Source organism: Mesorhizobium sp. M0317 (assembly GCF_040321555.1).
GTDB lineage: Bacteria > Pseudomonadota > Alphaproteobacteria > Rhizobiales > Rhizobiaceae > Mesorhizobium.
Window position 1 is genome coordinate 57,672 of sequence record NZ_JAMYRV010000021.1, and the last position, 41,193, is coordinate 98,864.

The following is a 41,193-nucleotide window of genomic DNA, read 5'->3' on the forward strand; positions in this document are numbered from 1 at the left end:
AAATTCACCTCAACTGGACCTAGTGACAGGTCCTCTTTCCCCTCAGTTTGCCGGCCTCGGCTTTGTGTTTCCCCGAGCCCTTTGAAGTAGCGGCATGACGGTCAAGATCGGCATCAATCCCATCACCTGGAGCAATGACGATGTTCCCGCACTCGGCGGCGATACGCCGCTCGCGACATGCCTGTCGGAAACCAGGCAGGCCGGCTATCGCGGCACCGAACTCGGCGGCAAATTCCCCAGGCGAAGCGACGAGCTTGGACCGATCCTGTCTTCTTACGGACTGGAGCTCGTCTCCGGCTGGTATGACGGCCGCATCCTCGACCGCACGGTCGACGAGGAATTCGCCGCCGTCACCTCGCATCTGACCCTGCTGCGCGATCTCGGGGCCAAGGTCGTCGTCTATGCCGACACCTCGCGCGGCCGTCATGACGGCATTTTCGCGCCGGTCTCACAGCGTCCGCGCCTCGCTGACGGCGAATGGACCGCCTATGGCGAGAAGCTGACCGAACTCGCCGACCGCATGGCTGCCTTCGGCGTCGGCATGGCTTTCCATCACCATATGGGCACCATCGTCGAGAGCGATGACGAGGTCGACAGGCTGATGGCCGCAACCGGCAAGAGCGTCGGCCTGCTGTTCGATACCGGCCATTGTCTGTTCTCAGGCGGCGACCCGGCCTCCCTCCTGAACCGGCATCTCGACCGCATCGTGCATTTCCATTGCAAGGACGTCCGCGCGGCCGTGCTGGAGAAGGCACGGCGCGAGGACATGAGTTTCATGGCGGCAGTGATGGAAGGAATCTTCACCGTGCCCGGCGATGGCTCCGTCGATTTCCTGTCGCTGCTGCAGCCTCTGGCCAGCCATGGCTTCGAAGGCTGGATCGTCGTTGAGGCCGAGCAGGATCCGGCCAAGGCACACCCCTTGACCTATGCCACGAAAGGTTACGCTTCGCTTCTCAAAACGGCCTGCGCGGCCGGGTTCGACGTCGCGATACGAGACTTGGCCTAACCACCGCCGGGGGGCTGGTGGTTGGGCCGGTTGGGCGCGCGCCTCGGTAGGGGTAGCGACGCGAAAGCGCCCGGCGATCCGCGCTGCCGCCCTCCCTGGCCGGCGCGCACCGCACAGCTCTTGGCATCGAAATTTTTGCCCCCGAGTTGCCGGCCCGGCGTTTCCAGCTTGAGGCTGGCGACGAGGCATGCCTTGATGCAGATGGAGGAGCGACATGGCATTCGAGGCGGCACTCGGCATGGAACGGCTTTGCACCATCCGTGAGATCGCCGAGAAGGCGGAACTCGGCGCGGCAACCGTTCACCGCGCGCTGAAGAACAGACGCGAGGTTCATCCCGAAACCAGACGGCTGGTGCTGGAGACTGTCTGCCTGCTTAACGAAGAGAAGATCGCCCGCGCCGCCAGGTTGGTCGGAGACTAGCTTGGCCGACCATATGCGCCTTTCCCTCGACATCATGTCGGTCGACCGCGGCTCGGACGAACCGATGCACCGGCAGATCTACGGCGCCCTGCGGCGCTTCATCCTCGACGGCCAGATCCAGCAGAACACGCTGCTTCCTTCGACACGCTCGCTGGCCGAGGATCTTAAGGTCGGCCGCAACACGGTGATCGCCGCCTACGACCAGCTGCTCGCCGAAGGGTTTATAGAGGCGCGCGCCGGGTCTGGCACCTGGGTGGCGCCGATCCAGCAGAAACGCCCGCCGGCCGCGCTGCGCGCCGGCCTCGCCGCCCCGCAAAAACTCTCGCGGCGCGGTCAGACCATCGTCAACGGCCCGCAGCCGCCACGCAATGCCGGCGTCATCAACTTCCATCCGGGCGTGCCGGAATCGGCATCCTTCCCCTTCACCATCTGGTCGAGCCTTCTGGTGCGCAATGCGCGCAGCCGCGACGAGAACTTGCTCGGCTATATCTCCTTTGCCGGCCATCCCGGTCTGCGCCAGGCCATTGCGTCGACCATCAGCCTGTCGCGCGGCATCAACTGCACCGCCGACCAGGTCATCATCGTCACCGGCGCGCAGGCGGCACTCGACCTCGCTTCGCGCGTGCTGATGGACGAAGGCGACCATGTCTGGATGGAGGAGCCCGGCTATCTCGGCGCCAAGAGCGCCTTCCTCGCCAGCGGCGCAAAGCTCGCGCCCTTGAAGGTCGATCGCCACGGCTGGCACCTGTCCGACCCCAACCTGCCTCCGCCACGCCTGATCTATGTGACGCCATCCTGCCAATGGCCGTTCGGCACCATCATGCGCATCGAAGAACGGCTGCAACTGCTTGACATCGCGGAACGCCACGGCGCCTGGATCGTCGAGGACGATTATGACGGTGAATACCGTTATCGCGGCCGGCCGGTGCCGGCGCTGCGCGGCCTCGATCATGCCGACCGCGTCGTCTATATTGGTTCCTTCGGCAAGACGCTGATCCCGGCGCTGCGCATCGGGTATCTCATCGTACCGCGCGAACTGTCCGTGCCCTTCGACCGTGCCGTGTCGATCACCGGCCAGTTCGCGCCGCTGATCCTGCAGGCGACGGTCAACGACTTCATCACGCAAGGCTATTTCGCCACGCATCTGAAACGCATGCGCCGCCTTTATGCGCGCCGGCAAGCCAATTTCGTCAAGCTGTGCCAGGACCATCTGGCCGAATGGCTGACGGTGACCGAGAACGATTCCGGCATGCAGCTGCTGGCCAGTTTTGTCCGACCCTACAAGGACAGTGACGTCGTCGCCGCCGCCGTCAAGGAGGGCCTCGACGTGCAGGGCATCTCGATCAACTACCATTCGAGCGAGCCGGAACACGGCCTGCTGCTCGGCTATGCCGCGATGGACGAACGCCAGATCCTGCGCGCGGTGCTGGCGTTGCGCGCTGCCTTCATGCGGCTGGACCGGCAATAGGCCGATCCAGCGCTGAGCGCTTCAATTCACACTATCGAATTTCTGCAGATCGACGGGCGCTGCCTTGCGCACCTCGACATCGTCCAGCGAAGCGTTTTCCAGCGCCACGCGAGCTGCCGCATCGATGTTATGGATCATGTCGTCGATGTCGGCGTCGCCATGCGCCGGATTCATCGCGATCATCACCGTGCGGTTGAGGATGTCGAGAGAACCCTTGCCGAGGTCGTCGGCATAGGTCAGCCGCAGGCCCTTGTTTTCCGGCAGCGTGTACGGATTGAGCGCCGGATGATGCGCGCCCTCATGCATCAGCACCTGGTCCCACTGGGTGAAATTGTGGCGGCCGGTCTTGCCGGCAATGACGCTCGGAATGGTCTTCGAAAAAGTCTGCGCCGCCTGTTCGCTGGGCAGCAGATACATTACCTGTGCCGCGCAATCGTCGTCGGGGCTGTTCATCGGCGACGGCGTCAGGCCGAGATTGCCGAGATGGCGCGTGCCGGCCAGCACCTTCTTCTTCTCCGCCCGCATCGCCTCGATGATGCCGTCCAGACGGTCGAGCTGGGCATTGAGCATTGCACCCATCAGTTCCGAGGCGCGCGCCCCGATGCCGGCGAACGGCTTGATGCTGTCGCTGCGGCCCTGCCAGTAGAAGTGGCAGGGGTCGATGGCGCAGCGCGCGCGCTCGGCCACTTTCGGATCGCTGGTGGCGATGCCGCCGCCCTCGCCCGACGTGATGTTCTTGAAGTAGTTGAAGGAGTAGGCGCCGGCATGGCCGATGGAGCCGAGCTTCTTGCCCTCATAGCCGCCGCCAATGCCCTGGCAGACATCTTCCAGCACGAGCAGACCGCGTTTTTTAGCGATATCCATGATCGCGTTCATGTTGCAGGCCGCACCCCACATATGCACCGGGATGACCGCCTTGGTGCGCGGGCCGATGGCGTCGCGCAGAGCGGCCGGGTCAATGGTCAGGCTCTCGTCGATGTCGACAATGACCGGAATGGCGCCGACCGACAGCACTGCCGTTGCGGTCGCCATATAGGTGTGCGCCGGCACCAGCACCTCATCGCCCGGGCCGATGCCGAGGCCGATCAGGCCGGCGGCGAGCCCATAGGTGCCGCTGGCGGCCAGCGCAAAATGCTCGACGCCGAGATGCCTGGCATAGCGGGCCTCGAAGCGGTTGCACTCGCTGTTCTCGCCATAGCGAAACAGCGCACCCGAGCGGATCACCCTGGCAATGGCTTCGATCTCTTCTTCGCCGGCAGTGTACATGGCAAGTCTCCACATCGCTGATGGTATGAAAGCAGTACGCCTGCGGCCGCTGTTTGAAAGAACCACTCCGCTGCGATCTGACCAAGCCATCCTGCTCACGTCGGAGCGGCGTTTAGCGCCGACTGTGGGCATAGCGAATGAAATCGGCATTCCAGAACGCAGGCCCGCGGAAAAATCGTACCCATCCGAATTCGCTGAAGTGGCCCTGTCGGAAAGCCCGCATTGGGCGTTCCATCGCGTCCAGTTGGGCAAACGGTCGGTTCCATGCAGCACGGGACACACTTTGGAAGACCCTCGAAACCGGCGTGCCGGCAAGATGGTGGCCCGCAAGATGGTGGCCGGCAAGATGGTGGCCGGCAAAACGGTGGCCGTCCATGACGCGACAGCTCGTCCTGCATGAAGACGATGTCGGCATGTGCCATGGCGCCAACAGCGCCTTCCTCGAACTGACCGCACTGGGCGCCTGCAGCTCCGGCGCCGTGATGGTGCCGTGCCCATGGTTCCCTGAGATGGCCGAAGCGGCAGCCGCCGATCCCCGGCTCGATCTCGGCGTCCACCTGACGCTGAACAGCGAAAAGCAGCACTACAAATGGCGGCCGCTGACGTCGCCGTCGCGCGCCGCCGGCCTGACGGACGAGTTCGGCTATTTCTGGCCCGATGTAGCGACCACCCGCCGCAAGGCAGCACCGCAAGCGGTGGAAACCGAGCTTCGCGCGCAGATCGACACCGCCTACCGCGCCGGCATCGACGTCACTCATCTTGACGCCCATATGGGGGCAGCGCTGTCGCCGGAGTTTTGCGACGTCTACATCAAGCTCGGCCTGGAATATCGGCTGCCGGTGCTGTTGACCAAAACGCTGTCGGCCTATTCGCCCAACGACAATCTGGTCGGCGTCACCGAAGCGGCGTTCCAGCGCGGCGTCACTGGAGCCCGCGCCAAAGGCTTTGTCATCTTCGACGCCGCCATTCAGACGACCTGGGGCCGTCCACGCTCCAAGCCGATAGAGCCAGCCTACAAGGCATTGGTCGAAGGGGTCCGTGAAGGCCTGACCTTCTTTTGCCTGCACTTCAACGCGCCGGGCGAGCTCGAACTGATCGAGCCGCGCTCCGCCTATATCCGCACCGAGGAATATGAACTCTTCCGCGACCAGGCTTTTCGCGACTGGCTCGGCGCGCAGGACATCGACATCATCGGCATGAAGCCGTTGCGCGAGGAACTGCGTGCACGGCTCGGGGCATCGACACCGGCAAAGGCCCGCAAAGCGGCCACCCGGTCAGCGCCGTAAGCCGATCCGTCGGCCAACAGCGCAAAGAGGGATTTGGAACTGCAACGACAATGGGAGAATGACATGAAGACTGTTCTGAAACTGGCGCTCGGCGCGCTTGTCTCGATGAGTATGCTGGCGGGCGTCGTGCAGGCCGCGGGCCTGAAGGACCCGAAGGATGTCCGCATCACCTTCGTGGTGCATGGCTCGGCCTCCGATCCCTACTGGTCGGTGGTCAAGCGCGGCGTCGACGATGCGGCGGCGCTCACCGGCGCCAAGGTCGAATATTATGCGCCGCAAGTGTTCGACGTGGTCGAACAGGCCCGCCTGCTCGACGCGGCCATCGCCACCAATCCCGACGGCATCGCGGTCTCCATTGCCGACGCCAATGCGCTTGGTAAATCGGTCAAGGCCGGCCTTGCCGCCAACATTCCGATGGTCGTCCTGGATTCCGGCGAGAAGGAAGGCGCCGAACTCGGCACCTCTCTCTACGTCGGCACAGTCTCCGAATATGATTCCGGCAAGAAGGCGGGCGAGCGGCTGGCCAAGGAAGGCACGCTCAAGGTCGTCTGCATCAACCACGAGGTCGGCAATGTCAGCCTCGACCAGCGCTGCCAGGGGTTGAATGACGGGCTGAAGCCGTCAGGCGGCGGCACCGAGGTGCTTACCGTGTCGCCCGATCCGGCCGACATCCAGCGCCGCACCGAGGCCTATCTGTCGGCGCATCCCGACACCCAGGCGGTGTTTGCGCTCGGCGCCACCGCCGCCAATCCGCTGATCCCGTTCTTCCGGCAGAAGGAACTGTTCGGCAAGATCAAGCTCTACACCTTCGACATCAGCCCCGAAGTCCTGGATTCCGTCGTCGCCGGCGAAATGGGCTTCGGCATGGACGCCCAGCAATATCTGATGGGATACCTGCCGGTGATCTATCTGGTCGAGCATGCCACACATGGCTTCTGGCCGCAGAACAACGCCTACACCGGGCCGCTGTTCATCGACTCGCCCGACAAGGCCAAGGCGATCCTGGCGCTCGCCAAGGACGGCATCCGCTAAGGCAAGACCAAAACGGATCGGGGAGCCGCCATGCGCTCCCCGTCTCTGGTCGAGATTGCGAAGTGAGCGATTGGGGAGCCTAATGGCTGTTGTGGAAGACAAGGCGATACCTCCAGAAGCGCCGGCCCCCGGGGTACTGGGCAAGGACCGTTTCGGCATGACGTCGAAACGGGCTGCCGGCACTGACGAGCGGCTGGCCAGCACCGGCCGGCTGACGCAATGGCTGCGCCGGCCCGAAGCCGGTGCCGCCGGCGGCCTCATCGCCACCGTCATCATCTTCGCCCTGCTGCCGGGTGCGTCGAACCTCTATTCGCTACAGGGGTCGATGACCTTCCTGACGCTGGCAGCCGAACTCGGCATCATCGCCACGGCCGCAGCCCTTCTCATCATCGCCGGCGAGTTCGATCTCTCCGTCGGCTCGATGGTCGGCTTCGCCGGCGTCGTCATCGGCCTGACCGTCAAATACTGGGGCTTGCCGCTGTGGGGCGGCATCGCCTGCGCCTTCGCTGTCGCCATCCTCACCGGCTACGTCAACGGCCTGATCGTGGTGAAGACCCGCCTGCCCTCCTTCATCGTGACGCTGGCGTCGCTCTACATCCTGCGCGGCCTGTCGATCGGCATCACCCGCGCCGTCACCGGCCGCACGCAGATCCCCTACATCCTCGACGGCGCGCCGGACCCGGCAACCGCGGGCCTGTTCAACGGCCATCTCCTGACCGGCTTCTTCCAATGGATGGGCACGCAAGGTTGGATCGCCACCCGCACCGACGGCATTCCCTTCGTCGTCGGCATTCCGATGTCGATCGTCTGGTGGCTCGGACTGACAGCGCTTGCCGGCTATGTCTTGACCCAGACCAAATACGGCAACTGGATCTTCGCCACCGGCGGCGACCTCAATGCCGCCCGCAATGTCGGCGTGCCGGTCGACCGGGTTAAGATCGCGCTGTTCATCTACACCGCCTGTGCCGCGACCTTGCTTGCCACCATCCAGGTGATGGAGGCCGGCTCCGCCGACACCACGCGCGGCCTGCTCAAGGAATTCGAGGGGATCATCGCCGCGGTCATCGGCGGCGTGCTGCTGACCGGCGGCTACGGCACCGTCTATGGCGTGCTGTTCGGCGCGCTGATCTTCGGCCTTGTGCAGATGGGCATCTTCTACACCGGCATCGACACCGACTGGTTCAAGGTCTTCCTCGGCATCGTCATTTTGATGGCCGTGCTGGTCAACAACTACATCCGCCTCAAGGCGCTCGGACGCGGAGGCGGCAAATGACCTACCCAAACCCATCCCCGGCCATTCAGCCAGCCATGGAATTGCGTGGTGTGTCGGTCAATTTCGGCTCGGTGCGCGCGCTGCAGGATATCGACATCAAGGTCTATCCCGGCGAGGTGCACTGCCTGCTCGGCGACAATGGCGCCGGCAAGTCGACACTGATCAAGGTTCTGTCGGGCGTGCACCGGCCGACCAAGGGCGAGATTTTCGTCGACGGCAAGCCCGTCAGCTTCCGCAGCCCGCGCGACGCGCAGGACCTCGGCGTCGCGACGGTCTTCCAGGACCTCGGCATGATCTCGCTGATGTCGATCACGCGCAACTTCTTCCTCGGCCGCGAGCCGACCAGAAGCCGCCTGCCCTTCTCGCGCTTCGACAAGGAGCGCGCCAACACAATTGCCCGCCAGGCGATGGCCGATATCGGCATCGACGTGCGCGACCCGACGCAGGCCGTCGGCACGCTGTCGGGCGGCGAGCGCCAATCGGTGGCAATCGCGCGCGCAGTCCACTTCGGCGCAAAGGTGCTGATCCTTGACGAGCCGACCTCGGCGCTCGGCGTGCATCAGGCGGCCATGGTGCTGAAATTCATCATCGAGGCGCGCATGCGCGGGCTGGCGGTGATCTTCATCAGCCACAACATCCACCACGCCTACCCTGTCGGTGACACTTTCACGCTGCTCAACCGCGGCCGCAATCGCGGCACATACGCAAAGTCCGAGATCTCGCGCGACGAGGTGATTTCCATCATGTCGGGCGGCGAGGATCTGAAGGCGGTGGAAGCTGAGATTGCCGGGCTGTTGGCGCAGATCGGCAATCGGCCGGCCGCCGCACCCTGAGCCTGGAACACTTTGCAGAGAGTTTTAGCAGCATGAGCAGGATACGGGTTGGCGTTATCGGCGCCGGCATGATCTCGCAGGTCGAGCATATTCCGAATCTGTTGCGGCTCGGCGACCTGTTCGAACTGGTCGGCGTCGCCGACCCGTCAAGGATTTCGCGGGAATATGTCAGCGAAGTTCACGGCATCGCCAATTTCGAAACGCCGGAGCAACTGTTCGACCATAAGCTCGACGCCGTCGTGATCGGCTCGCCCGACCCGCTGCATCAAGAGCAGGTGCTGGCCGCACTGGGGCGCGGCCTGCATGTCTTCTGCGAAAAGCCGCTCTGCTATTCCCCGGCGGAAATCGCCGAGATCATCGCCGCGCGCGATAAGGCCGGCAAGGTCATGCAGGTCGGCTATATGAAGCGCTTCGATCCGAGCTACCGGCTGGCGCTGGCCTCGCTGCCCGGCACGGCAAAGACGTTGCGGTCCGTCTCGGTCGAGGTTAACGATCCCGATGCCTGGCCGTTCATCGCCCACCAGCGCTACAAGCGCGGCAACGACATTCCCGAGGAGCTGATTGCCGCCGCGCAAGCCAGGCAGAAACAACAGGTCGAACGCGCTATCGGCCAGCCTTTGAACGATCTGGCTTTCCGTGGATTTACCGCCGCTTACAGCTCCGCCTTGATTCACGATGTGAATGCCGTACACGGCCTGCTCGACGCGCTCAGCGTGCCGGATGGCGAGGTCGTCGGCGCGCAGATCTTCGCCAATGGCGATGGCGGCCAGGGCGCAGTAAAACTGCTCGACGGCCAGGCGCTGTGGACGATGACGCATCTCACCGTGCCGAAGCTCGCCGACTACAAGGAACGCATCACGCTGTTCTTCGACGCTGCCAGCCTCGAGCTCGAATTCCCCTCGCCCTGGCTCAACCATCACCCGACCCGGCTGACTGTGAAGACCTCGGACGGCCACACACTGTCGACGAAGGATCTGCGCGCCGGCTACGGCGAAGCCTTCGTCGAGGAACTGCGCGGCTTCTGGGGTGCGATCGTCAATGGCGACGAGGTGGTCAACCGCCCCGAGCACGCCGCGCGCGACCAGGCGCTGCTGATCGCGCTGACCAGGCAGCATTTGGCCACTTCGCAGGCCGGCTGAGCGCTCGCAGGATGTGTTGAGATTCAGGTCAGGCCGCGCCGAAAACGTTGGGTTCGAGAACCGGAGCGGAGCGTACTTAAGTACGTGAGCACCGGAAGCGCAGAAAGCCGGCGTCTGCAGGCCCGCCTCACCTGAATTTCAGCACATCCTACCGGGTGTTGATGACGCCGTCTGTATTGGCGAGCAGCTTGCGCACCGCGTTGCGGGCCGCCTCCGGCCGCTGCAGGCGGATGGCCTTCTCGATCGCCTCGTGCAGTTGCTGTGCATGCTGCAGATCGTCGAGTTCGCGCGTCGTATAGGTGAACAGATGATCGAAGGCGGATTCGATCAGCACGCCGAGCGGCACCAGCAGGTCATTGCCGGAGGCACGCAGGATGGCCAGATGGAAACGTGTGTCGGCGCGCGTGCGCTCCTGCAGGCTCGACGCCTCGCCCATCTCGCGGCAGGCCTGGCTGATCTCGGCCATCTGCTCCTCGGTGCGTCGCATGGCTGCGAAGGCAGTCGCTTCCGGCTCGATGATGTGGCGGAATTCCTGCACCGTTTTCAGGAACACCTCACGGTCGGGCGCGGTCGCGTACCAGGCGAGCACATCGCGATCGAGCAGGTTCCAGCGCTCCCTGGGCTCCACCCAACTGCCGATCTTGGGGCGCGACGCCAAAAGGCTTTTGGCCATCAGCATCTTGATCGCTTCGCGCACCGCAGAGCGACTGACGTTGAAGGTTTCGGACCATTTGGCTTCATTGGGCAGGATGGTGCCTGGCGGATAGTCGCCGCGCACGATCCGAAGCCCGATTTCGCTGGCCAGCGAGGCATGCACGCTGGTGCCGGGCATCCGGGTGGCGTCAGCCCGGCGAAGGGTCGCCGGGCGCTCGCCGGATGCCGCCTTTTCAGGCTTCTTTCCCTTATTCGGCTTTCCGTCCCTCATGCGTCCACAAAGTCCGGATTTCGAAAGCTGTCAAGCAAAGGACGGGACGTTGACGGCAAAGCCTGCGGCTGTGCACAGATCAGGTCGCAACCTTGCCCCCGGCCGTCCTATTTGACGTATTTGCGCCAGCTGTGCTCGGGACGGAAGCCGAGCATGTCCCTGGCCTTGCGGTTCGAGAGCAGCGTTTCATATTCGCCGAGATCCGCCTTGACCGGCACGTCGGGGTAAAACCGCTTCAAAAGTTCGGCCGTCGGCAGGTCGGACGAGGTGTCGTCATTGGCGGCGTTGAACACCTGGAAGCCGAGCCCGTCCGTTTCAACGGCGCGCAGCGTGATCTGGCCGAGATCGCGCGCGTCGACATAGCTCCAGGCGATGCGCTTGCGAAAGCCCGGATCGGCAAACCACTTCGGAAACAGCGAATATTCGTGCGGTTCGATGACGTTGCCGATGCGCAAGGCATAGATATCGGTGCCGTTGCGCTGCGCAAAGGCGCGCGCCGTGTGCTCGTTGACGACCTTGGACAGAGCATAGCTGTCCATCGGATCGACGTCGTATTCTTCATCGAGGGGAAAATATTTGGGGTCGCGCGGTTCGTTGGCGAACACCACGCCATAGGTGGTCTCGCTGGACGCGATCACCACCTTAGGGATGCCGAGTTTCACCGCCGCCTCGATGACGTTGTAGGTGCCCATCGCATTGATGCGGAACACCTCATTGTCGGTCGTGATCATGATGCGCGGTATGGCGGCGAAATGCACCACGGCATCGACCGGCTGCGGGCGCAGCGACGGGTCGAATTCGTGCAGACCCATATAGCTCGACAGCGCGTTGAACACCTGGCCGCTGTCGGTGATGTCGGTGATCAGCGTGCGTACCTTGGGATTGTCGAGCGGCTTGGTGTCGATGTTGAGCACCTGGCAGCCCTGTTCGATCAGATATTGCACGACATGGCGACCGGCCTTGCCGCTGCCGCCGGTGAACATGATCCGCTTCGTCATTTTCGTCTCCAATGCCTAGGATTTCTGTGTATTGTCAGACAATATGGCATTCTGCAACCACCCTCGCCCGCAAGACGGCGGCGCCCAATATCAATCATCGCAACAGGACTTCAAGACATGACCACGACCGCCGCGAGCGAAAAGATCGGCTTTATCGGCCTTGGCCTGATGGGGCACGGCATTGCCAAGAACATCGTCGACAAGGGCTATGGCCTGACCTTCCTCGGCCGCAAGAACCGCAAGCCGGCGGAAGACTTGGCTGGCCGCGGTGCGAAGGAAGTGGCCACCTCGCGTGAGGTGGCAGCGGCATCCGATATCGTCTTCATCTGCGTCACCGGCTCGCGCGAGGTCGAAGCCATCATCCGTGGCCCCGGCGGCCTCAAGGAGGGCCTGAAAAGAGGCTCGGTTGTCGTCGATTGCTCGACCGCCGATCCGGTCTCGACCGTGGCGCTGGCGGCGGAACTGAAGGAGATCGGCGTCGACTTCGTCGATGCACCGCTCAGCCGCACGCCGAAGGAAGCCTGGGAAGGCACGCTCGACGCCATGGTCGGCGCGCCCGACGCGCTGTTTGCCCGTGTGAAGCCGGTCATCGAAACCTGGGCCGGCCGCATCGTCCATATTGGCGATACCGGTGACGGCCACCGCATGAAGCTGCTCAACAACTTCATCTCGCTGGGCTATGCCGCGATCTATTCCGAGGCGCTGGCGCTGGCCGAAAAGGTCGGCATCTCGCCACCGCGTTTCGACAGCGTCATCCGCAACGGCCGCATGGATTGCGGCTTCTACCAGACCTTCATGCGCTGGACGCTGGAGGGCGACCGCGACGCACATAAATTCACCATCGCCAACGCCTTCAAGGACCTGACCTATCTGGAATCGATGGCGGGTGCGGCCGGCATCGCCAACCCGCTCGGTAACGCCACCAAGAACTCCTTCGCCGGTGCCCATGCCACTGGCCCGGCCGAGCAATTCGTGCCGATGCTGGCAACATATGTCGGCAAGGTCAACGGCGTCGACCTGATGCCCAGCAAGGATGGCAAGAAGCAGACGATTTGAGGTGGCGAAAAGCTTGTGTCAGCGCCTCGACCGGCCGATAACATCGTCGGTGTTGGCGAGCAGTTTGTGCACCGCATTGCGCGCGGCCGCAGGGCGCTGCAGGCGGATGTTCTTCTCGATCGCCTCATGCAGCGCCTGCGCCCGCCGCTGATCGCTGGTCTCGCGTGTGACGAAGACAAAGAGATGATCGAGCGCCGACTCGATCAGAACGCCAAGCGGCACCAGCAGATCGTTGCCCGAGGCGCGCAATATGGCGAGGTGAAAACGCGTATCGGCGCGGATACGCTCCTGCAGGTTCAAAGCCTCGCCCATCTCACGACAGGCCTGGCTGATCTCGTCCATCTGCTCGTCGCTGCGCCGCGTGGCGGCAAAGGCCGACGCTTCCGGCTCGATGATGTGACGGAACTCCTGCACCGTGCGCAGGAAGGCCTCCCGGTCCGGCCCGGTCGCGTACCAGGCCAGCACATCGCGGTCGAGCAGGTTCCAGCGTTCCCTGGGCTCGACCCAGCTGCCGATCTTGGGCCGTGAAGCCAGCAGGCTTTTGGCCATCAGCATCTTGATGGCTTCGCGCACCGCCGAACGACTGACATCGAAGGTCTCGGCCCATTTGGCCTCGTTGGGCAGAATCGTGCCGGGCGGATAATCGCCGCGCACGATCCTGAGGCCGATCTCGCCGGCCAGCGAGACATGGACGCTCGCTCCCGGAAAATGCGCGGCACCGGCCCTGCGCATGACAGCCGGGCCGCGGCTGGCTTGTGCCTTGGCCCGCTCGGTTCGCTTCTTTGATTTCTCGTCCGGCATTCACGTTCCAATGCGTCGGCCGTCTGCGTCCGGACTGGTCCGAACCTGCACGGCGCGCCGATCTCGTTGCCGAAAATCCAAACTACAGGCGCGTCAAAGCCGGAGCCTGCTGCCCCAACCGTTGCGTCCGTTCGGGAAGAGACGGGGCGCCCGTCAAAGGGCGCCCCGAAATCGAGAACCTACTTCTGGATGCAGGTGTCGACCGTGTCCTTGGTGCATTCGTCGAGGCCGGTGAACACCGGATCGGCGACGGCCTTGCCTTCGACCAGGTCGATCATCACCGACGGTGCCTTGTAGCCCATTTCGAACGGCCGCTGACCGACCAGAGCAGTCACCAGGCCGTCACGGGCGATCGCCACTTCATCGCCGATCGTATCGGCGGCGCCGATGACGAAGTCGTTGTTGGCGATACGGTCCTTGAGCGGCCCGAACAGGTCACGATAGGGCTGCGGTGCGCCAAACAGCGGCCAGCCGCCCATGATGCCGAAGGCATCGAGCTTGGGATTGGCGGCGAGGATGTCGGTCATCGCCTGCACGCCCTTGGCGCCGTCGTCATTGGTGAACACCGGGCAACCGGCAACTTCGGTCCAGCCGCCTTCGCCGGCAAGTGCCGCCAGGCCTTCCTTGCCCGACAGCGCGTCACGCATGCCCTGCGCCCGGCGCAGGATGTTGTCGGCCGCGGGATTGCCTTCGATGGTACAGATCGTGCCGCCGTTCGGCTTGCCCTTCTTGATGTACTCGCCGATCTTGTGACCCATCAAATAGTTGTCGGTGCCGAGATAGGTCTTGCGCAGCGCGGCATCTTCCTTGCTGAGATCGGCGTCGAGCGTCATGATCGGGATCGTCGGATTGGCGGTCTTGATCGTCTGAGCGATCAGCGGCGCGTTGGATGGCGAAATCGCCATTGCCACCGTGTCGGCCTTGCTCAGCATGTCCTGAACGATCTGCGCCTCGCCGGCCTCGTCGGAGGTCGATGCCGGGCCGGTGTAGAAGCATTCATATTCCGAGCTGGCATTTTCCTTGTTCCATTTCTCGCAGCCCTGGTGGATGGCTTCGAAGAATGGATTGTCGAGACCCTTCACCACGATGACGAGCTGTTTCTTGGCCAAAGCCGGCCCGGCGCCCAGCGCCATGGCGGCGACGGCGGCGAGCAAAAGTGTTTTCCTCATGTCAGTCCTCCCTTGAAACAGACGGACACGGCGTGCCCGCCACACAGATCGACCGGATGCTTGATGACCGAGGTTCGTTTCACGAGCACTCGTGTCGCCAAGACAGATCGATAAGCATTTCCAGATGCGGCATTGGCCCGGCTCAACACATGGGTGGCGCCGCAACCTCGACCGATAAACCTCCGCCGATTCCGCCCGGCTAACCGCCAGCGGCATCGGCATAATCTCCTCCGACGCTTAGCTAATATCGGCTTGCGGCCAACGTCAATGCTATTTGTCCTACAAAACGGATTTTTGGATAACCAAGGCTTCAATTCGTCCGACAATTGATTGACGAGCGCCGGCTTTTGCGTAAAAGAACGCTGACGCTGTTTCCGGGAGGAGATGGGGAGAGCGGGGCCAAAGCAGCGCCGGCATTCACGCCGGGAACAGCAGCGGGTCGCAAAACACGGGGAGGCAAAGACTGGTGGCGGTTCTCGAACTCACCAATATCTCGAGGCATTTCGGCGCCATCCAGGCGGTCAACGACGTATCGCTGTCGATCGAGCCCGGACAGGTGGTCGGCCTGATGGGCGACAACGGCGCCGGCAAGTCGACACTGGTCAAGATGATCGCCGGCAATTTCCGCCCCAGCCATGGCGTCATGCGCATGGACGGCAAGGAGTTGATCCTGCACAAGCCGGCGGAAGCTCGCCAGCACGGCATCGAGATCGTCCACCAGGACCTGGCGCTGTGCAACAATCTGACCGCCGCCGCCAATGTCTATCTCGGCCGTGAACTGCGCCGCGGCGTCGGCCCATTACGCATCCTCGACTATGCCGCCATGTACAAGCGCGCCGGCCAGTTGTTCGCCGAGTTGAAGTCCGAGACCCGTCCGCGCGACCTCGTCAAGCAGATGTCGGGCGGCCAGCGCCAGGCAGTAGCGATCGCGCGCACCATGCTGTCGCAGGCCAAGATCGTGTTGATGGACGAACCGACGGCCGCGATCTCGGTGCGCCAGGTCGCCGAAGTGCTGAACCTGATCCGCCATTTGCGCGACCAGGGCATCGCAGTGGTGCTGATCAGCCACCGCATGCCTGACGTGTTCACCGTCGCCGACCGCGTCATCGTCATGCGGCGCGGCCGCAAGGTCGCCGACAAGACGATTGCGTCAAGTTCGCCCGAGGAAGTCACCGGGCTGATCACCGGCGCCATCGAACAGGTTTGATCTCAGCGAATTTCACCACGCACAGCACATGAAGGTCGACGATGGCACTGACAATTGACCAGCCGATCGAACAAAAACAGCAATCCTTGCCGGCAAGACTGTTTGCCAGCCAGACCTTCTGGGTGGTGATCGCGGTCATCCTGGCCTGCCTGTTCCTGTCTTTTGCCACCGACGCCTTCGCCACGTCGAAGAACCTTTACAACATCACCCGCAACATCACCTTCGTCGCCATCATCGCGCTCGGCATGACCTTCGTCATCATCACCGGCGGCATCGACCTGTCGGTCGGTTCGGTGCTCTGCCTGTCGTCGATGGTGCTGGCCGTCACCATGCATGCCGGCTACTCCATAGAAGTCGGCATCCTCGCCTCGATCGCCACTGCGCTCGCCATAGGCGCCTTCAACGGCATCATGATCGCCTATCTCGGCTTTCCACCCTTCGTGGTGACGCTCGGCATGCTGTCGATTGCCCGCAGCCTCGCCATGGTCGCCTCCAACAACACCGTCGTCTTCCAGTTCGGCCCGGATCACGACAAGCTTCTGGCGCTGGGCGGCGGCGCCTGGGTGTTCGGCATCGCCAATCCGGTCCTCTACATGATCCTTCTGGCGCTGATCACCGGATTCACGCTGCGCTGGACCAAGTTTGGCCGCCACATCTTCGCCATTGGCGGCAATGAGCACGCGGCGACGCTGACCGGCGTTCCGGTCAAGCAGATCAAGGTCGCCGTCTATATGATCTCGGCGCTGGCGGCGGGCATTGCCGGCATCATCCAGACCGGATGGCTTGGCGCCGTCACCACCAATCTCGGAACCGGCATGGAACTGCAGGTCATCGCCGCCACCGTCATCGGCGGCGCCAATCTCGCCGGCGGCGTCGGCACCGCCTTCGGCGCCATTGTCGGTGCCGCGCTCATCGAAGTGATCCGCAACAGCCTTGGTCTGCTCGGCATCAATGCTTTCTGGCAAGGCGTGTTCATCGGCGGCGCCATCCTGCTCGCGGTGCTGTTCGACCGGATCCGCAACTTCAGGCGCAATGACTGAATGTTTTTGGACTGAATCTTCCGGCTGGAAACCGTTGCTTTGACATCGAAATCCCTGTTCGACCTCAACGGGCGGCTGGCGCTGATCACCGGCTCCGGCCAAGGCATCGGCCTGGCGCTGGCGCGCGGCCTTGCCGAGCATGGCGCAAGTGTCGTGCTCAACGGCCGCGATGCCGGCAAGGTTGCCGGTGCTGTCGCCGGCTTGCGCGACGCCGGCTTCAAAGCGCACCCCTCGACCTTCGACGTGACGGATTTTCGCGCGGTCGATGCCGATGTCGCCCGCATCGAGGCCGAGATCGGCGCCATCGACATCCTGATCAACAATGCCGGCGTGCAGTTCCGCGCTCCGCTCGAGGACTTTCCCGAGGAGCAGTGGGAGCGGCTGTTCAAGACCAATGTCTCCGGCGCCTTCCATGCCGGCAAGGCGGTCGCCCGCACTATGATCGCGCGCGGCAAGGGCAAGATCATCAACATCGGCTCGGTGCAGAGCGAACTCGCCCGGCCCAACATCGCGCCCTATACGGCGACCAAGGGCGCAATCCGCAATTTGACACGTGGCATGTGCACCGACTGGGCGAAATACGGCTTGCAGATCAATGCCATCGCCCCCGGCTATTTCCGCACCGAGATGAACCAGGCGCTGGTCGACAACCAGGAATTCTCAGCCTGGCTGGAAAAGCGCACGCCGGCTGGCCGCTGGGGGTATGTCGACGAACTGATCGGCGCCGCCGTGTTCCTCGCCTCCGACGCCTCATCCTTCGTCAACGGCCATACGCTTTATGTCGACGGCGGCATGACGGCTTCGGTTTGACGGTTCTTCCCTTCTCCTGCGGGAGAAGGGGAATCCCTATCGCTCAGTCTGAAAATCCGTCGGCATAAGCGGCCCCCCAAGCTCACCACACCTCCCAGCCTTGACGCGACCCCGAACTCAGCCGCACAATCCCGTTGCAGGCGAAGGGAGGTCAGTCGTCTGCGGGAGGTATAACCCATGACGGACGCGATCAGGCTCTATTGGGGCCGGTTCGGACATGTTTCTGTCCTGAATGTCGCCAGCGACTTCGTCACCCATGCGCATGTCGAGGCCCACATCATCATCTGGCTGGAGGGCACGGCCGGCGAGATGACCGTCGGCCGCGAGACGGTGCCGCTGGGTCCCGGCACCGCCGCCGGCATCAATTCCTACCAGCCACACAGCCACATTCTGTCGCAGAACGGCAGGCCCGGCCTGTTCCTCGCCTTCTACATCGATCCGGATTGGGCGCGCCGGCGCCGCGACCTGCCTTCGTCGGCGCCGTTGTTTGCACAGGCTGCGATCACGCTCGAACCATGGCTGCACCAGGCCGCCGCCAACCTACTCGATCATTTGAGCGATAATGAAAGCATCGACGACGTCGCCAATTACGAGATCGAGCGCTTCATCGATAGCGTGCTCGACGCCGCCGACGCCTCGGCGCCGCAGGAGACGCGCATCCGCGTAAACACCATGCAGGATTTCCGCGTCCGCAAGGCGATCCAGCTGATGAAGGCCAATGTCTGCGAGCGCATTTCGTTCGACGACGTCGCCCGCAGCGTCGGCCTGTCGCGGCCGCATTTCTTCGCTTTGTTCAAGGAACAGACCAATCTGACGCCCAATGTCTACTGGAACACGCTGCGCATGGAGGAAGCCGTGCGGCAGTTGCAGTGGTCGCAGGAACCGCTGATCTCGGTCGCCTGCAATCTCGGCTTCACCACCCAGGGCAATTTCTCGCGCTTCTTCCGCGACCATGTCGGCGTGCCGCCGACGCTTTACCGCGAGGCGGCGCGGGCCATGGCCTGAGCCAAGCCGCTCGTTTTTCAGACTCCTTGATAGGGCCGCAAGACCCATTGATAAGCGCAGCACCGGCCGCCGCCCTACCCTGCTGCGTATCGAATTCGTAGGGGAATGATCATATGGCCGAAGTCACCGTCTCCAGCGTCATCGACGCGCCGGTCGAAAAGGTCTGGGCGCGCATCCGCGACTTCAATGACCTGCCGGGCTGGCATCCGCGCATGGTCAAGAGCCATATCGAAGACGGCAAGAGCGCCGAAACCATCGGCTGCGTGCGTAATTTCGAGCTCGCCAGCGGCGCGCGTATCCGCGAAAAACTGCTCGACTTCTCCGATGCGAATTTCCGCGTCAGCTACTCCATCCTGGAGACGCCGCAGCCGCTGACCAATCACAAGGCGACGCTGCAATTGCGCCGCGTGACCGACGGCGATCGCACCTATGCCGAATGGACCGCGAGCTTCGACGCGGCGCCCGACGAGGCCGACAAGATCGCCGCCGGCATGGCCGCCAATGTCTTCCAGGGTGGCTTCAATGCGTTGAAGAGCCATTTTTCTGGCCAGAGCTGAACCAGGGAGACTGCCATGGCGCTTGCCCTCCAGACCTTTTCGGCCGTCAGGGATGCCAACGCGGCGCTGAAGGCGCCCGGCACCCGCTATCTCGGCGGCGGCACGCTGGTCGTGCGCGCCGCCAATGAAGGCGATGTCTCCGTCACCGGCCTCGTCCGCTCGACCGATCCGACCCTCTCCGGGATCACCGTTGCCGGCGGCAAGGTCCGCATCGGCGCTTCGGTGACAATGGCGGCCATCGCCCGCCATCCGGAGCTTGCGGCGCTGTCCAAGGCTGCGCGCGCCGTCGGCGGCCCGGCGATCCGCAATATGGCGACTGTCGGCGGCAATCTGTTCGCACCCGCGCCCTACGGTGATTTCGCTGTCGCCCTGCTGGCGTTGGATGCGACGGTCGGCACCGATGATGGGGAATTGCCTATCGAGGATTTTCTGGCCAGGCGGGACGACAGCCGCGCCATCGTGACATCAGTCGCCTTCGCGTTGCCGAAGGCCGAGAATTTCCGCTTCCTGAAAGTGTCGCGGGTCAAGCCGAAGGGCGTCTCCGTGCTCAGCATCGCCGCCGTTCTCGAACAGGCCGGCGACGGCACTGTCTCCTCGGCGCGGATCGCGCTCGGCTGCATGGCAGACCGGCCGATGCGCGCCCGTGCTGCGGAAAAGGCACTGATCGGCAGCAGGCTCGAGCAGGACGGCGTCGCAGCGGCGCTGGCTGCAGCCGGTGAAGGCACCTCGCCAATCACCGACCCGATCGCCAGCGCCTGGTATCGCGCCGAGGTTCTGCCGGTCCATCTCGGCCGGCTGCTGCTTACTTAACCACCGCTTGGGGGGCGCGCGTCTGTCCGATCAACCGGGCAGGCGCGCTGGGAGGAAAACATGGCAAAGGTTCCGGTTCAGTTCACGCTCAACGGCTCGGAGAAGGCCGAATTTGTCGACAGCGGCACGACGCTGCTGCACGCGCTGCGCGACAAGATCGGCGACACCTCGCCCAAGGGCGGCTGCCACCAGGGCACCTGCGGCGCCTGTTCGGTCATCATCGACGGCGAACTCCGGCTCTCTTGCCTGACGCTGGCCGAGACCTGCAGCGGCGCCGACATCCGCACCACATCGGGCCTCGCCGAGGCCGGCGTCCTGCATCCGCTGCAGCGTGCCTTCCTCGATGCCTTCGCCACGCAATGCGGCTTCTGCACGCCGGGCATGATCATGGCCGCCAAGGTGCTGCTCGACCACACGCCCAATCCGAGCCGCGAGGATGTGGTCGAGGCGCTGTCCGGCAACATCTGCCGCTGCACCGGCTACGAGCCGATCATCCAGGCGGTGCTGACCGCGGCCCGAGCCAATTCGCAGAACGCGGCCTAAGGACCAAAAGAATGGAACTGCGCAAAAACTATTTCGCCGATCAGCGCAAGGACGGCCTGCACGAGATCGGCCATGGGCGGCCGCGGCTGGATTCGCCGGGACATGTGACGGGCAAGACCGCCTATTTCGCCGACCGCAACTTCCCGAATATGCTTCACCTGAAAATGGTGCGCAGTCCGCACCACCATGCCCGCATCCGTTCGATCGACACTTCCGAAGCGGAGAAGCATCCCGGCGTGGTGAAAATCCTCACCGCCAAGGATGTGCCGCACAATGTCTACACCATCCTGATCCTGATCCAGGTCGGACCGGAAGACGAAACGGTGCTGGCCGACGGCAAGGTGCGCTGGAAGGGCGAGGCCGTGGTGGCGGTGCTGGCCGAGACCGAGCGCGCGGCTCAGGAAGCGGCAGCCAAGGTCAAGGTCGATTATGAGGTGCTGCCGGCCGTCTTCGACATGGAAGAAGCGCTGAAGCCCGGCGCGCCTTTGGTCAACGAATATCACGGCCAGAATTATTACCTCTATGACAGCGGCGAATGCCGCAAGGTGCGCTTCGGCGATGTCGAGGCGGGCTTCGCTGGCGCCGACCACATCCTGGAACAGAGCTACCAGTCCTCGCCGATCGAGCATGCGCCGACCGAGACCACGGGCTGCGTCGTGGTGCCCGAAGGCAATGACCGCTTCACCTGCTACACCAACACCCAGGCGATGTTCTTCACCCTCGACAACGCGTCGATCATCCTGCAGATGCCCGGCTCCAAACTGCATTTCGTCGGCGGCACTGTCGGCGGCGGCTTTGGCGGCAAGGTCGACGTCATCGTCGAGCCGATCGCCATTCTTGGCGCCAAGCTGACAGGACGTCCCGTCTCCTTCATCTACAGCCGCGAAGAGGAGATGCAGATCTCCTCACCCCGCGCCGCCGAAAAGATAATCATCAAGGACGGCGTGATGAACGATGGCCGCATCGTTGCGCGCAAGGTGGCCGGCTATACCGATGCCGGCGCCTATTCGCGCCACTCGCCTTACGGGGCGCAGAAGGGTGCGGCGCACTATCCCGGCCCCTACACCATTCCCAATGTCTGGATCGACACCTACTGCGTCTACACCAACCGCACGCCCTCCTCCGCCATGCGCGGCTTCGGCGTCACCATCGGCGACTTCGCGCTTGAGGTGCAGATGGACAAGCTGGCGCGGCTGATCGGCATGGACCCGCTCGAATTCCGCTTCATCAACGCCTATCGCGACGGCGACATGAAGGCGCACCGCCAGCCGACCGAAGGTGCGGCGCTGATCGAGTGCATGCAGGAGGCGTCGCGCGCCGCCAACTGGCCTGTGGCGGAGAAGTATATGGCGATGTCCTCCTACACGAAGGGAGCTTGAGATGGCGATAAGGCGCGGACGCGGCGTCGCCGCGATCAACTACCCGACGGGCATGAACCTTGGCGGCGACCCGACGCAGGCGCTGGTGCATTCGACGCCGACCGGCAATTTTATGGTCACACTTTCGTCGGTCGATCTCGGCCAGGGCCTGAAGCAGATCATGGCGCAGATCTGCGCCGAGACCATCGGCGTGCCGACCGACCGGGTCACCATCGACACCGCCGACACCGACACCGGCCCGCACTGCATGGGTACCTTCGCCTCGCGCGGCACCCACCGCGCCGGCAATGCCGTCATCCAGGCGGCCAAGGAAGCGCGCCAGGTGATGTTGGAAGTGGCGGCGGAAGAGCTGGAGGTCAACGCTTCCGACCTTGAGACTGACGGCCAGGGCAATATTCTGGTCAAGGGCGCGCCGCAAAAGTCGATCTCGATCTTCGATGTCGCCTTGTCGGCGCATTTCAAGCGCGGGCGCTCGATATCCGGGCGCGGCATGTTCCTGATCCCGCGCTCCTATCCGGAGAAAGAGACCGGCGCGATGAAGCCGTCGACCTGCTACGCCCATGCCTGCACGGTGGCCGAAGTCGAGGTCGATGACGAGACGGGCGAGGTTACGGTGCTGACCGTGAAGAACGTCTTTGAGATCGGCCGCGCGCTGAACCCGAAAATGGTCGAGCAGCAACTGGTCGGCGGTTCCTGGATGGGCATCAGCCACGCGCTCTACGAAACGACCGAGCCCTATTATCCCAACCGCGACCATGGCGGCACCGACTTCAACCAGTATCTGATGCCGGGACCGGGCGATCTCGCCCAAACCGAGATCATCGTGCTGGAGCGGCCGTCGGCGGATGGTCCTTACGGTGCCAAAGGGCCAGGCGAAATGTGCGCGAACCCGCAGATCCCCGCGGTTGCCAATGCCGTCTTCGACGCCGTCGGCGTGCGCATCGACACGCTGCCGATCACACCGGAGCGCATATTGCGCGCGCTGAAGGCGCAAGCGGCGAACTGAGGACGACATGCAGGAGCCGAATGCCGAGACTGTCGCGACCTCGCCGGAGGCGGTGGCACAGCATCTCGCTGCGTCGCGTTATCTCGCCGACGACAGCCTCGCAACCGCGATCTTCCTGGCGATACGGCTGGGCAAGCCGTTGCTGCTCGAAGGCGCGCCCGGCGTCGGCAAGACCGAAGCGGCCAAGGCGACCGCGCAACTTCTCGGCCGCGATCTGGTGCGGCTGCAATGCTATGAAGGCATCGACGCAGCACACGCGCTCTACGAATGGAACTACCAGCGCCAGCTGCTCGCCATCCGCCATGCCGGCGAGCATGAGATCGACATCTATGACGACCGCTTTCTGATCGCGCGGCCATTGCTGCAGGTGTTGCGGGCGCCGGAGCAGCGCGTGCTGCTGGTCGACGAGATCGACCGCTCCGACCACGAATTCGAAGCGCTGCTTCTCGAATTCCTTTCCGATTTTCAAATCAGCATCCCTGAGCGCGGCACGATCCGCGCCGAGGCGCAGCCGATCGTCATCCTGACCTCGAACCGAACCCGCGAACTGGCGGAGGCGCTGCGTCGGCGTTGCGTCTATCACTGGATCGGCTATCCCGACGCCGAGCGCGAAGCCGCCATCATCATGCTGCGCGCCGGCGATGTCGCCGAGACCACCGCCCGCGCCGTGGCGGCCGCTGTGCAGGAGATCCGCGTCCGCCCGCTGGCCAAGCCGCCCGGCATCTCCGAGGCCGTAGAATGGGCCAACGCCGCCACCATACTGGAGAAAGGCGGCAGCCCATGGCCGCAAGCCTTCCGCCGCGCCATCGGTGTGCTTATCAAGGACGAGGAGGATTTGTCCGCGATCGCGCCGGAGCTTGGGCAGATTGTCGAGGAGGCGCTGGGGTGACGTGTGAGGTCAACAGCTCGTTCATAGCGAGGTGGCCTCACCTGGGCACTCTGCAACGCTGGCGGGACAGCGCCCCCCTCTGTCCTGCCGGACATCTCCCCCACAAGGGGGGAGATCAGCCGTCATCCTGGCTTTCGCCAATCTCCAGCGGCGCAGAAAGAACCGAAGCGCCAAAGCTGCTGATCTCCCCCCTTGTGGGGGAGATATCCGGCAGGACAGAGGGGGGCGCGAAGGAATGATGCGTCAGGGAACCCTTCCTCTCGCCTCCGCGCCCTTCCTCGACTTCGCCCGGCTGCTGCGCCGCCACGCCTTTGCCGTCGCCCCCGAGCAGGTCTGCAGCTTCATGCAGGCCATAACCCTGCTCGGCCCGCGCTCCATGGCCGACATCCGCGAGGCGGCGCTCGCAACGCTTGCCCCCCCGCCCGATCGCCGCGGCGAATTCGAGGCGCATTTTCGCAATCACTTCCATGGCGATGGCCAACCCTCGATCGAAGGCGAGGAAGACGAGGAAACCCGCATCAAAGACGATCACGGCACGCGCCAGGAGGAGAAACAGACGACGCGCCAGGAGAAAGGCGGCGAGCTGTCGTCGGGCCTGGAGCAACTGAGCACGCGCGATTTTCAGCGCGACGATGACAGGCTGACCGCCTTTCGCCGCAAGCTGTCGGCTGCCCTGCCCGCCCGCCGCTCCTTCCGCACCGTGCGCACCCATTCGCGCGGCAAGCTCGACCTGCGCCGCTCGCTCAGGGAAATCGTCAGCGCCGATGGCGATATCCCCTCGCCGCAGCTCCGCCGCCGCCAGACGGTGCCGCGCAAACTGCTGATCCTCATCGACGTCTCCGGCTCGATGAAGCTGCACACATCGGATTATCTCAAATTGGCGCACGCCGCCGTACAAGGTGCTGACCGTGCCGAAATCTTCACCTTCGGCACGCAGCTCACCCGAATCACGTCCGCACTGCGTATCCGCGATCGCGACCAGGCTCTCCCCCGAGCGGCGGCACTCGTAGACGACTGGGACGGCGGCACGCGCATGGGACCGACCCTGCTCGCCTTCCTCTCGGTGCCGCGGTTCTCGGCCTTCGCGCGCGGTGCCGCTGTGATCATCCTGTCGGACGCGCTGGAGCGCGGCGACCATGCCGATCTCGAGACCGCGATACGCCGCCTGAGCGCCCGCGCCTTTCGCCTGTCGCTGGCCACACCTTTGGCCGGCGATCCGCGCTTCCAGCCGGCAACGGCGGCGTTGCGCGCCATCTTGCCCGATCTCGACGATCTCATCGACGGCTCGTCGCTCGGGAGTCTCACCGATTTCATCCTGTCGCTCGCCCGCCCCGCCCCGGCGGCGTCGGCAATCTGGAAAAGGGTATCGTGATGCAGAAAGCCGTCGACGCGCATTTCCACATCTGGCGCCAGCAGGACCAGCCATGGCTGGTCGGGCCGATGGTGCCGCGCATTTTCGGCCCCTACGAACCGATCCGCCGCGACTATCCGATCGAGGAATTTCTCGCCGATCAGCAAGGCGCAGGTGTCGAGAAGGCCGTCTATGTCCAGACCAACTGGGCCAAGGAGGATTTCGAAAAAGAAGTCGCCTTCCTGCAGAAGACTGCCGACGAGACCGGCTGGCCGCACGCTATCGTCGGCTATACCGATATGACTGTCGACGATGTCCGGCCCCAGATCGATCGATTGAAAAAGTACCCGCTGCTGCGCGGCGTGCGCATGCAGTTGCATTGGCACGAGACGCCGGCCTTCCGCTTCGCTGCCTCGGCCGATCAGGTCATCGACCCCAAGGTGCGGGCCAATGTCGCGCGGCTTAACGACTATGGCCTGTCCTTCGACCTGCAGCTTTTCCCTGCCCAGATGAAGGACGGGCTGACGCTGGTCGGCGAGAACCCGCAGATCAACTTCATCCTCACCCATGCCGGCATGCTGACCGGCATGGAGCCGGAAACCACCGAGGCCTGGAAAGCCGGCCTGAGTACGCTATCAACAGCGCCGAACTTCTACGCCAAGCTGTCGGGCCTCGGCACCTTCGCCCACCGCAACGATCCGGCGTTGATTGCCTACATCGTCGACAATGCCATTGACATTCTGGGCGCTGACCACCTGATGTTCGGCTCCAACTTCCCGATAGAGAAGCTCTGGACCAGCCACGCCGAACTGATCAAGGCGCACCGTGCAGCCGTGGCGAAGCACGGTCCGGTGGCGGAAGCGGATATCTTTTGGAATACAGCAGAGAAGGTTTACAGACCGGCATAGCGCACGCTTTCCCTTCTCCCACAGGGGAGAAGCGAAAGCCGCCCCTCACTTCACTTCAAACTCAGGATCGACCGGAATCTGCATCGCAGTCACCAGATGGTTGGTCTGCCCGGCCAGTCCGATGATCGACACCAGTTCGCCATGCTGCGCATCGGTCAAGCCTTTGGCGCGGGCGGCTGCCGTATGCGAATGGACGCAATAGGAGCAGCCATTGGCGGTTGACACCGCGATATAGATCATTTCCTTGGTCAGCGGGTCGATGGCGCTCTCCGTGGCCATCACCACCTTCACCTGTTCCCATGTCCGTTTCAGCAAGGCCGGATCGTTGGCGAGCCCACGCCAGAAATTGTTGACGAAATCCGATTTGCGCGTCGCGCGGATGTCGTCGAACACAGCCTTCGCAACCGGGATTTTTTCGACCTCGGCATCGCTGAGGAGTTTTGTGGCGGCCATGGCGTTTCCTTTCGTTGAATCGATGGATCAGGTGGTTGAATCAGGTTTCGAGCAAGGGCGGCTAACCGGCTATTCCGATTCAGTTTTTGATGCTGACAGAACCATGGCGATTGGCCGAAGCATCTCAGCTTCGTCATTCACGGGCGAAGCAGGCGCGAAGCGCCGTCGCGGAGACCCGAGGATGACGAAGGCGCTGAGGCCTTCGCCAATTGGTGACGTATGCGCACCGTCAAACACCGACCGGCAACCTAGTGCACTGCCGCATACATGATCTTCTCCTCCGTCGCCTCCGCCGGCGAGAACTCCTCCACGATGCGCCCCTGTCGGCACACCAGAATCCGATCCGACAGGTTCATGATTTCCGGCAGGTAGGACGAGATCACCACCACCGCCAGCCCCTCATCGGCCAGCCGGTTGATGATCTGGTGGATCTCGGCGATGGCGCCGACATCGACGCCGCGCGTCGGCTCGTCGAAGATGACGATGCGCGGCTGCTGCACCAGCCCTTTGCCGATCACCACCTTCTGCTGGTTGCCGCCGGAAAGCTCGACCACGCGGGCATTGTCGTTGATCGCCTTGATGTTCAGCGTCTTCGTCCATTCAGCGGAAAGCGTGCGCATCTCCTGCTGGTTGATCACCCAGGCCTGTTCGCGGCCCGCCGCCAGCAGCCCGCCGAACAGGTTCTCGGCAACGCCCATCGTCTCGAAAATGCCCTCGCTCTTGCGGTCCTCGGTAACATAGACGATGCCGTCGGCGACCGCTTCGCTCGGCACGATATAGCGCACCGGCCGGTCGTCCAGTTCGATGGCGCCACCGCGCAAAAAATCGCGCTTGTAGATGCCGGAGACGATCTTGAAGGTCTCGGTGCGGCCGGAGCCGATCAGCCCGAACACGCCGGTGATCTGTCCCTCGAAGATCGAGAAGGAGGTGTTGCGCACGACATTGCTCATCGAAATGTCCTGCACCGACAGCACCTTCTTGCCGGCCTTGCGCAGCCTGGCCTCGTCGCGCTGGCGGTAGATCTGTCCCGACAAAGTGCGCCCGACCATGGCGGCGACGATCTTGTCGCGGTCGAAGGCCGAATTGTCGTCGGTGATCACCAGTTCGCCATCGCGCAGGATTGTGATGCGGTCGGCGATCATCAGCGCCTCTTCCAATGCATGGCTGATGAAGATGATCGAGACGCCGTTCGCCTTCAGCCGCCGGATCAGCGCGAAAAAGTGCCGCTTCTCCTCCGGCGTCAGCGTCGCCGTCGGCTCGTCGAAGATGATGATCTCGGCATTGTGGTGAACGGCGCGCGCGATTTCGACCATCTGACGCTTGGCCGCGCCCAGCGTCGCCACCACGGCGTTCGGGTCGACCGGAAAGTTCAGCGATTGCAAAAACTGCTGCGCCGAAATGTAGGTGCCGCGCAGCCGGTTGAGGAATTTTTCGGTGCCGAGATAGAGGTTTTGCGCCACTGTCATCGACGGCACCAGGCTGGTCTCCTGGAACACCATGGCGATGCCGGCCTCGAGCGCCGCATGCGGCGAGGCGTAGGCGATCTCGCGGCCTTTGTGGAACATCTTGCCGGAAGTGGCGTCGACGACGCCGGCAATGATCTTGGTCAGCGTCGATTTTCCGGCGCCATTCTCGCCGAGCAGCGCGTGGATTTCGCCCTTGCGCAGTTCGAAGCTGACTTGTCTGACCGCGGGCACGCCGCGATAGTTTTTGGTGACGTTTTCCAGGCGCACGATCGGTTCCATCAGAGACCTCCTGCGTCGATGGCCAGCACGCAATCGCCGCCCCTGGAGGCGATGAACAGGCGGCCGTCCGTTTCCGCCACGCTGCAGATGCCGTGGCGCGTGCCGTTGGCGCGGCTGTGCAGGCTGAATTGCGGCTGCATGGTCCGGTCGAGCTTCACCACCAGCCCGTAGGAGCGGCTCGGCGACCAGGGCTTGTGGATGCCCATGGTGCGGATGCCGCCACATTGCAGCGGTTCGAGGAAGCTGCGATTGGAGGCCAAAGCCGGCGCGATCCAGTAGGCCGGCGCCACCTGGTCTAGCATGTCGCGCCGATAGTGGGTTTCCTGGAGAACGAATTCGATCAGCCGGTTGCGTGGCGCGAACAGAGCCAGCCACGCGCCGCCATCGCCGGCCGGCGCAAGGCGCGCGGGATAGCCGGGCAGATGCGTCAGCACCGTCGAGCGGCTACCGGTTGCACCATCGAAGCGAACGAGCTGGTGACGCCAGCTTTCGCTGACCAGCACATCCCGCCCCGTGGGATAGAGCCCATAGGGAAAGGCGATCTCGCCGGCCACTTTGCGGAACCCGCCGCCGGCTGCGTCCCGCCTCCAAAGCGATCCGGACGCGCCCTTCTTCATCAGGTCGGCGGCCCATAGCGACGGCGCATGCTCAGCCGAGCCATTGGCCAGCCACAACGTGTCGTCCTCGGCATAGGCAAGCGCGGTGATGCAGCTGACGCCAGACGGCAGCGAAACCTCCTTGCCGGCGACCAGCAGCTTGCCGCTCTCAAGTCCGACCGTCAGTTCTCCCGACAGCGATAGAGCCAGCGCAGTGATGGGGGAAGGAAAGGTCTCGACAACCTTCGGCTCCACTCCTGCGGCAAGCGAATATACCGCATTGCCGCTGGAAACGAGCAGCCGGCCATCGGCAACCAGAAGATTGTCGGGCTCCGTCAAATCGGCGAACACTGGCGCCTCGTCCAGCCGCGTGTTGGGCCGGAAGGCGCCGTCGAGCGGCGGGATGGTGACGGCCTTGCCGCGAAACATGTCCAAGATGGGATCCAGGATCATGGCTGCGTTCCCCAATAAGAAGCGGAGCTGGTCCAGGTCGGGTCCGCGCCCGCAATCTTGTAGCGGCCGATGCGGTTGTTGAGGATGCCGCCGACGAACAGGAAACCCTTGTGCTCGCGCATCGAGGTGACCATCGGATGCGCGCCGCCGGTGAGGTCGCCCATCGCCTCGACAATGCCGCCCTTGTCGTTGAATTTCACCACGCCGCCGGTGTTGATGTTGGGGAACAGCCACTCGTCCTGCGGCAGCCGGCGCGTCATGCGCTTGCGCATATCGGGATGGCGCAGCGACAGGTCGAAGCTCGGCGTGCGCATGCCGAGCCACGCCATCCAGTAATTGCCGTCGGAGGCGCGGTTGATGTTGTCGGGATAGCCCGGCATGTCGCGGATGACGCATTCGGCGGCGCCCGCCTTTGGCCCTTCCAGCCAGTAGCGGTGGACGCGGCAGGCCCAGCTCTCAGCGAAGAACAGCGACTTACCGTCATGCGCCATGCACACGCCATTGGTGTAGCGGTAGCCGTCGAGCAGTGTCTTCGTCGAACCGTCCTTCGGGTCATAGACCAGCAGCCGGCCGGTGGCGCGGTTCTCGATCGAGTCCAGCGCCCAATCGTGCGCGTCATAGCGCTTGGTGGAGTCAGTGAAATAGATGCGCCCGTCCGGCGCGATGTCGCAATCATTGGGGTCGCGCAGCCGCGCATCGTCGACGATCGAGGTCCAGGAGCGCGACGTCTCGGCCGACAGGCGCTTCACTTCCCGATCCGGCGAGACGGAATAGAGCCCCATGGCGCCGACGCAGCTGATCAGATTGCCCGATTTGTCGAAGGCCAGGCCCAGCGGAAAGCCGCCGATGTGGGCAAACACCTCCGATTTCACATAGTCCGGCGCGAAGAAGCGGACGATCTCGCCATGGCGCGTGCCGCAATAGAGATGATCGTCGCGGTCGAGGATGACGTCTTCCGGCCCTTCCAACTCGCCGAGCCCGATATGGTCGGCCGCCGACAGCCGGTTGTCGAGCGCGTAGGGCGTGCCTGAGCCCGGCACCGCAGACTGTGTCTCGCCCATCTTGAGATAGACCGGCGCGACATAGACTTCGTTGAGCACCTTATGGCGGTTCTTCAGCCAGCGGATGTCGATCGTCACCGCCACCGCCAGCATGATGCCCAGCACCATCTGGTTGGTGCCGGTGCCATAGCCCAGCCGGATCAGCCCGTTGGTCATGGTCAGCACGATGATGGCGCCCATCAGCCCCTTGATGACCGAGCCGCGGCCACCACCCAGGCTGACGCCGCCGACCACCGCCGCCGTCAGCGCCATGATCTCGAGGTTGAGGCCGGTGCCCGGCCCTGCCCCACTCAGGCGGCAAGCGATCAGGAAGCCGCCGATCGAGGCGCAGAAGCCGGAAAAGACATAGGTCATGAACACGGTGCGGCGCACGCGAATGCCGGCATTGTGCGCCGAGCGCCTGGAGCCGCCGACCGCCAGCACATGCCAGCCCGGCCGTGAGCGCGTCAGCGCGATATGGGTGACGATGGCAAGAATGATCGCCAGCCACACCGAGACCGAAAGCCCCCAGAAGGTGCTGTCGCCGATGAAGTCGAGCACATCCGATGTCGCCTGGGAAAGCTGCACGTCTGCGGCATAGGTGGTGACGAGAATATCGAACAACGCCCGGCCGAAGATGAACGTCACCAGGGTGGTGAGGAAAGCGCGCAGCCTTAGGTAGCCGACGAGGTAGCCGTTGACGGCGCCGAAGATCAGGCCGGTGGCGAGCGATGCCGCCAGCGCCAGCCAGATAGACTGTTCGAGAATGAAGAAGACATAGACGGCGGAGAAACAGGACAGCGCGAAGATCGACCCGACGGACAGGTCGATGCCGCCGCCCAGCATCACCACCGTCATGCCGGTGACCACCATCGAGAACTCGCCGAGTTGGCGGGTCGATTCCTGCAGCGAGGTCAGCTTGAAGAAGCCGGGAATGATCGAGCCGAACACGCTGAGCGTCGCCACCAGCGCCAGGAACGGAATGGCGTTGTCGGTCCAGCGTTTTGTCAGGATCTCGCCGACCAGATGGTCGGGCACGAGATTGTAGCGCCAGGACTGGAGGCGTTCGCGAAAGGACATCGGCGGCTGCTATTCCATGAGGGAACGAGGTGACCGGATTGTCCAGTCACCTCGTTTATTTCAGTCGAAAAGCGCGGCTTACTTCGCCGCCGCTTCGGCCTGCAGCGCCTTCAGGTCCCAGCAGCTGTCGGGCTTGAGGTCGGCTTTGGTCGTAGCCTTCTCCAGTGTGTAGATGTAGGTGTGCGACGTGCCGGCCGGCTGGCCGCTCTGCAGCAGGAACTTGATGATAGCGTTCATGTCGCCGGACTGGCGAGCCAGATCGGTCATCACCACGGCGCCGTAAGTTCCGTCCTGCAATTTGTCGCAATCGGCCGCCTTCTCGCCGCCGCCGGTGGTGACCAAAAAGACCTTGCCGTCGAGCTTGGCGTCGCGGATGGCGGCGGATGCGCCGGTAGCGTCACCATCCCAGAAGTCGATGATCGAGCAGATGTCGGGGTTCTGCTGCAGCATTGTCGTCGTCACGTTGCGCGACGTCGTCGGATCCCAGTTGGAGTCGGGCTTGGCCACGACTTTGAAGTCGGGGTGCTTCTCCAGCACCTTCATGATGCCGGCATACTGGTAGAGACTGGACGAGTTGGCCTGATCACCCTGCACAAGGCCGATCTTCTTCGACGAATTCTCGCCGCAGCCCTTGATCGCCGCTTCGGCCTCGAGTTGGCCGAGCCGGTCCCAGTCACTGCCGACAAAGGCGTCGGCCGGGAAGTTGGCGGGATTGTCGACCAGTATGACGTAGGTTCCGGCAGCCTGCGCCTTCTTCATCAGCTTGGAATAGGAGTTGAGATCCGGCGCATGGATGATCAGCACGTCCGGCCTTGTGTCGGACGAGATCGCGTCGGTGATCGCCTGTGCGCCGGCATCGACGACCCAGTTCGGATCGCGTGTTTCGAAGGTGCCGCCCCAGGCCTCGACTTCCGTCTTCAGATAGTGCGACCAGCCTTGCGCAAGGTCGAAGCCCATCGCCAGCGGCACCAGCATGACGCGCTTGCCCTTGAGCGCCTGCGCGTATGCGGCCGGGCCCGGATCGTCGGCGGCGAAGGTCGGCGCGACGAAGGCGGTAGCGGCCAGCGCCGTGGCGGCGGCCATCAGTGTTCTGATCAGTTTCATGTCACATCCTCTGTTTTTCACTTATTGCCGGCCGGTCGGCATGACCCGGTCGGGTACCCCTTAGATGTCGCCCTGCTGCGCAGTCTGTTCGTCGCGCGGATTGATGATGCCGTCGACGATGATGGCTCCGAGCAGGATCGCCGCCTTGATCAGGTTTTGATAGAGCAGCGGAATGTCGATGATGGTCATCGCGTTCGACAGGATGCCGATCAGTGCAGCGCCCACCAGCACATTGCGCACCCCGCCCCGCCCGCCGGAAAGGCCGATGCCGCCGATCACCGCCACCAGCACGATGTCATAGAGCAGCGTCGAGTTGACGACGCGGGTGTTGATCGAATGCAGGCTTGCCGCCGTGAGCAGGCCGGCGATCAGCGCGACAAAGGCCGAAACCACATAACGCAGCACCAGCATTGGCCGCACCGGAATGCCGATGTTGCGCGCGGCGACCGGATTGTCGCCGGCGAAATAGATGTAGCGGCCCCATTTGGTGTAGCGCAGGAACAGGAAGAACAGGAAGGCGAGCCCGGCGAAGACGAACACTTCGATCGGAATGTCGAGGAAACGCAGGCCGCCGAGCAGCTCCACCCAATGGCCCTGAGGCACCGGCACCGCATCCTGCGTGATCAGTTGCGAGCGGACATAGCCGAAGACGAAGGAGCCGGTCGCCAGCGTCACGAAGATCGCCGGCACGTCGGCATAAGCGACGAGAAAACCATTGAGCAGGCCGATGGCGAGCACGCCTGCCAGCACGTAGGCGAAGGCGAGCCCATCAGGCGTTCCGGCGTTGAGCAGTTGCAGATACCAGGCGACCGACATCGCCATGATCGCCACCGCCGACAGGTCGATGCCCCTGCCGATTATGACGACCGCCATGCCGAGCGCCAAAATGCCCAGCACCGACACCGAGCGGACGATGGCAACGAGATTGTTGGGAGCGATGAAACCAGGCAGCCCAATGGCAGCGGCGACGAACAGCACCACGGCGATGGCAAAGACAATGCCTTCCTGATTCAGGCTCCTGACATTTGGCCAGCCAATCGTGTTCATGTCTGCATTCGCCCCGATGGCAGCTCTGCCACCCCTTCCGAAGAAAGCTAATCGGCTCGGCGCCGCTTCGTCAAATGAATCCGCGCTCAGAACGCCCGTTGGCAGTGATAATCTTCCAGTGGACGCACCGATTGCTAGAACTGGCGCAATCCTAGGAAAAGGCTGTGCTTTTGGCATTTGGTTGCGCCATTGCGCGTATGCGCGAAGGTGCCGTTCTGAGGCGAAAGCACAAGGCGGAATTAATTGCCGCCTGAGCGGCGAAAATTGCGAATTCAGGTCCTGGACGTGTGGCCTGAAACTTCGGCGCCTGCACCGGGCGGCAGCACGAGGAACCGCAACGCCGCCACCAGCCCGATGGCGCCGATGATCAGGAAGGCGATGCGAAAATCGACGAGGTCGAGCGCCGGCCGGTCCCTGACGATCTGCGACAGGTTGAGAATGGCAGCCGCCACCGCCACGCCGAACAGCATCGATATCTGCTGCAGCATGGACGACAAAGTCGCCGCCGAGCTGCGCTGCGCGGCATCGATGTCGGCGAAGGCCAGAGTATTCAGCGCCGTGAACTGCATCGAGCGCGTCAAGCCGGCGATCAGCATCAGCATCACTACCAGCGCCTGCGGCGTTTCGGGCGAGATCGCCGCGCAGGCCATGATCGAGGCCGAGGCGATCAGGCCGTTGACGACCATGACCGTGCGAAAACCAAAGCGTCGCAGCGTCGGCGTCGTCACCGTCTTCATGCCGAGATTGCCGAGGAAGTAGGCCAGGATCATCAAGCCGGCATCGACCGGCGAAAGGCCAAAGCCGACCTGAAACAGCAGCGGCAAAAGGAACGGCGTGGCGTTGATCGCCACGCGAAAAATGGTGCCGGCGGCAAGCGTCGAGATGGCGAAGGTCTGCACCCTGAACGCGCTGAGATCGAGCAGCGGATGCGGCGCGCGCCGGAGATGCCGCACCGCCAGCCAGCCGATGACGATGCCGGCGGCAACCAGCAGCACGGCGGGCAAGGCGCCGTCTTCCGGATGTGCGATGCGCTCAAGGCCGTAGAGCAGCAGCGCGAGCCCCAGCGACGTGAGGAAAAACCCCGGCCAATCCAGCGGCTTGGAATCGGCCGCGCGGTCGCCCGGAATGAAGCGCGCGACCAGCGCCAGCCCGACGAGCCCAAGCGGGATGTTGATGAAGAAATTCCAGTGCCAGGAGAGATAGGTTGTGATGAAGCCGCCAAGCACCGGCCCGACCACGGGCGCAAACAACGCCGGCCAGGTGATCAGCGCCGTGGCGTTGAGCAGCTCCGATTTCGACGCATTGCGCAGCACCAGAATTCGCCCGACCGGCGTCATCAGCGCGCTGCCAAGGCCTTGCACGACACGGGCGGCGACAAACTGGGTCAGATTTTGCGAGAAGCCGCAAGCGAGCGAGGCCAGCGTGAACAGCACAATCGCCAGCAGGAAGATGTTGCGCGCGCCGAAGCGGTCGGCAAGCCAGCCCGACAGCGGCACGAACACCGCCATGGTCAGCATGTAGGCGGTGATGCCGATGCTCATCGCCACCGCCGTCACGCCGAAGGATTGTCCCATCTGCGGCAGCGAGGTCGAGATGATCGTCGAATCCAGCAGCTGCATGAAAAAGGCGATGGCAACGATCAACGCCACGCGCCGCGCATTGCTGGCGGTTGCGGCGGAGGCCTCGGTGTCGGGAACGGCAGTCATGGCGAACCGCGTTGAACAGCATATGGCTGGCCCCGTCCAGAGCTTATCCAACAAACTTCCGTGTCGGCTCGCAGCCTGTTATGGATGGGCGGGCGGCCAAGGACATTGCATGAAGCCTATCTATATCGACTACCTCAATGGCCTCGATATCGAAGCCCTGGAGATGACCGACGGCGAAATCATTGCCGCTGTCGAAGCCGGGCTTATCGCGCAAGGCAATGGCCAGACGGTGATCGAGCCGCGCGTCCATCTTGAACCCGACCCTTCCTTCCATGGCCATTTCAACGTTCTGCGCGGCTACGTTGCGCCGCTCGATACGGCGGGCGTGAAAATCGTCGGCGACTATGTCGACAATTATCTGCACGGGCTCCCTTCAGAATTTGGCATTCTAAACCTGTTCGATCCGCGCACCGGCACGCCGCGCGCCATTCTCGACGCCACCGTCATCACCGATATGCGCACCGGCGCCGTCACCGCTATCGGCGCCAAACATCTGGCGCGCAAGAACTCCAAGGTGCTGGCCCATATCGGCGCGCGCGGCACCGCCTACTGGAATGTGCGCCTGCTCGACCATCTCTTCGACTTCGACGAGATCCGCGTCCATTCGCGCCGCCCGGAAAGCCGCGACGGCTTCGCTGCCAAACTCTCGGCCGATCTCGGCAAGAAAGTTACCGCGGTTGCCGACTGGGAAAGCTGCATCAAGGGCGCCGACATCGTCGTCGAAGCCTCACGGCTGCCGGAGCCGCAGCCGCTGCTCAAGACCGAATGGATCAAGCCTGGTGCACTGGTCGTGCCCTACGGCACGATGAGCGCGGTGGAGCTGTCGCTGACCGACATCATGCAGAAAATGGTCGTCGACAATTGGGGCCAGTGCAAGGGCGGCAAGTTCGGCTCGCTGCGCGCCCATGTCGAAACCGGAAGGCTGAGCGAAACCACGCTGCACGCCGAGCTTGGCCAGATCGCCGCCGGCCTCAAGCCGGGCCGGCAAAGCGACGACGAGACGATCCTGTTCTGGCATCGAGGCCTGTCGCTGTCCGACATTGCGCTCGGCCAGGCGATGCTGGCCAAGGCAGGAGATAGAGGCATCGGCCAGAGGCTGCGCTTCGCATGAGCGCGCTCGTCCTCACCGGCGCCGGCGTCAGCGTCGAGGACGTTGCGCAGGTCGCCCGCGGCGGCCGCAAGGTCGAGGTTGAACCGACAGTCATCGAGAGGCTCGACAAAGCGCGAAAAGTGCTCGACCAGGTCGCCGCGTCCGGCCAGCAGATTTACGGCCTCAACACCGGGCTCGGCGCCAATCTCGGCACGTCGGTCGAGGGCGATGCCCGCGCCTTCCAGCGCCAGTTGCTGGAAGGGCGAAGCGGCGCCGTCGGCGAGCCGCTGCCGCAACAAGCGGTGCGGGCGACCATGTTTGCCCGTGCGGCGATGTTCTCTGTTGGCGGTTCCGGCATTTCGCCGGCGGCTTTCACCGCCCTTGTCGATGCGCTCAATGCCGGCGTGCATCCGGTAATGCCGCAGCTGGGCTCGATCGGCGCCGGCGATCTCGTGCTGATGACGGCGCTCGCCCGTCTGCTGACCGGCGACGGCGAAGCCGACTATCAGGGTCGGCGCATGCCGGCGGCCAAGGCGTTGATGATGGCGCGGTTGGCTCCGATCAGCCTGGCGCCGAAAGACGGCCTGTCGCTGATCAACGCCTCGGCGGTTTCAACCGGCAGCGGTGCGCTGGCGCTGGCCGACGCGCTGGCTGCCTTTGTGCAACAGCAGCAGGCGGGAGCGCTGACCATGGAAGGGTTTGGCGCCAACCGCACCATCCTCGATCGGCGCCTGCATCTGGCGCGGCCGGCAGCCTGCCAGCAACTCGCGGCCAAGGGCCTGCGCGACCTGCTTGCCCGTGACGAGGAGCCGACGCCGACCACCTTGCAGGACCCGTTGTCGATCCGCTGCATGCCGTCGATCCATGGCGCGCTGATCCAGGCGATCGACCAGGCGCGGCTGGCGCTGGAGATCGAGCTCAACGCCGCCGCCGACAATCCGCTGGTGCTGGGTGAGGACGGGCTGGTGCTGTCGACCGGCAATTTCCACACCGCATCGCTGGCGCTGGCCTTCGAGACGCTCGGCCTGGCGATCGCGCAATGTGCCGCGGCAAGCGTTGCCCGCTTGATCCAGCTGACCGGCTCCGGCTGCAACGGCCTGCCGAAATATTTGTCGCCGGTCGGCGGCGCCTCGGCCGGTTTCGTGCCGCTGCAAAAGACCGCAACGGCAATCCTGGCCGGCATCCGCCACAAGGCCAATCCGGTGATGCTGGATTTCCTTCCCGTGTCCGAAGGCGTCGAGGACCATGCGACGCAGACCCCTCTGGCGGTGTCGAAATGCGCCGAAATGATCGCGCTATGGCGCCGGCTGATCGCCTTCGAACTGATGGCCGCCGCACAGGCCGTCGATCTGCGCGATAGCCTCAAGCTGGCGCCCGGCACCGCAGCGATCCATGCTGCGGTGCGCGCGCATGTAGCGATGCTGAGGGAAGACCGGCCGCTGGGAACAGACGCCGAGGTACTCCATGCCATGCTCGCCGACGGAACATGGCAAGGTGCAGCGATGATCGGCAAAGAGGCCGAGTAGTCAGCCCTTTGCGTCCACCCGTTTCATGAACAGGCTGAGCTCGGCCGGATCCATGCGCACGACATGCCTGTCTTCCGGATAGGCGCCGCTATCGACGTCGGCGACATATTCGGAAAACGCCGCGACGCGTTCCGCCTGCAGACGATCGTACTCGGCGGCGAAGTTGCGGTAGACCTTGGAATGGCGCGGCATGTGGCCCCGGTTCTGGCCAAGAATATCGTCGGCGAACAGATACTGCGCGTCGCAGCCGGTGCCGGCACCCATCGACAGCATGATCAGCGAGGTCCGTTCTGAGATCGCCTTCGCCACCTCGACCGGTACCACTTCGATCTCGGCGCCAAGCGCTCCAACGGCCTCATACTGCTTGACCGCCTCAAAAATCTGCATGGCGGTGTCGGCGGTCTTGCCGACGGCCTTGAAGCCGCCGGTCCAGGTGGCGCGGGACGGAATGAGGCCGACATGGCCGATCACGGGGATCGCGTCGTCGGCGAGCCGCTTCACGGTGGCGAAACCGGCGCTGCAATAAACGGCGTCGGCTCCGGCCTTGTAGAGCCGGAACGCCCAGCGCAGGAAATCGTCCGCCGTGCCTATTTCATAGAAGTTCTCGCCCGGCATGGTGAACAGGCTAGGCGCCGCATCGCGATACTCAGGGTTGAGCACCAGTTCCGGCGGCACCGAGACGATGTCGACCCCTGCCCGCTCGGCGGCCTCGGCCTCGTCCATGGTCAGGACGCGCAGCATGGTCAGCTGGCGCTTGCCCTTCATGGCGCGCAGATCGGCGACGGTCGGTCTCTTTCGGCTCATCGGGATGTCCCTGTTTGCTGGTTGCTTTTCCCGGTCACCTTACCGGCCCCGTAACAGGCCGGATAGAAGGCGGGTGGTTTATTCGCTACTCGGCCGCCGCCGACATATCGAGCTCGTGAAATTCACCGCGATAGGGCCGCGCCGTCGGCGGCAATTCGCGCTTGAGGAATAATCCTCGTACCGCAGCTGCTTCAGCAGCACCGGCCAGACCTCGCGATAGGCATGCCACATGGACGGGTTCGCCGCCGGCAGGTCGTGCTTGATCAGCTCGTGCAGCCTCGGCAGCGCATGGTAGGGCACCATCGGAACATGTGATGCTCGACGTGGTAATTCATGTTCCATGAAGCGGCTGACCGGGTTCATGTAGACGGTGCGCGTGTTCAGCCGGTGGTCGACGACATTGTCGGCCAGGCCGATATGCTGCAGCAACCCTGTCAGCACCATGTGCCAGCTGCCATAGAGACGCGGCAGGCCGATCAGCACCAGCGGCAGCCATGACCCCAGCGCGATCGCGAGAGCGGTCGTCGCAACGTACACGGCGATATGCCAGCGCGCGGCAGTGATCGTCTTCGCCTGCTCTGTCTCAGGAATGTAGCTCTTTTCGTCGTCCGACAGCTTGCCCAACGCCTGGCGCGCCAGGATCGGCAGCGAATAACGGAAATCGAGAATGCCGGTGAAGGCAAGCGCCGCCTTGACCAGATTTGGCGGCCGCATTACCGCGATCTCGGCGTCACGGCCGACGATGATCGTGTCGGTGTGATGCCGCGCATGACTCCAGCGCCATTGCACCGGATTGCGCACCACCATGAAGCTGGCGATTTCGTAGATCACATCGTTCATCCAGCGTGTGCGGAAGGCGGTGCCATGGCCGCATTCGTGCCAGCGCGAGTCGCTCGACGATCCATAGAGCACGCCATAGACGAGCAGGAACGGCACCACCCACCACGTGCCCCAGAACCACACGATGCCGGCGGCCGAGCCCAGGATGGCTGCGATCCAGATCACTGTATCGCGGATCGCCGGCCCGTCGGAGCGCTGCATCATTTCCTTCATTGCCTTGCGCGGCACGTCGGTGTGATACCACTCGGCCGAGGCCAGCCCGGTCTCGATCGCCCGGCGGGTGCTTTCGCCGACCAGGCCGTAATCGCGCTTTGTCTTGGCCGCCGTCGCCATCACCGTCTCGCCTACCTCAAAGCCCGTTTGCGCGGAACTTCCCGTCGAGAAATGTTTTCGCCCGCGGCACGTCGTCCTCGGTCAGATGCTCGATGATGACGGGGATGTTCGGGTGCTTCTCACTGAGCCGCTGCAGATAGAGATCGTAATTCAGCGATCCCAGCCCGGGCGCCGGCAGCTCGATCTCGCCGACGCCGCGGAAGGTCAGCCCCTCATGCGCATCCGCATCGCCGATATCGGCATGCTTTTCCGTCTTGTCGCTGCCGGAGCGTTTCACATCCTTGGCATGCGCGATCCTGATCTTGTCGGCCAGCGTGTCGAACACCTGGTTCAGCACCTGGTCCATGCGGTCGATATTGTGCGCCTCGAAATAGTTGGTCGGATCCATCAGCAGGCCGAGGCCTGGATGGTCGACCTGCGCGAACATCTTGACCGTCTCCTCGACCGAGCCGACGACATTGTTGACATAGGTTTCGAGCAGGAACACCGCCCCATGGTCATAGGCTGTCTGGGCAAGGTCCGAGATCACCTTGCGGCATTCCTCGAACCCTTCCTCGGTCTTGTTTTTGGGATGATGCACCCAGTCGGATTCGGTGTTGTAGGTGCCGGTCTCGGAGATCACGTAGGGCGAGCCGAAGTCGCGCGCATTGCGGATGATCTCCTTGAGATAACCGACGCGCTTCTCGCGCTCGACTTTATCGGGGTGGATGATGTTGGTGTAGCCGGAGATGCAGCAGACCGGCAGATTGTGGTCGCGAAACGTGTCGCGCACTGTCCTCGCCTTGTCCCCGGTGATCTGCCCCGCCGTGAGATCGACATCCCTGAAATGCATGTCGAGCTGCACCGTGTTGAAGCCGAGTGCACGGATGCGGCGGGCGGCCTCCGCGAGTTCGTAGGGGAAATAGCCGGTGAATATACCTGCCTGCATCATGATGTGAACTCCTCCCGGTAAGCGATTCAGCCGCCACACTATTCGGCGGGCATGTTCAGTCGATCGATATCTCGGACAGTTTGACGGTGCGGCCTTGCGCCATCGAGCGATAGCCGGCCTCGACCAGCGCCATCGTCTTGACGTTGTCGGCCACCGATAATGCCGGCGGCGCGCCTGTCTTTACCGCATGCTGCAATTGCTCCATCACGCCGATGAAGGCATGCGGGAACCACATCGTGTCCCAGCTCGGGCTGACCCATTCGCCGC

At 63.6% G+C, this 41,193-nt stretch carries 39 protein-coding genes and 1 pseudogene; 24 read left to right on the forward strand and 16 right to left on the reverse strand.

Annotation, left to right across the window (positions count from 1 at the left end):
• The first annotated feature begins 94 nt into the window (after positions 1 to 94).
• The 3 genes from iolE (at position 95) to mocR (ending at position 2,895) form a co-directional block, all read left to right on the forward strand.
• Complete coding sequence (gene iolE / locus NKI88_RS16400) at positions 95 to 1,006, forward strand: myo-inosose-2 dehydratase (protein ID WP_352656158.1); 912 nt, start codon at positions 95 to 97, stop codon at positions 1,004 to 1,006.
• A 214-nt stretch (positions 1,007 to 1,220) separates the two neighbouring features.
• The gene (locus NKI88_RS16405) at positions 1,221 to 1,427 is read left to right on the forward strand and encodes a LacI family DNA-binding transcriptional regulator (protein WP_352656160.1); all 207 of its coding nucleotides are present in this window, start codon (positions 1,221 to 1,223) and stop codon (positions 1,425 to 1,427) included.
• A 1-nt stretch (position 1,428) separates the two neighbouring features.
• Positions 1,429 to 2,895 (forward strand): rhizopine catabolism transcriptional regulator MocR, encoded by a 1,467-nt coding sequence (mocR, locus tag NKI88_RS16410; protein ID WP_352656162.1) that lies wholly within the window; start codon positions 1,429 to 1,431, stop codon positions 2,893 to 2,895.
• Between the two features lie 21 nt (positions 2,896 to 2,916).
• Here mocR and NKI88_RS16415 read toward each other — a convergent pair whose 3' ends face one another.
• A complete protein-coding gene (locus NKI88_RS16415) occupies positions 2,917 to 4,161 on the reverse strand; it encodes a DegT/DnrJ/EryC1/StrS family aminotransferase (protein WP_352656164.1) in 1,245 nt (414 codons plus the stop codon).
• Between NKI88_RS16415 and NKI88_RS16420 the strand changes: the two genes are divergently transcribed.
• The 6 genes from NKI88_RS16420 to NKI88_RS16445 all read left to right on the forward strand — a co-directional run bounded on the left by NKI88_RS16420 (position 4,160) and on the right by NKI88_RS16445 (position 9,724).
• Entirely contained in the window at positions 4,160 to 4,561 is a 402-nt protein-coding gene (locus NKI88_RS16420) for a hypothetical protein (protein ID WP_352656166.1), read from the forward strand. The two genes, NKI88_RS16415 and NKI88_RS16420, sit on opposite strands and share 2 nt — an antisense overlap.
• Positions 4,536 to 5,447: a polysaccharide deacetylase family protein gene (locus tag NKI88_RS16425; RefSeq protein WP_023815613.1), complete on the forward strand. Its 912-nt coding sequence runs from the start codon at positions 4,536 to 4,538 to the stop codon at positions 5,445 to 5,447. The genes NKI88_RS16420 and NKI88_RS16425 overlap by 26 nt, the downstream gene beginning before the upstream one ends.
• A gap of 63 nt (positions 5,448 to 5,510) precedes the next feature.
• Complete coding sequence (locus NKI88_RS16430; RefSeq protein ID WP_023687959.1) at positions 5,511 to 6,479, forward strand: rhizopine catabolism ABC transporter substrate-binding protein; 969 nt, start codon at positions 5,511 to 5,513, stop codon at positions 6,477 to 6,479.
• A 157-nt stretch (positions 6,480 to 6,636) separates the two neighbouring features.
• A complete protein-coding gene (locus tag NKI88_RS16435; RefSeq protein WP_502909474.1) occupies positions 6,637 to 7,752 on the forward strand; it encodes an ABC transporter permease in 1,116 nt (371 codons plus the stop codon).
• Positions 7,749 to 8,585, forward strand: a complete 837-nt coding sequence (locus tag NKI88_RS16440; RefSeq protein WP_050593919.1) for an ATP-binding cassette domain-containing protein — start codon at positions 7,749 to 7,751, stop codon at positions 8,583 to 8,585. Before NKI88_RS16435 ends, NKI88_RS16440 begins: the two co-directional genes overlap by 4 nt.
• 32 nt (positions 8,586 to 8,617) lie before the next feature.
• Positions 8,618 to 9,724 carry a Gfo/Idh/MocA family protein gene (locus NKI88_RS16445; protein ID WP_023687957.1) on the forward strand — a complete coding sequence of 369 codons (1,107 nt, stop codon included), beginning with the start codon at positions 8,618 to 8,620 and terminating at the stop codon, positions 9,722 to 9,724.
• Positions 9,725 to 9,872: 148 nt separating this feature from the next.
• Here the strand turns inward: NKI88_RS16445 and NKI88_RS16450 are convergent, their stop codons facing one another.
• Positions 9,873 to 10,649: a FadR/GntR family transcriptional regulator gene (locus NKI88_RS16450; RefSeq protein ID WP_023687956.1), complete on the reverse strand. Its 777-nt coding sequence runs from the start codon at positions 10,647 to 10,649 to the stop codon at positions 9,873 to 9,875.
• A gap of 107 nt (positions 10,650 to 10,756) precedes the next feature.
• Entirely contained in the window at positions 10,757 to 11,647 is an 891-nt protein-coding gene (locus NKI88_RS16455; protein ID WP_352497888.1) for an NAD-dependent epimerase/dehydratase family protein, read from the reverse strand.
• A 117-nt stretch (positions 11,648 to 11,764) separates the two neighbouring features.
• Between NKI88_RS16455 and NKI88_RS16460 the strand changes: the two genes are divergently transcribed.
• Positions 11,765 to 12,703, forward strand: a complete 939-nt coding sequence (locus NKI88_RS16460) for an NAD(P)-dependent oxidoreductase (protein ID WP_023690788.1) — start codon at positions 11,765 to 11,767, stop codon at positions 12,701 to 12,703.
• 18 nt (positions 12,704 to 12,721) lie between these two features.
• Here the strand turns inward: NKI88_RS16460 and NKI88_RS16465 are convergent, their stop codons facing one another.
• Both NKI88_RS16465 and NKI88_RS16470 read right to left on the reverse strand, forming a co-directional pair.
• Positions 12,722 to 13,504, reverse strand: a complete 783-nt coding sequence (locus tag NKI88_RS16465; RefSeq protein WP_023690787.1) for a FadR/GntR family transcriptional regulator — start codon at positions 13,502 to 13,504, stop codon at positions 12,722 to 12,724.
• Between the two features lie 179 nt (positions 13,505 to 13,683).
• Positions 13,684 to 14,673, reverse strand: a complete 990-nt coding sequence (locus tag NKI88_RS16470) for a sugar-binding protein (protein ID WP_023741748.1) — start codon at positions 14,671 to 14,673, stop codon at positions 13,684 to 13,686.
• A gap of 466 nt (positions 14,674 to 15,139) precedes the next feature.
• Between NKI88_RS16470 and NKI88_RS16475 the strand changes: the two genes are divergently transcribed.
• The 12 genes from NKI88_RS16475 to NKI88_RS16530 all read left to right on the forward strand — a co-directional run bounded on the left by NKI88_RS16475 (position 15,140) and on the right by NKI88_RS16530 (position 26,178).
• Positions 15,140 to 15,880: an ATP-binding cassette domain-containing protein gene (locus NKI88_RS16475; RefSeq protein ID WP_023696206.1), complete on the forward strand. Its 741-nt coding sequence runs from the start codon at positions 15,140 to 15,142 to the stop codon at positions 15,878 to 15,880.
• 41 nt (positions 15,881 to 15,921) lie between these two features.
• Positions 15,922 to 16,920, forward strand: a complete 999-nt coding sequence (locus tag NKI88_RS16480; protein WP_023673048.1) for an ABC transporter permease — start codon at positions 15,922 to 15,924, stop codon at positions 16,918 to 16,920.
• 39 nt (positions 16,921 to 16,959) lie between these two features.
• Entirely contained in the window at positions 16,960 to 17,730 is a 771-nt protein-coding gene (locus tag NKI88_RS16485; RefSeq protein WP_352656172.1) for an SDR family oxidoreductase, read from the forward strand.
• A 177-nt stretch (positions 17,731 to 17,907) separates the two neighbouring features.
• Positions 17,908 to 18,735 (forward strand): AraC family transcriptional regulator, encoded by an 828-nt coding sequence (locus NKI88_RS16490; protein ID WP_023739925.1) that lies wholly within the window; start codon positions 17,908 to 17,910, stop codon positions 18,733 to 18,735.
• A gap of 113 nt (positions 18,736 to 18,848) precedes the next feature.
• Positions 18,849 to 19,292, forward strand: coding sequence for an SRPBCC family protein (locus NKI88_RS16495; RefSeq protein ID WP_023815618.1), 444 nt, complete (start codon positions 18,849 to 18,851; stop codon positions 19,290 to 19,292).
• Positions 19,293 to 19,307: 15 nt separating this feature from the next.
• Positions 19,308 to 20,102, forward strand: a complete 795-nt coding sequence (locus NKI88_RS16500; RefSeq protein ID WP_023687950.1) for an FAD binding domain-containing protein — start codon at positions 19,308 to 19,310, stop codon at positions 20,100 to 20,102.
• Between the two features lie 60 nt (positions 20,103 to 20,162).
• Positions 20,163 to 20,645: a (2Fe-2S)-binding protein gene (locus NKI88_RS16505; RefSeq protein WP_023752952.1), complete on the forward strand. Its 483-nt coding sequence runs from the start codon at positions 20,163 to 20,165 to the stop codon at positions 20,643 to 20,645.
• An 11-nt stretch (positions 20,646 to 20,656) separates the two neighbouring features.
• Positions 20,657 to 22,024, forward strand: a complete 1,368-nt coding sequence (locus NKI88_RS16510) for a xanthine dehydrogenase family protein molybdopterin-binding subunit (RefSeq protein WP_352656175.1) — start codon at positions 20,657 to 20,659, stop codon at positions 22,022 to 22,024.
• 1 nt (position 22,025) lies between these two features.
• Positions 22,026 to 23,030, forward strand: a complete 1,005-nt coding sequence (locus tag NKI88_RS16515; protein WP_023699673.1) for a xanthine dehydrogenase family protein molybdopterin-binding subunit — start codon at positions 22,026 to 22,028, stop codon at positions 23,028 to 23,030.
• Between the two features lie 7 nt (positions 23,031 to 23,037).
• Complete coding sequence (locus NKI88_RS16520) at positions 23,038 to 23,919, forward strand: AAA family ATPase (RefSeq protein WP_352656177.1); 882 nt, start codon at positions 23,038 to 23,040, stop codon at positions 23,917 to 23,919.
• A gap of 235 nt (positions 23,920 to 24,154) precedes the next feature.
• On the forward strand, positions 24,155 to 25,291 hold the full coding sequence (locus NKI88_RS16525; protein ID WP_352656179.1) for a vWA domain-containing protein: 1,137 nt from the start codon (positions 24,155 to 24,157) through the stop codon (positions 25,289 to 25,291).
• Positions 25,291 to 26,178 carry an amidohydrolase family protein gene (locus NKI88_RS16530; protein ID WP_352656199.1) on the forward strand — a complete coding sequence of 296 codons (888 nt, stop codon included), beginning with the start codon at positions 25,291 to 25,293 and terminating at the stop codon, positions 26,176 to 26,178. Before NKI88_RS16525 ends, NKI88_RS16530 begins: the two co-directional genes overlap by 1 nt.
• Before the next feature lie 45 nt (positions 26,179 to 26,223).
• Here the strand turns inward: NKI88_RS16530 and NKI88_RS16535 are convergent, their stop codons facing one another.
• The 7 genes from NKI88_RS16535 to NKI88_RS16565 form a co-directional block, all read right to left on the reverse strand.
• A complete protein-coding gene (locus tag NKI88_RS16535; RefSeq protein ID WP_023699677.1) occupies positions 26,224 to 26,631 on the reverse strand; it encodes a carboxymuconolactone decarboxylase family protein in 408 nt (135 codons plus the stop codon).
• A gap of 248 nt (positions 26,632 to 26,879) precedes the next feature.
• On the reverse strand, positions 26,880 to 28,376 hold the full coding sequence (locus tag NKI88_RS16540; RefSeq protein ID WP_352656181.1) for a sugar ABC transporter ATP-binding protein: 1,497 nt from the start codon (positions 28,374 to 28,376) through the stop codon (positions 26,880 to 26,882).
• Positions 28,376 to 29,425, reverse strand: a complete 1,050-nt coding sequence (locus tag NKI88_RS16545) for an SMP-30/gluconolactonase/LRE family protein (RefSeq protein ID WP_352656183.1) — start codon at positions 29,423 to 29,425, stop codon at positions 28,376 to 28,378. Before NKI88_RS16545 ends, NKI88_RS16540 begins: the two co-directional genes overlap by 1 nt.
• Positions 29,422 to 31,545, reverse strand: coding sequence for an ABC transporter permease (locus tag NKI88_RS16550; RefSeq protein ID WP_023699679.1), 2,124 nt, complete (start codon positions 31,543 to 31,545; stop codon positions 29,422 to 29,424). Before NKI88_RS16550 ends, NKI88_RS16545 begins: the two co-directional genes overlap by 4 nt.
• Before the next feature lie 78 nt (positions 31,546 to 31,623).
• Positions 31,624 to 32,649, reverse strand: a complete 1,026-nt coding sequence (locus NKI88_RS16555; protein ID WP_023668177.1) for a sugar ABC transporter substrate-binding protein — start codon at positions 32,647 to 32,649, stop codon at positions 31,624 to 31,626.
• Between the two features lie 60 nt (positions 32,650 to 32,709).
• Complete coding sequence (locus tag NKI88_RS16560; RefSeq protein ID WP_352656185.1) at positions 32,710 to 33,696, reverse strand: ABC transporter permease; 987 nt, start codon at positions 33,694 to 33,696, stop codon at positions 32,710 to 32,712.
• Between the two features lie 272 nt (positions 33,697 to 33,968).
• Positions 33,969 to 35,402 carry a DHA2 family efflux MFS transporter permease subunit gene (locus NKI88_RS16565; protein ID WP_352656187.1) on the reverse strand — a complete coding sequence of 478 codons (1,434 nt, stop codon included), beginning with the start codon at positions 35,400 to 35,402 and terminating at the stop codon, positions 33,969 to 33,971.
• Between the two features lie 109 nt (positions 35,403 to 35,511).
• Here NKI88_RS16565 and NKI88_RS16570 point away from each other — a divergent pair, with 109 nt between their 5' ends.
• Together NKI88_RS16570 and NKI88_RS16575 are read left to right on the forward strand one after the other, a co-directional pair.
• Positions 35,512 to 36,513 carry an ornithine cyclodeaminase family protein gene (locus NKI88_RS16570; protein ID WP_352656189.1) on the forward strand — a complete coding sequence of 334 codons (1,002 nt, stop codon included), beginning with the start codon at positions 35,512 to 35,514 and terminating at the stop codon, positions 36,511 to 36,513.
• The gene (locus NKI88_RS16575; RefSeq protein ID WP_352656191.1) at positions 36,510 to 38,018 is read left to right on the forward strand and encodes an HAL/PAL/TAL family ammonia-lyase; all 1,509 of its coding nucleotides are present in this window, start codon (positions 36,510 to 36,512) and stop codon (positions 38,016 to 38,018) included. The genes NKI88_RS16570 and NKI88_RS16575 overlap by 4 nt, the downstream gene beginning before the upstream one ends.
• Here NKI88_RS16575 and NKI88_RS16580 read toward each other — a convergent pair whose 3' ends face one another.
• The 4 genes and pseudogenes from NKI88_RS16580 to NKI88_RS16595 form a co-directional block, all read right to left on the reverse strand.
• Positions 38,019 to 38,822, reverse strand: a complete 804-nt coding sequence (locus NKI88_RS16580; RefSeq protein ID WP_023725437.1) for a 3-methyl-2-oxobutanoate hydroxymethyltransferase — start codon at positions 38,820 to 38,822, stop codon at positions 38,019 to 38,021.
• A gap of 78 nt (positions 38,823 to 38,900) precedes the next feature.
• Positions 38,901 to 39,995, reverse strand: a complete 1,095-nt coding sequence (locus NKI88_RS16585; RefSeq protein WP_352656194.1) for a fatty acid desaturase family protein — start codon at positions 39,993 to 39,995, stop codon at positions 38,901 to 38,903.
• A gap of 16 nt (positions 39,996 to 40,011) precedes the next feature.
• Entirely contained in the window at positions 40,012 to 40,926 is a 915-nt protein-coding gene (locus NKI88_RS16590; protein ID WP_352656196.1) for a sugar phosphate isomerase/epimerase family protein, read from the reverse strand.
• 55 nt (positions 40,927 to 40,981) lie between these two features.
• Positions 40,982 to 41,193 (reverse strand): annotated as a pseudogene (locus NKI88_RS16595) (gfo/Idh/MocA family oxidoreductase); the annotation flags it as partial.

What these genes read in the sequence shown, in the direction of transcription:
- iolE (WP_352656158.1), top strand. Translation starts at nt 95, where the DNA reads ATGACGGTCAAGATCGGCATCAATCCCATCACCTGGAGCAATGACGAT.
- NKI88_RS16405 (WP_352656160.1), top strand. Translation starts at nt 1,221, where the DNA reads ATGGCATTCGAGGCGGCACTCGGCATGGAACGGCTTTGCACCATCCGT.
- NKI88_RS16420 (WP_352656166.1), top strand. Translation starts at nt 4,160, where the DNA reads ATGGCAAGTCTCCACATCGCTGATGGTATGAAAGCAGTACGCCTGCGG.
- NKI88_RS16415 (WP_352656164.1), bottom strand. Translation starts at nt 4,161, where the DNA reads ATGTACACTGCCGGCGAAGAAGAGATCGAAGCCATTGCCAGGGTGATC.
- NKI88_RS16425 (WP_023815613.1), top strand. Translation starts at nt 4,536, where the DNA reads ATGACGCGACAGCTCGTCCTGCATGAAGACGATGTCGGCATGTGCCAT.
- NKI88_RS16430 (WP_023687959.1), top strand. Translation starts at nt 5,511, where the DNA reads ATGAAGACTGTTCTGAAACTGGCGCTCGGCGCGCTTGTCTCGATGAGT.
- NKI88_RS16435 (WP_502909474.1), top strand. Translation starts at nt 6,637, where the DNA reads ATGACGTCGAAACGGGCTGCCGGCACTGACGAGCGGCTGGCCAGCACC.
- NKI88_RS16440 (WP_050593919.1), top strand. Translation starts at nt 7,749, where the DNA reads ATGACCTACCCAAACCCATCCCCGGCCATTCAGCCAGCCATGGAATTG.
- NKI88_RS16445 (WP_023687957.1), top strand. Translation starts at nt 8,618, where the DNA reads ATGAGCAGGATACGGGTTGGCGTTATCGGCGCCGGCATGATCTCGCAG.
- NKI88_RS16450 (WP_023687956.1), bottom strand. Translation starts at nt 10,649, where the DNA reads ATGAGGGACGGAAAGCCGAATAAGGGAAAGAAGCCTGAAAAGGCGGCA.
- NKI88_RS16455 (WP_352497888.1), bottom strand. Translation starts at nt 11,647, where the DNA reads ATGACGAAGCGGATCATGTTCACCGGCGGCAGCGGCAAGGCCGGTCGC.
- NKI88_RS16460 (WP_023690788.1), top strand. Translation starts at nt 11,765, where the DNA reads ATGACCACGACCGCCGCGAGCGAAAAGATCGGCTTTATCGGCCTTGGC.
- NKI88_RS16465 (WP_023690787.1), bottom strand. Translation starts at nt 13,504, where the DNA reads ATGCCGGACGAGAAATCAAAGAAGCGAACCGAGCGGGCCAAGGCACAA.
- NKI88_RS16470 (WP_023741748.1), bottom strand. Translation starts at nt 14,673, where the DNA reads ATGAGGAAAACACTTTTGCTCGCCGCCGTCGCCGCCATGGCGCTGGGC.
- NKI88_RS16480 (WP_023673048.1), top strand. Translation starts at nt 15,922, where the DNA reads ATGGCACTGACAATTGACCAGCCGATCGAACAAAAACAGCAATCCTTG.
- NKI88_RS16490 (WP_023739925.1), top strand. Translation starts at nt 17,908, where the DNA reads ATGACGGACGCGATCAGGCTCTATTGGGGCCGGTTCGGACATGTTTCT.
- NKI88_RS16495 (WP_023815618.1), top strand. Translation starts at nt 18,849, where the DNA reads ATGGCCGAAGTCACCGTCTCCAGCGTCATCGACGCGCCGGTCGAAAAG.
- NKI88_RS16500 (WP_023687950.1), top strand. Translation starts at nt 19,308, where the DNA reads ATGGCGCTTGCCCTCCAGACCTTTTCGGCCGTCAGGGATGCCAACGCG.
- NKI88_RS16505 (WP_023752952.1), top strand. Translation starts at nt 20,163, where the DNA reads ATGGCAAAGGTTCCGGTTCAGTTCACGCTCAACGGCTCGGAGAAGGCC.
- NKI88_RS16510 (WP_352656175.1), top strand. Translation starts at nt 20,657, where the DNA reads ATGGAACTGCGCAAAAACTATTTCGCCGATCAGCGCAAGGACGGCCTG.
- NKI88_RS16515 (WP_023699673.1), top strand. Translation starts at nt 22,026, where the DNA reads ATGGCGATAAGGCGCGGACGCGGCGTCGCCGCGATCAACTACCCGACG.
- NKI88_RS16520 (WP_352656177.1), top strand. Translation starts at nt 23,038, where the DNA reads ATGCAGGAGCCGAATGCCGAGACTGTCGCGACCTCGCCGGAGGCGGTG.
- NKI88_RS16525 (WP_352656179.1), top strand. Translation starts at nt 24,155, where the DNA reads ATGATGCGTCAGGGAACCCTTCCTCTCGCCTCCGCGCCCTTCCTCGAC.
- NKI88_RS16530 (WP_352656199.1), top strand. Translation starts at nt 25,291, where the DNA reads ATGCAGAAAGCCGTCGACGCGCATTTCCACATCTGGCGCCAGCAGGAC.
- NKI88_RS16535 (WP_023699677.1), bottom strand. Translation starts at nt 26,631, where the DNA reads ATGGCCGCCACAAAACTCCTCAGCGATGCCGAGGTCGAAAAAATCCCG.
- NKI88_RS16540 (WP_352656181.1), bottom strand. Translation starts at nt 28,376, where the DNA reads ATGGAACCGATCGTGCGCCTGGAAAACGTCACCAAAAACTATCGCGGC.
- NKI88_RS16545 (WP_352656183.1), bottom strand. Translation starts at nt 29,425, where the DNA reads ATGATCCTGGATCCCATCTTGGACATGTTTCGCGGCAAGGCCGTCACC.
- NKI88_RS16550 (WP_023699679.1), bottom strand. Translation starts at nt 31,545, where the DNA reads ATGTCCTTTCGCGAACGCCTCCAGTCCTGGCGCTACAATCTCGTGCCC.
- NKI88_RS16555 (WP_023668177.1), bottom strand. Translation starts at nt 32,649, where the DNA reads ATGAAACTGATCAGAACACTGATGGCCGCCGCCACGGCGCTGGCCGCT.
- NKI88_RS16560 (WP_352656185.1), bottom strand. Translation starts at nt 33,696, where the DNA reads ATGAACACGATTGGCTGGCCAAATGTCAGGAGCCTGAATCAGGAAGGC.
- NKI88_RS16565 (WP_352656187.1), bottom strand. Translation starts at nt 35,402, where the DNA reads ATGACTGCCGTTCCCGACACCGAGGCCTCCGCCGCAACCGCCAGCAAT.
- NKI88_RS16570 (WP_352656189.1), top strand. Translation starts at nt 35,512, where the DNA reads ATGAAGCCTATCTATATCGACTACCTCAATGGCCTCGATATCGAAGCC.
- NKI88_RS16575 (WP_352656191.1), top strand. Translation starts at nt 36,510, where the DNA reads ATGAGCGCGCTCGTCCTCACCGGCGCCGGCGTCAGCGTCGAGGACGTT.
- NKI88_RS16580 (WP_023725437.1), bottom strand. Translation starts at nt 38,822, where the DNA reads ATGAGCCGAAAGAGACCGACCGTCGCCGATCTGCGCGCCATGAAGGGC.
- NKI88_RS16585 (WP_352656194.1), bottom strand. Translation starts at nt 39,995, where the DNA reads ATGGCGACGGCGGCCAAGACAAAGCGCGATTACGGCCTGGTCGGCGAA.
- NKI88_RS16590 (WP_352656196.1), bottom strand. Translation starts at nt 40,926, where the DNA reads ATGATGCAGGCAGGTATATTCACCGGCTATTTCCCCTACGAACTCGCG.